The organism is Microbacterium sp. LjRoot205 (assembly GCF_056175745.1).
Genome location: NZ_JBGFFH010000008.1, coordinates 1 through 54,966, shown reverse-complemented (window position 1 = coordinate 54,966; position 54,966 = coordinate 1). Strand labels below are relative to the sequence as shown.

At 68.8% G+C, this 54,966-nt stretch carries 58 protein-coding genes; 23 read left to right on the top strand and 35 right to left on the bottom strand.

Going from position 1 to position 54,966, the window contains the following annotated elements; genetic code table 11:
• Positions 1 to 149: 149 nt before the first annotated feature.
• From AC04ME_RS14585 to AC04ME_RS14555, 7 genes are all read right to left on the bottom strand, one after another.
• Positions 150 to 707 carry a hypothetical protein gene (locus AC04ME_RS14585; protein ID WP_455905476.1) on the bottom strand — a complete coding sequence of 186 codons (558 nt, stop codon included), beginning with the start codon at positions 705 to 707 and terminating at the stop codon, positions 150 to 152.
• A complete protein-coding gene (locus tag AC04ME_RS14580) occupies positions 704 to 1,423 on the bottom strand; it encodes a hypothetical protein (protein WP_475435676.1) in 720 nt (239 codons plus the stop codon). The genes AC04ME_RS14585 and AC04ME_RS14580 overlap by 4 nt, the downstream gene beginning before the upstream one ends.
• Before the next feature lie 36 nt (positions 1,424 to 1,459).
• Positions 1,460 to 2,347 (bottom strand): endo alpha-1,4 polygalactosaminidase, encoded by an 888-nt coding sequence (locus AC04ME_RS14575; protein ID WP_475435675.1) that lies wholly within the window; start codon positions 2,345 to 2,347, stop codon positions 1,460 to 1,462.
• The gene (locus tag AC04ME_RS14570; RefSeq protein ID WP_475435674.1) at positions 2,272 to 2,967 is read right to left on the bottom strand and encodes a DUF899 family protein; all 696 of its coding nucleotides are present in this window, start codon (positions 2,965 to 2,967) and stop codon (positions 2,272 to 2,274) included. Before AC04ME_RS14570 ends, AC04ME_RS14575 begins: the two co-directional genes overlap by 76 nt.
• Positions 2,968 to 3,028: 61 nt before the next feature.
• On the bottom strand, positions 3,029 to 4,435 hold the full coding sequence (locus AC04ME_RS14565; RefSeq protein ID WP_042540042.1) for an MFS transporter: 1,407 nt from the start codon (positions 4,433 to 4,435) through the stop codon (positions 3,029 to 3,031).
• 37 nt (positions 4,436 to 4,472) lie between these two features.
• Positions 4,473 to 5,543 (bottom strand): carboxylate-amine ligase, encoded by a 1,071-nt coding sequence (locus tag AC04ME_RS14560; RefSeq protein WP_311878053.1) that lies wholly within the window; start codon positions 5,541 to 5,543, stop codon positions 4,473 to 4,475.
• Positions 5,544 to 5,554: 11 nt separating this feature from the next.
• Positions 5,555 to 5,821, bottom strand: coding sequence for a DUF7218 family protein (locus tag AC04ME_RS14555; protein ID WP_056374055.1), 267 nt, complete (start codon positions 5,819 to 5,821; stop codon positions 5,555 to 5,557).
• 123 nt (positions 5,822 to 5,944) lie between these two features.
• Between AC04ME_RS14555 and AC04ME_RS14550 the strand changes: the two genes are divergently transcribed.
• Complete coding sequence (locus tag AC04ME_RS14550) at positions 5,945 to 6,109, top strand: hypothetical protein (protein WP_164481676.1); 165 nt, start codon at positions 5,945 to 5,947, stop codon at positions 6,107 to 6,109.
• 45 nt (positions 6,110 to 6,154) lie between these two features.
• Here AC04ME_RS14550 and AC04ME_RS14545 read toward each other — a convergent pair whose 3' ends face one another.
• A complete protein-coding gene (locus tag AC04ME_RS14545) occupies positions 6,155 to 6,361 on the bottom strand; it encodes a CsbD family protein (RefSeq protein ID WP_079113471.1) in 207 nt (68 codons plus the stop codon).
• Between the two features lie 330 nt (positions 6,362 to 6,691).
• On the opposite strand from AC04ME_RS14545, the gene AC04ME_RS14540 reads away from it, so the two are divergent.
• Positions 6,692 to 6,967, top strand: a complete 276-nt coding sequence (locus AC04ME_RS14540) for a four-helix bundle copper-binding protein (RefSeq protein WP_475123665.1) — start codon at positions 6,692 to 6,694, stop codon at positions 6,965 to 6,967.
• 55 nt (positions 6,968 to 7,022) lie between these two features.
• Here the strand turns inward: AC04ME_RS14540 and AC04ME_RS14535 are convergent, their stop codons facing one another.
• Positions 7,023 to 7,370: a hypothetical protein gene (locus AC04ME_RS14535; protein WP_311878056.1), complete on the bottom strand. Its 348-nt coding sequence runs from the start codon at positions 7,368 to 7,370 to the stop codon at positions 7,023 to 7,025.
• Between the two features lie 313 nt (positions 7,371 to 7,683).
• Between AC04ME_RS14535 and AC04ME_RS14530 the strand changes: the two genes are divergently transcribed.
• Entirely contained in the window at positions 7,684 to 8,169 is a 486-nt protein-coding gene (locus tag AC04ME_RS14530) for an FBP domain-containing protein (RefSeq protein ID WP_475435671.1), read from the top strand.
• Positions 8,170 to 8,172: 3 nt separating this feature from the next.
• Here AC04ME_RS14530 and AC04ME_RS14525 read toward each other — a convergent pair whose 3' ends face one another.
• Genes AC04ME_RS14525 through AC04ME_RS14510 form a run of 4 tightly spaced genes read right to left on the bottom strand, consistent with a single transcriptional unit; the run spans position 8,173 to position 13,705 of the window.
• Positions 8,173 to 10,476 (bottom strand): beta-xylosidase/alpha-l-arabinosidase, encoded by a 2,304-nt coding sequence (locus AC04ME_RS14525; protein ID WP_475435669.1) that lies wholly within the window; start codon positions 10,474 to 10,476, stop codon positions 8,173 to 8,175.
• 49 nt (positions 10,477 to 10,525) lie between these two features.
• Positions 10,526 to 11,407: a carbohydrate ABC transporter permease gene (locus AC04ME_RS14520; protein WP_153302245.1), complete on the bottom strand. Its 882-nt coding sequence runs from the start codon at positions 11,405 to 11,407 to the stop codon at positions 10,526 to 10,528.
• A complete protein-coding gene (locus AC04ME_RS14515) occupies positions 11,404 to 12,429 on the bottom strand; it encodes a carbohydrate ABC transporter permease (RefSeq protein WP_309691163.1) in 1,026 nt (341 codons plus the stop codon). Before AC04ME_RS14515 ends, AC04ME_RS14520 begins: the two co-directional genes overlap by 4 nt.
• The gene (locus AC04ME_RS14510; RefSeq protein WP_079113466.1) at positions 12,410 to 13,705 is read right to left on the bottom strand and encodes an ABC transporter substrate-binding protein; all 1,296 of its coding nucleotides are present in this window, start codon (positions 13,703 to 13,705) and stop codon (positions 12,410 to 12,412) included. The genes AC04ME_RS14515 and AC04ME_RS14510 overlap by 20 nt, the downstream gene beginning before the upstream one ends.
• Positions 13,706 to 13,868: 163 nt before the next feature.
• Between AC04ME_RS14510 and AC04ME_RS14505 the strand changes: the two genes are divergently transcribed.
• Positions 13,869 to 14,867, top strand: coding sequence for a LacI family DNA-binding transcriptional regulator (locus AC04ME_RS14505; RefSeq protein ID WP_475435666.1), 999 nt, complete (start codon positions 13,869 to 13,871; stop codon positions 14,865 to 14,867).
• Here AC04ME_RS14505 and AC04ME_RS14500 read toward each other — a convergent pair.
• From AC04ME_RS14500 to AC04ME_RS14475, 6 genes are all read right to left on the bottom strand, one after another.
• Entirely contained in the window at positions 14,845 to 15,750 is a 906-nt protein-coding gene (locus AC04ME_RS14500; RefSeq protein WP_475435664.1) for a PaaX family transcriptional regulator, read from the bottom strand. The two genes, AC04ME_RS14505 and AC04ME_RS14500, sit on opposite strands and share 23 nt — an antisense overlap.
• Positions 15,740 to 16,993 (bottom strand): kynureninase, encoded by a 1,254-nt coding sequence (locus AC04ME_RS14495; protein WP_475435662.1) that lies wholly within the window; start codon positions 16,991 to 16,993, stop codon positions 15,740 to 15,742. Before AC04ME_RS14495 ends, AC04ME_RS14500 begins: the two co-directional genes overlap by 11 nt.
• 1 nt (position 16,994) lies before the next feature.
• A complete protein-coding gene (locus tag AC04ME_RS14490) occupies positions 16,995 to 17,963 on the bottom strand; it encodes an amidohydrolase family protein (protein WP_475435660.1) in 969 nt (322 codons plus the stop codon).
• Positions 17,963 to 18,817, bottom strand: a complete 855-nt coding sequence (locus AC04ME_RS14485; RefSeq protein WP_042540062.1) for a tryptophan 2,3-dioxygenase — start codon at positions 18,815 to 18,817, stop codon at positions 17,963 to 17,965. The genes AC04ME_RS14490 and AC04ME_RS14485 overlap by 1 nt, the downstream gene beginning before the upstream one ends.
• Positions 18,818 to 18,910: 93 nt before the next feature.
• A complete protein-coding gene (locus AC04ME_RS14480; protein WP_079113462.1) occupies positions 18,911 to 20,626 on the bottom strand; it encodes an amidase in 1,716 nt (571 codons plus the stop codon).
• Entirely contained in the window at positions 20,623 to 21,663 is a 1,041-nt protein-coding gene (locus tag AC04ME_RS14475; RefSeq protein WP_475435658.1) for an agmatine deiminase family protein, read from the bottom strand. The genes AC04ME_RS14480 and AC04ME_RS14475 overlap by 4 nt, the downstream gene beginning before the upstream one ends.
• Before the next feature lie 92 nt (positions 21,664 to 21,755).
• Here AC04ME_RS14475 and AC04ME_RS14470 point away from each other — a divergent pair, with 92 nt between their 5' ends.
• Both AC04ME_RS14470 and AC04ME_RS14465 read left to right on the top strand, forming a co-directional pair.
• Positions 21,756 to 22,412: a TetR/AcrR family transcriptional regulator gene (locus AC04ME_RS14470; protein ID WP_475435656.1), complete on the top strand. Its 657-nt coding sequence runs from the start codon at positions 21,756 to 21,758 to the stop codon at positions 22,410 to 22,412.
• A gap of 9 nt (positions 22,413 to 22,421) precedes the next feature.
• On the top strand, positions 22,422 to 23,795 hold the full coding sequence (locus AC04ME_RS14465; RefSeq protein ID WP_079113459.1) for a pyridoxal phosphate-dependent decarboxylase family protein: 1,374 nt from the start codon (positions 22,422 to 22,424) through the stop codon (positions 23,793 to 23,795).
• A 17-nt stretch (positions 23,796 to 23,812) separates the two neighbouring features.
• Here the strand turns inward: AC04ME_RS14465 and AC04ME_RS14460 are convergent, their stop codons facing one another.
• Positions 23,813 to 24,868 (bottom strand): alpha/beta hydrolase, encoded by a 1,056-nt coding sequence (locus tag AC04ME_RS14460; RefSeq protein ID WP_079113458.1) that lies wholly within the window; start codon positions 24,866 to 24,868, stop codon positions 23,813 to 23,815.
• Positions 24,869 to 24,938: 70 nt separating this feature from the next.
• Positions 24,939 to 25,466 carry a TetR/AcrR family transcriptional regulator gene (locus AC04ME_RS14455; RefSeq protein WP_042540074.1) on the bottom strand — a complete coding sequence of 176 codons (528 nt, stop codon included), beginning with the start codon at positions 25,464 to 25,466 and terminating at the stop codon, positions 24,939 to 24,941.
• Positions 25,467 to 25,547: 81 nt separating this feature from the next.
• Between AC04ME_RS14455 and AC04ME_RS14450 the strand changes: the two genes are divergently transcribed.
• The gene (locus AC04ME_RS14450; protein WP_079113457.1) at positions 25,548 to 26,258 is read left to right on the top strand and encodes an MBL fold metallo-hydrolase; all 711 of its coding nucleotides are present in this window, start codon (positions 25,548 to 25,550) and stop codon (positions 26,256 to 26,258) included.
• Here AC04ME_RS14450 and AC04ME_RS14445 read toward each other — a convergent pair.
• Genes AC04ME_RS14445 through AC04ME_RS14435 form a run of 3 tightly spaced genes read right to left on the bottom strand, consistent with a single transcriptional unit; the run spans position 26,255 to position 29,579 of the window.
• Positions 26,255 to 26,806, bottom strand: a complete 552-nt coding sequence (locus AC04ME_RS14445; protein ID WP_475435653.1) for a cysteine hydrolase family protein — start codon at positions 26,804 to 26,806, stop codon at positions 26,255 to 26,257. The two genes, AC04ME_RS14450 and AC04ME_RS14445, sit on opposite strands and share 4 nt — an antisense overlap.
• Positions 26,803 to 28,248, bottom strand: a complete 1,446-nt coding sequence (locus tag AC04ME_RS14440; protein ID WP_042540080.1) for a purine-cytosine permease family protein — start codon at positions 28,246 to 28,248, stop codon at positions 26,803 to 26,805. Before AC04ME_RS14440 ends, AC04ME_RS14445 begins: the two co-directional genes overlap by 4 nt.
• 47 nt (positions 28,249 to 28,295) lie before the next feature.
• Positions 28,296 to 29,579: a M18 family aminopeptidase gene (locus AC04ME_RS14435; RefSeq protein WP_475435651.1), complete on the bottom strand. Its 1,284-nt coding sequence runs from the start codon at positions 29,577 to 29,579 to the stop codon at positions 28,296 to 28,298.
• Between the two features lie 263 nt (positions 29,580 to 29,842).
• On the opposite strand from AC04ME_RS14435, the gene AC04ME_RS14430 reads away from it, so the two are divergent.
• From AC04ME_RS14430 to AC04ME_RS14420, 3 genes are all read left to right on the top strand, one after another.
• Positions 29,843 to 30,709 carry an EamA family transporter gene (locus tag AC04ME_RS14430; protein ID WP_455905454.1) on the top strand — a complete coding sequence of 289 codons (867 nt, stop codon included), beginning with the start codon at positions 29,843 to 29,845 and terminating at the stop codon, positions 30,707 to 30,709.
• Between the two features lie 169 nt (positions 30,710 to 30,878).
• Entirely contained in the window at positions 30,879 to 31,274 is a 396-nt protein-coding gene (locus AC04ME_RS14425) for a GNAT family N-acetyltransferase (RefSeq protein WP_367824203.1), read from the top strand.
• Between the two features lie 542 nt (positions 31,275 to 31,816).
• Positions 31,817 to 33,463, top strand: a complete 1,647-nt coding sequence (locus AC04ME_RS14420; protein ID WP_475435649.1) for an HNH endonuclease signature motif containing protein — start codon at positions 31,817 to 31,819, stop codon at positions 33,461 to 33,463.
• Positions 33,464 to 33,618: 155 nt separating this feature from the next.
• Here AC04ME_RS14420 and AC04ME_RS14415 read toward each other — a convergent pair whose 3' ends face one another.
• Complete coding sequence (locus AC04ME_RS14415) at positions 33,619 to 34,272, bottom strand: response regulator (RefSeq protein WP_228385565.1); 654 nt, start codon at positions 34,270 to 34,272, stop codon at positions 33,619 to 33,621.
• Between the two features lie 226 nt (positions 34,273 to 34,498).
• On the opposite strand from AC04ME_RS14415, the gene AC04ME_RS14410 reads away from it, so the two are divergent.
• Complete coding sequence (locus tag AC04ME_RS14410; RefSeq protein ID WP_475435647.1) at positions 34,499 to 35,641, top strand: sensor histidine kinase; 1,143 nt, start codon at positions 34,499 to 34,501, stop codon at positions 35,639 to 35,641.
• 302 nt (positions 35,642 to 35,943) lie between these two features.
• Here AC04ME_RS14410 and AC04ME_RS14405 read toward each other — a convergent pair whose 3' ends face one another.
• Positions 35,944 to 36,687: a GntR family transcriptional regulator gene (locus AC04ME_RS14405; RefSeq protein WP_475435645.1), complete on the bottom strand. Its 744-nt coding sequence runs from the start codon at positions 36,685 to 36,687 to the stop codon at positions 35,944 to 35,946.
• Positions 36,688 to 36,857: 170 nt separating this feature from the next.
• On the opposite strand from AC04ME_RS14405, the gene AC04ME_RS14400 reads away from it, so the two are divergent.
• The 6 genes from AC04ME_RS14400 to AC04ME_RS14375 all read left to right on the top strand — a co-directional run bounded on the left by AC04ME_RS14400 (position 36,858) and on the right by AC04ME_RS14375 (position 43,495).
• Positions 36,858 to 37,787, top strand: a complete 930-nt coding sequence (locus AC04ME_RS14400) for a phosphate/phosphite/phosphonate ABC transporter substrate-binding protein (RefSeq protein ID WP_475435643.1) — start codon at positions 36,858 to 36,860, stop codon at positions 37,785 to 37,787.
• A 137-nt stretch (positions 37,788 to 37,924) separates the two neighbouring features.
• A complete protein-coding gene (gene phnC, locus AC04ME_RS14395; RefSeq protein WP_079114046.1) occupies positions 37,925 to 38,770 on the top strand; it encodes a phosphonate ABC transporter ATP-binding protein in 846 nt (281 codons plus the stop codon).
• Entirely contained in the window at positions 38,767 to 40,509 is a 1,743-nt protein-coding gene (gene phnE / locus AC04ME_RS14390) for a phosphonate ABC transporter, permease protein PhnE (protein ID WP_475435641.1), read from the top strand. The genes phnC and phnE overlap by 4 nt, the downstream gene beginning before the upstream one ends.
• Entirely contained in the window at positions 40,506 to 41,675 is a 1,170-nt protein-coding gene (locus AC04ME_RS14385; protein ID WP_475435639.1) for a TIGR03364 family FAD-dependent oxidoreductase, read from the top strand. Before phnE ends, AC04ME_RS14385 begins: the two co-directional genes overlap by 4 nt.
• A complete protein-coding gene (locus tag AC04ME_RS14380; protein ID WP_475435637.1) occupies positions 41,672 to 42,397 on the top strand; it encodes an HAD family hydrolase in 726 nt (241 codons plus the stop codon). The genes AC04ME_RS14385 and AC04ME_RS14380 overlap by 4 nt, the downstream gene beginning before the upstream one ends.
• A gap of 9 nt (positions 42,398 to 42,406) precedes the next feature.
• A complete protein-coding gene (locus AC04ME_RS14375; protein WP_475435635.1) occupies positions 42,407 to 43,495 on the top strand; it encodes an alcohol dehydrogenase catalytic domain-containing protein in 1,089 nt (362 codons plus the stop codon).
• Between the two features lie 47 nt (positions 43,496 to 43,542).
• Here the strand turns inward: AC04ME_RS14375 and AC04ME_RS14370 are convergent, their stop codons facing one another.
• Both AC04ME_RS14370 and AC04ME_RS14365 read right to left on the bottom strand, forming a co-directional pair.
• Positions 43,543 to 44,073 carry a CinA family protein gene (locus tag AC04ME_RS14370; RefSeq protein WP_475435633.1) on the bottom strand — a complete coding sequence of 177 codons (531 nt, stop codon included), beginning with the start codon at positions 44,071 to 44,073 and terminating at the stop codon, positions 43,543 to 43,545.
• Positions 44,070 to 44,591, bottom strand: coding sequence for an FHA domain-containing protein (locus AC04ME_RS14365; RefSeq protein WP_455905444.1), 522 nt, complete (start codon positions 44,589 to 44,591; stop codon positions 44,070 to 44,072). The genes AC04ME_RS14370 and AC04ME_RS14365 overlap by 4 nt, the downstream gene beginning before the upstream one ends.
• Before the next feature lie 148 nt (positions 44,592 to 44,739).
• Between AC04ME_RS14365 and AC04ME_RS14360 the strand changes: the two genes are divergently transcribed.
• The 3 genes from AC04ME_RS14360 to AC04ME_RS14350 all read left to right on the top strand — a co-directional run bounded on the left by AC04ME_RS14360 (position 44,740) and on the right by AC04ME_RS14350 (position 47,136).
• Complete coding sequence (locus AC04ME_RS14360) at positions 44,740 to 45,084, top strand: DUF7882 family protein (RefSeq protein WP_042540111.1); 345 nt, start codon at positions 44,740 to 44,742, stop codon at positions 45,082 to 45,084.
• A 157-nt stretch (positions 45,085 to 45,241) separates the two neighbouring features.
• Positions 45,242 to 46,126 (top strand): SDR family oxidoreductase, encoded by an 885-nt coding sequence (locus AC04ME_RS14355; RefSeq protein ID WP_475435630.1) that lies wholly within the window; start codon positions 45,242 to 45,244, stop codon positions 46,124 to 46,126.
• A gap of 44 nt (positions 46,127 to 46,170) precedes the next feature.
• The gene (locus tag AC04ME_RS14350; protein WP_475435628.1) at positions 46,171 to 47,136 is read left to right on the top strand and encodes an EamA family transporter; all 966 of its coding nucleotides are present in this window, start codon (positions 46,171 to 46,173) and stop codon (positions 47,134 to 47,136) included.
• 10 nt (positions 47,137 to 47,146) lie between these two features.
• On the opposite strand, the gene AC04ME_RS14345 is transcribed toward AC04ME_RS14350, so the two are convergent.
• Both AC04ME_RS14345 and AC04ME_RS14340 read right to left on the bottom strand, forming a co-directional pair.
• Positions 47,147 to 47,908 (bottom strand): YidC/Oxa1 family membrane protein insertase, encoded by a 762-nt coding sequence (locus tag AC04ME_RS14345; RefSeq protein ID WP_475435626.1) that lies wholly within the window; start codon positions 47,906 to 47,908, stop codon positions 47,147 to 47,149.
• A 62-nt stretch (positions 47,909 to 47,970) separates the two neighbouring features.
• Complete coding sequence (locus AC04ME_RS14340) at positions 47,971 to 48,243, bottom strand: DUF6412 domain-containing protein (RefSeq protein WP_042540176.1); 273 nt, start codon at positions 48,241 to 48,243, stop codon at positions 47,971 to 47,973.
• A 105-nt stretch (positions 48,244 to 48,348) separates the two neighbouring features.
• Here AC04ME_RS14340 and AC04ME_RS14335 point away from each other — a divergent pair, with 105 nt between their 5' ends.
• A complete protein-coding gene (locus AC04ME_RS14335; protein ID WP_475435624.1) occupies positions 48,349 to 49,395 on the top strand; it encodes an NAD(P)H-dependent flavin oxidoreductase in 1,047 nt (348 codons plus the stop codon).
• Between the two features lies 1 nt (position 49,396).
• Here the strand turns inward: AC04ME_RS14335 and purU are convergent, their stop codons facing one another.
• On the bottom strand, positions 49,397 to 50,248 hold the full coding sequence (purU, locus tag AC04ME_RS14330; protein WP_042540119.1) for a formyltetrahydrofolate deformylase: 852 nt from the start codon (positions 50,246 to 50,248) through the stop codon (positions 49,397 to 49,399).
• An 84-nt stretch (positions 50,249 to 50,332) separates the two neighbouring features.
• Here purU and AC04ME_RS14325 point away from each other — a divergent pair, with 84 nt between their 5' ends.
• Positions 50,333 to 51,547, top strand: a complete 1,215-nt coding sequence (locus tag AC04ME_RS14325; RefSeq protein WP_153302243.1) for a cation:proton antiporter — start codon at positions 50,333 to 50,335, stop codon at positions 51,545 to 51,547.
• Positions 51,544 to 52,002 (top strand): glutaminase, encoded by a 459-nt coding sequence (locus tag AC04ME_RS14320; RefSeq protein ID WP_079113442.1) that lies wholly within the window; start codon positions 51,544 to 51,546, stop codon positions 52,000 to 52,002. The genes AC04ME_RS14325 and AC04ME_RS14320 overlap by 4 nt, the downstream gene beginning before the upstream one ends.
• A gap of 29 nt (positions 52,003 to 52,031) precedes the next feature.
• Here the strand turns inward: AC04ME_RS14320 and AC04ME_RS14315 are convergent, their stop codons facing one another.
• The 4 genes from AC04ME_RS14315 to AC04ME_RS14300 all read right to left on the bottom strand — a co-directional run bounded on the left by AC04ME_RS14315 (position 52,032) and on the right by AC04ME_RS14300 (position 54,879).
• A complete protein-coding gene (locus AC04ME_RS14315; RefSeq protein WP_475435621.1) occupies positions 52,032 to 52,754 on the bottom strand; it encodes a glutamine amidotransferase-related protein in 723 nt (240 codons plus the stop codon).
• Positions 52,755 to 52,820: 66 nt separating this feature from the next.
• Positions 52,821 to 53,561, bottom strand: coding sequence for a LysR family transcriptional regulator substrate-binding protein (locus AC04ME_RS14310; RefSeq protein ID WP_042540123.1), 741 nt, complete (start codon positions 53,559 to 53,561; stop codon positions 52,821 to 52,823).
• Between the two features lie 54 nt (positions 53,562 to 53,615).
• Entirely contained in the window at positions 53,616 to 54,023 is a 408-nt protein-coding gene (locus tag AC04ME_RS14305; protein WP_042540126.1) for a DapH/DapD/GlmU-related protein, read from the bottom strand.
• 82 nt (positions 54,024 to 54,105) lie between these two features.
• Positions 54,106 to 54,879, bottom strand: a complete 774-nt coding sequence (locus tag AC04ME_RS14300) for a DNA-formamidopyrimidine glycosylase family protein (RefSeq protein ID WP_367823836.1) — start codon at positions 54,877 to 54,879, stop codon at positions 54,106 to 54,108.
• Between the last annotated feature and the right edge of the window lie 87 nt (positions 54,880 to 54,966).

Below are 54,966 nucleotides of genomic sequence, written 5' to 3'. Positions count from 1 at the left end.
CCCCGCGATGTCGACCGTCGACTCGGCTTCGATCACGCGATCGGTCGGCCGGATGCTGGGCACGATGTCGAGCCACACGGTGGCACCGAGCATGGCCACGGCAGCGATCGCCAGCGCGATCAGTGACAGGCGCTGCCTCCTCCACCACGTCACGGCGCGCTCAACTCGGGGTCGTCGAGCTCGACGCTCGGGGTGCGAGGCAGATCATCGAGGTCGAGCGGGACCGTGATCAGGTCGTCGAGCTCGGCGGTGAGATACGACGAGGTGAGCCGCAGCTCGGCGCGTCCGGACGTGACATCGGGCGGCAGCTCGAAGGCCAGGGTGCCGACGGTGTCGATACCCAGCCGCAGCGGGGTCGACATCAACGACGCATCCGGTCGCTCGCTCGCCTGGAACACGCGGTCGCCGACGGCCAGCGTCGCCAGATTCATCGCAGCGTCGACTTCTGTGTGCGCGGCCGAGGCGATGACCGTCACGACGAGCCAGTTGCCCTCCGCGCTCCAGTCGGCACCCGGCACCGCGACCTCGTCGGTGAAGGTCGCATCGGTCGCCGCCGCGATCAGTGTGCGCGACTCGACGGGTTCGCCGAAAGATCCGCGCACCTCGGTGGGGCCGATGACGTCCTCGTCGGTGGGGGTCACGGCGGTCACGGCACCGGCGGCGATCACCAGGGCGGCACCGAGCAGCCAGGGCGTCGCGCGCCTCACGGTGCCTCCTGCGCGGTCATGGAGATGCGCGAGCTGAGTGCGGCGGGGCGCCAGCTGACGGCTCGCGACGAGAGGACGACCTGTCCGCGGCGCGTCTCCACCTCGTACACGTCGAGCGACACCGCACCGTCGGGGAACGCATCCTCGGGAATCGTCCAGGCGAAGGTCACCTGGCTGGGGACGCCCGGCTGCAGGATCACCTGCCCCGATGAGCCGTCGGCTCGCCATACGTCGACCGAGTCGGTCGCGGTGACGCCCTTCAGCGCGAGGAGCGGATTCTCGGTGTTGACGAACCCCGTGCTCACTCGGTCGGCGGTGGTGCCGACCCCGATCGGTGAATCCGAGAGGTTCTCCATGCGGGTGCTCATCACCAGGAACTTCTCGCCCGGCTCCGCCTCGAGGTACTCCGATTCGATCTCGGTGGCGAACTCGGCGTCGAGCACGGTGATCGCATACATCGAGGTGCGCGCCTCGTCATCGGGGCTGAGCATGGCCGGCGACGCCTCTGCCCGGGCGAGCCCGCCCATCGCCGCGACGACGATGGCCAGGGCGACCAGTGCGGCGGCCGCCACCCAGATCCAGCGGGGGAGCTCTGCGACGGCGTGCGCCCAGCGCGCGAGTGCCGCCCGAACGACGGTTCCGGCACGCGCGGCAGCAGGTGCGGCGAATGGCGCAGCTGATCGCGACGCGCCGTCGTGATCCCCCGTCTTGCTCACGAGGTCAGCCTACCCAGGGGGTTCGCCCGCCGGCGATCAGGAGCACGTCTCGAACACGTACTCCTCGTGCCCCGGCGTGACGAGGTCGCGATCCCGCAGCACCATCGACCCCGGCGCCTCGTCGTCGGCGCACATCTCGGTGAACGACCGCGGCAGCTCATCGGAGTACTCGATGTCGATCACGGCGTCGCCGTAGACATCCGTGAAGGCTCCGCACTCCTGATAGACGGAGCATTCCTCGACCACGGCGAAGTCGAACCCGGCGCGCTCGCGCAGCAGGGGCGCATCCTCGGCGGCGTTCTTCTGCCCGGCCGCGAGCCCGGAGTCATGTGCGACGTCGACGAGCAGCGCCGCGAGAGCGAGGTTGTCATCGAGGGTGAGCGCGCCGTCAGAGCGGGTGTACGAGTCGAGGTTGTCGAACTCCACCGCCTCGAATCCCGATTCGGCGCACCCCTCGATCCACGGACCGACGATCTCGGCGATGCGCTCGCGGCGGTCGTCGGTCGAGGTGTCGAGCAGAGCCTCATCGGGCCAGTCGGGGTCGAACAGGGGCTCGCCGCCGCTCTGCAGCACGAGGTCGTCGGGCCAGGTGTCGAGCTCGCCCGGCTGGGTCTGGAAACCGTTCACGTAGCAGATCGAGTACAGCCCCTCGGCGGGGTCATCCGAGCGGTCCCGACCCACGATGCCGACACCGTCGGCGGGTGCATAGGCGCCGCCGAGCTGGTAGTCCGGTGTTGCTCCCGCTGGTGGAGGCAGGAAAGGCGCAGGCGGGTCGGAGATGGTCGTGACGCAGCCCGAGAGGGCGAGGACCAGCGCGGCGACGGCGGTGACCGCGACCGTCGCGCGCCTCAGCTGCCGACCCCGTACAGAGCGGCGATCTCTTTCGAACCCATCCCTTGATCGTACGTGCCGTGCTGGGGCCATCCGGCCGGGGAGTCCTCCCACTCCTCCTGGCGGCCGTAGGGGAGCAGGTCCACGAGCCCCTGCAGCTGACTCATGCGCTCGGTGCCTCGTCCGTTCGTGTGCCAGGTGCGATACACGGTGTCGCCGTCGCGCAGGAAGACGTTCACGCCGAAGCCCTCGTTCGGACCGGCATCCATGTCGGCGCCGAACGTGCTGTCGGCGCTCGAGAACCACGTCATGCGATTGCCCACCCGGTCGCGGTAGGCCAGTGCCTCATCGATCGGCCCGTTCGTCACGATCACGAAGCGGGCGTCGTAGTACCGCTCGAGGAAGTCGARCCGCGTGAACTGCGAGGTGAAGCCGGTGCACCCTGGGCACTGCCACTCGTTGCCGTCGGTCCACATGTGGTTGTAGACGATGAGCTGTCGATGCTCGCCGAAGGTCTCCGACAGCGCGACCGGACCGTCGGCCCCGACGAGCGTGTAGTCGGGCAGCTCGACCATCGGCAGCCGCCGTCGCTGGGCCGCGATCGCATCGAGCTCTCGCGTCGCCGCCTTCTCCCGCACGCGCAGTGCGTCGAGCTCGCGTCGCCACGTGTCGGCGTCGACGACGGGCGGAAGGGGCGTCTGGGTCGTGCTCACGGTGGACCTCCGGATGCTCGGGAAGACGGTGCCCCCAGTGTGCGCTCGCCCACCGACATCGTCAACCGATCGGCGAAGGGGCGCCGTCGACCGCGGGTGCATCGACCTCTTCGGCCGGATTGCGTCGGATGCCGATCCATGACACGACGCCGCCGAGCACGAGCAGCGCGGCCGTGACCCAGGCCGCGTTGTGGAAGCCTGCGAGGTCGAGCGTGCCGCCGATGATGGTCGACAGCATGGCGACGACGAGCAGTCCGGCGACGCGCGAGACCGCGTTGTTCACCGCGGAGGCGATGCCCGAGCGCGATTCGTCGATCGCGCCGAGGATCGCCGAGGTGAGCGGAGCCACGGTGAGCGAGAGCCCGAGACCCAGCACGATCATGGCAGGCAGCACCTGCCACCAGTAGTCGAAGTCCTCGCTGACGACGAGCAGCATGAGGGCGCCGACGGCCATGACGAGCGGACCGACCGTCATGAAGATCCGTGGACCGAAGCGCCCGGCCCATGAGCCTGCGCGCGAGCTGATGAGGATCATCAGGATGGTCATCGGCAGGCTCGCGAGGCCGGCGGCGGTGGCGCTGAGACCGGCGCCCTGCTGCAGGTAGACGCCCACGACGAAGCCGTTCAGCGACAGAGCGGCGTAGACGAAGAGAGTGGCGAGGTTGCCCCAGGCGAAATCGCGCACCCGGAACAGCGAGAGCGGCATGAGGGGAGAGGCCGACCTCTGCTGCCGCACCAGGAACCAGGCGAAGAGCGCAGCTCCGATCAGGCCGGGCAGCCAGATGGCGGGGGACTGCCAGCCGAGGTTCGGCTGCTCGATCAGCGCGAACACGACCGCGCCGAGGCCGATCGCGCACAGGGCTCCGCTGAGCCAGTCGACGCTCACCCCGCTCGGGTGCTCCTTCAGCTTCAGCCGGGAGAGCAGCACGAGGGTGACGGCGATCGGCACGACGTTGATGAGGAACACGAATCGCCACGACAGGAAGTCGACGAAGAGTCCACCGAGCAACGGGCCGACGAGCTGCGCGGCGGTGGTGAATGCTGTCCACACGCCGATCGCCCGTGACTGCACGTCGGCGCGCATGGTCGCCGTGATCAGCGCGAGCGAGCTCGGCACGAGCAGAGCGCCGGCTGCTCCCTGCGCGGCTCGCGCGATGATCAGGATGAGGGGATCGGGGGCGGCGGCGACCGCGACGGATGCCACGCCGAAGGCGATGAGGCCGATGCGCATCACGAGCACCCGGCCATAGGCGTCCGACAGCGATCCCGCGAGCAGGATCAGCGCGCTGAGGGTGATGAGGTACGCGTCGACCACCCACTGCTGCGTGGTGATGCCGCCGCCGAGTTCATCGCTGATCGCAGGCAGCGCGACCGTCACGACAGTGCCGTCGAGGAAGGTCACGAAGGATGCGAGGACGGCGATGGAGATCACGAGCCGCTGCAGCGGCGCGAAGCGAGAGGATGCCACACGCTGACACTACTGCCGCCGAGGATATGAGGGGCGGTCAGATGGCAGTCGTGCTCGCGCGATACAGGTCGCGCAGACCCGCCGTGCCGTGCTCGGCATAGGCCCTGCGCTGTCGCTCGGCACCCGTGCCGTCGGTGCGGATGCGAGCGAAGCCCTCGGTGACGAAGTCCTCGTCGCCCAGTCGAGCGAGTGCGGGGCGCAGTCTGTCGAGCAGATCTCGCGCGACGTCCCAGAACGACGCGATCCCGCCGCTCGCCGGGTCGACGAGGCGCGCCTCGGTGCCGAATCTCGCTGCCGTCCACAGTGAGGCATCGATCGCGTCGACGCCGATCTCGGGTGCATCATCGATCGCGTCGCTCACCATCAGAGCGCGCGTGAGGGCCACGGCGAGCAGCGTGTCGTCGACCGTCAGTTGCGCGTCGAACACCCTCACCTCGACGGTGGGGAAGCGCTCGGACAGGCGGATGGCCCATGACAGCGAGCCGGCATCCGCGATCGCTGTCATCGCGACGAGTTGCTCGACGTGTGCACGGTAGTCGGCGAGATCGCGGAAGTGCGGCGGGCTCCACGACGACGGCAATCGTCGGATCAGGATGCTGCGCCAGCTGGCGAACCCCGAATCCCTGCCGTGTGCGAAGGGCGCGTTGCCGGTGAGAGCCAGCAGAACGGGAAGCCACGGTCGCACGCGATTGAGCACGCGGACGCGCTCTTCGTCGTCCACCACCTCGACATGCACGTGCAGCCCGTTGACCTCGTGCTCGCGGGTGATCTCGACGAGCTGCGCGTCCACCGCGTCGTAGTGGGGCGAAGAGACCACCGTCAGGCGCTTCGGTGAGATGAACGGGGTGCCGATGGAGGCGAAGACCGCACCCTGATCGGCGGCGTACGTGCCGATCAGGCTGCGCGTCCGTCGCAGCTGCGCCTCGGCATCCGCCCTGGTGGTCGCGGGCGATGTCGCCGACTCGAGCTGACAGGTGAGGTATTCGGGGGTGAGGCCCGCAGCAGCGTCCTCGGGGATGCGCTCGCGGGTGGCTGGGCTCATGGCCGCGGGTACGAGTGTCTGCTCATCGAGCAGGACGAACTCCTCCTCGACGCCGAACCGGGCCATATACGCGAGCCCTAGTGGTCGCGCAGCGCCGAGATGAGCTCGGCCTTGCGCTGACGGCTGTAACCGGTGAGGCCGATCTCCTTGGCGCGGGCGCGCAGTTCGTCGACGGTCCAGTCCTCGTAGTCGCCGTGTTCGCCGCCTCGGCGCCCGACAGCGCTTCGGCCGTCGCGGGCGGCGGCATTGGAGATGCGGGCGGCCTTCTCCTTCGAGGCGCCGTCGTCGCGGAGCTCTTCGTACAGCTCCGGATCCTTCAGCGAGTTGTTCCTGCGTCCTGGCATGTCGTGTGCTCCTCTCGCACGGCGGGAAGGCCCGAGTCAAGGCCCTCGGGGCATGGGATGAGGCGGTCTAGGTTGGGAGACCGTAGATGGGCGCCTCCCCCGCGCCCCGAGAAGGGAAGACCGATGAACATCCTGCTGATCATCATCATCGTCGTCGCCATCATCCTGGCGATCACCGGCGGGCTCGTGCAGTCCCTGCAGTTCCTCCTGTGGGTCGGCCTGGTGCTGCTGGCCATCGCGGTCATCGCCTGGTTGATCCGAGCGATCTCCGGCAACCGCACCCGCTGATCCGCGCAGTGAGGCCCGCTCCGGCGGGCCTCACTCCGTTCGGGATCAGTCCCGGGAGCTGTCGCGCAGGTTGTCGCCGACGTTCTTGGCGGCGTCCTTCACGTTCTCGCCGGCCTGCTTGGCGGAGGCCTTCGCCTGATCGCCGCGGCCCTCGGCTTCGAGCTTCTCGTTGTCGGTCGCCTTTCCGACGCCCTCCTTGATCTTTCCGCCGGCCTTCTCCGCTGCGTTCTTGATGTCGTCTGCTCCACTCATGGGGCTCTTCCTTTCATCAGTCGATCAATGTCCGTCCACCGTCCCACGGGACGAGAATCCTGCACACGGGATTGACAACGACGAGCACTCGTGACAGCGTCCGCCGGGCATCGACGTGGATGCCGCACACGACTAACCTGGCCCCAGGCGGGTGGTCCTGCCCGCTCTCACCTCGGCTGCGGCCGACGAAGGAAGCGGTAGAAAATGGACTCGATGATGATGGGCGCCATGCGCTCGAACATGATGTCGATGCCCGACATGGCGACGATGGACATGTCCGTCTTGCAGGCCTGCATGGACGCGTGTTCGGCGTGCGAGCAGGCGTGCACGGTGTGCTCGACGCAGATGATGGACTGCTCGCCCGCCTGCATGAACTGCGCCGACATGTGCAACACCATGATGCGGTCGATGATGCGGATGCAGGGCATGACCCCCGCGTCGATGATGTCCATGCTCGACGCCTGCATCGCGATGTGCCAGACGTGCATGGACGAGTGCATGCAGCACGCCGACCACAGCGAGGTCTGCAAGATGTGCGCTCAGGCCTGCAAGGACTGCATGGACGCATGCATGGCCGTCAAGGACATGATGATGGCGACCGCCTGAGCCGCATCCCCTGTCATCGAGCGAGGACGGCCAGGCCGCCCGAGACGACGCGCGCTCAGCCGAGCGCGACGTTGAACTGCGCGCGGCCGACGGCCAGCACGCCGTAGCGCACGTGCAGCGCGATCGGCGTGCCCGCGGGTGCCTCGAGCGCCGCACCCGACGCGTTCCACAGCGTGTGCGTGGCGTCGTCGAGCGTGCGCACGAGGAGCTCGCCCGTGGTCGCGTCGGCGTGCTCGACGATCGCGTCCGCCCACTCGCTCGGCGTCGCCGACGCGATGCGCGCCTGAATCAGGTGCAGCGCGTGGCCCGCCTCGAAGGATGAGCAGGCGAAGCCGTGACGGCACATGCACGCAGAACGCTCACGCACCGAGAGGGGCGAAAGGTGGTTCAGCGGCGTGGACACGGTGGTCTCCTTCGTGAGCGGACGTTCCGGCAAGAGTAGGTCGGTCGCGCGAGAGACGGAACCCGGGCCGACACGCTGTGAAACAAACGGGCGTAGACTCGCCGGGTGCTGTTGTCGAAGAGTGCTCTCCGGATCCCGGATCGAGCGCAGATGGGAGCCGTGGGCGCGTTCAGCGCCACGGACAGAGGCTGACGATCGGCCGGAGGCGGAACACCCCGTCTCCGGAGCCGCGTCGTACCCGGCATCCACTCGGATGCCCGCTCCTGTTCCTTCTTCCGCCGCTGTCTGCGGCCCACACGAAAGCACTCTCCTCATGCGTCCCATCGACGAGCGCACCCTGCGCGCCTCCTTCATCAACGCCTCCCGCAAAGAGGTCTCCGACCTCACGCTGCCCGCCGGCTTCGCCGACCTCGACTTCGACAGGCTCGACTACCTGGGATGGGTCGACCCCAAGCTGCCCCGCCGCTCGTACGTCGTCGCGTGGGTCGACGACGTCGCCACCGGGGTGATCCTCCAGCGAGCCGAGCAGCGCGTGATCGCGCGTGCGCAGTGCTCATGGTGCGAAGACGTGACCCTCCGCAACGACGTGCAGCTCTATGCAGCCCGCAAGGCCGGACCCGCGGGCCGCAAGGGAGACACCATCGGCACCCTCGTGTGCACCGAGTTCGGATGCTCGAAGAACGTGCGGGTGCTGCCGCCGCTGGCCTACGACGGCTATGACCGCGAGCTCGCGCGCGAGCTGCGCATCCTCAAGCTGCAGGAGCACGTGAGTGCTTTCATCGCGGCCGTGCGGAGCTGATCCTCACACGATCTCGAGTCGCGCCACCGTCTCCTCGTCATCGCAGGCGCTTCCGACCCACAGGCGGATCGCGCCCGGCTCGACGCGCTTCACGCCGTCGAGTCCCGTGAAGGCGAGTCGGTCGATCGGCACGTCGAACTCGACGAGCGCATCGGCGCCGGGCGCGAGCGTGACCCGCCGGAAGTCCAGCAGCTGGGCGACCGGGCGGGTCACGCTCCCGACCTCGTCGTGTGCATACAGCTGCACGACATCCGTCGCTGCGACCTCGCCGGTGTTGCGCACCCGCACCGTCGCCCGGAAGATCTCGCCCGCGGCGATCGACGCGGGAGCGGTGAGCTCGTCGTGTGCGAACGTCGTGTAGCTCAGACCGAAGCCGAAGGGTCGCACCGGGGTGGAGTCGGCGCTGGTGACATCCGTGCGTCCGCCGAGCACGGGGTGCAGGTACGAGTACGGCTGCGCCCCCGCCGATCGCGGCAGCGACACCGGCAGACGCCCCGACGGTGCGACGCGACCGCTCAGCAGCCGCGCGAGAGCGGGGCCGCCCTCCTCACCGGGGAAGAACGTCTGGAGCACCGCGGCGGGGATTCCCGCAGACGCCGTGCTCGTCGTCGCCGAGGCGTCGACCACTCCGAGACCGGTCATGGTCCCGGCGGCACCCGCCCGAGCAGGCAGAGCCCAGTCGAGCACGTACGGACGCCCGGTCATYGCGATCAGGATCACCGGAGTGCCGGTCGCGACCACGGCCTCGACCAGCTCGCGCTGGACGCCGGGGAGCTCGAGGTCGTCGACGTCGTTTCCCTCGCCGACGGTGCCTCGTCCGAAGAGGCCCGCGCGGTCGCCGACGACGACGATCGCGACGTCGGCGGCCGCGGCGGCCTCGACGGCGGCCGGGATGCCGGAGCGGTCGGAGCCCTCGACCCCGCATCCGATCGTCGAGGTGATGTCAGCTGCGGGGAACTCGGCGCGCAGCGATCCGGTGACCGTCGGCAGCTCGATTCCCGCGGGGGTGTCGGGGTGATGAGCGAGCACGTGGTTGACGAACGAGTAGCAGCCCATCAGCGCTTCGGTGCTGTCGGCATTGGGGCCTATCACCGCGATCCGCGAGGTCGTCTTCGGGGCGAGGGGGAGTGCGCCGTCGTTGCTCAGCAGCACGACCGACTCTTCGGCGAGGCGTCGCGCGAGCGCGCGGTGCTCGGCCGGATCGAGATCGATGGCGGTCGGAGGAGTGTCGAAGTCGGCATCCAGCAGCCCGAGCTCCTCCTTCTGCGCGAGCAACCGGCCCACCGCCCTGTCGAGGATCTCCGGTGAGAGCCGGCCGTCACGCACCTGCTCGGCGAGGGTGACGAAGGCGTCGGGCGAGGGCAGCTCGACGTCGATTCCCGCGGTGAGTGCGAGCCGGGCGGCATCAGCCGAGTCGGCGGCCGCGCGGTGCATGCTGTGCAGGAAATCGACGGCGAAATAGTCCGACACGACCACTCCGTCGAATCCCCAGCGGTCGCGCAGGATGCCGGTGAGATAGCGCGCGTCGGCCGTGACGGGCACCCCGTCGATGTCGACGTAGGAGTTCATGACGCTGCGGGCACCGCCCTCGTGGATCGCCATCTCGAACGGCGGGAGCAGCACGTCCTCGATCTCGCGCAGGCCTGCGCTGACGGGGGCATGGTTGCGTCCGGCCTTCGAGGCGGAGTATCCGATGAAGTGCTTGAGGGTCGCGTGCACGCCCTCGGACTGCAGGCCGCGGACATAGGCGGTGCCCACCCGGCCGACGACCAGGGGGTCTTCGGCGATGCACTCGTCGACCCGACCCCAGCGGGGGTCGCGGATCACATCGAGCACCGGAGCCAGACCCTGATGGATGCCGAGGGACCGCATCGACGAGCCGATGGCCCGACCGACCTCCTCGACCAGCTCGGGGTCGAACGCCGCGCCCCACGCCAGCGGCGTCGGGAAGGTCGCCGCCTTCCACGCGGCGAGGCCCGTCAGGCATTCCTCGTGCACGAGCGCCGGAATGCCCAGTCGCGTCTGCTGCTGCAGTCGCCGCTGCTCGGTCCACAGCCAGGCGGCCCGCTCGACGGGGTCGACGGGGCGGGTGCCGTACACGCGCGTGAGGTGTCCGATGCCGTGCGTGGAGGCATCCTCGTAGCGCGTCGAGCTCTTCTTCTCGCCCGACATCGGGGCGACCACCTCGACGCCCTGGTCGACCCAGAAGCCGACGAGCTGCGCCTGCTTCTCTTCCAGAGTCATGCGGGCGAGGAGCGCCTCGACGCGGGGGGAATGCGGCGCGGAGCCTGCGGGCTGCAACATCATGTTCTCTTTCTCGTTCTCGTCGACGTGGGGTGTCGCGACGGCGACCGCATCAGCCCTTGACTGCACCGGTCAGCCCTCCCACGATGCGCCGCTCGAACAGGCTGAAGAAGATCAGCGCCGGGATCATCGACAGCGATGTGAACGCGAGCACCTTCGCGGTGTCCACGGAGTATTGGGATGCGAAAGACTGCACGCCGAGGGGCAGCGTGAACGCCGCATCGTCGTTGAGGATGAACAGCGGCAGCAGGTAGCCGTTCCAGCTGCCGATGAACGCCAGGATGCCCGTGGTGATGACCCCGGGGAGCGAGAGCGGCAGCACCATCCGCCAGAAGAACCCGATGCGACTGCATCCGTCGATGAACGCGGCCTCCTGGATCTCGTCGGGGATGGCGCGCAGGAACGGCACGAGGATGATGATCGTCGTCGGCAGCGCGAACGCGATCTGGGGCAGGATCACTCCGCCGAGCGAGTTCATGAGCCCGAGACTGCGCACCACGATGTACAGCGGGGTGATCGCCACGGTCAGGGGGAACATCAGCCCGGCGGCGAAGAACGCGTAGAGCACCCCGCGGCCGGCGAACCGGTATCTCGCGAGGACGTAGGCCGCCATGAGTCCCAGGGCCACGGTGCCGACGGTGGTCGCGAGCGCGACGATGGTCGAGTTGCCCACGAGCCGCCAGAACACGCTGCCGGTGAGCACGTCGAGGTAGTTCGACACCACCCACGGCTGTGGGAACCCCGACGGATCGGTCGTGATCTGCGCGTTCGTGCGGAACCCGCCGGTGATGATGTAGGCGATGGGCGCCAGCATCAGACCGACCGCGATCAGCGCGACGAAATACACGGCGGGGTTGGCCCATGGCAGCCGCGGCTTCGCGACGCGACCCGTGCGGGCCTTGCGCTGGGTGACGAGCACCGAGGTGGCGGTCATCGGACGGACTCCTTCTGTGTGGTGGCGTCGGCAGCCGCGTGGGCGTCTGCGTCGGCCTCCTGCGGCGCGGCGTCCTGCCGCGCACGGGATCGGGTGCTCTTCTTCCGGCCGGAGGCACCGGTGAGGGCGCCGTCGGTGTCCTTGCGCAGCACGGCACGCTGATAGATGAGAGCGACCACGAGCGAGATGAGGAAGAGCACGACCGCGACCGCGTTGCCGTAGCCGTAATTGCCGGCGTTGCGTCCTTCGGAGACCATGTAGGTCGCCATCGTCGAGGTGCCGGCGGTGGAGGCGATGTACTGCCCCCAGATGATGTAGACGAGGTCGAACAGCTGCAGCGAGCCGATGATCGACAGGAACGCCCAGATGCGCAGAGTGGGTGCGAGCAGCGGCAGCGTGATCCGCCACTGGATCTGCCAGTAGGACGCGCCGTCGATGGCCGCGGCCTCGTTCAGCTCCTCGGGAATGCCCTGCAGTCCGGCGAGGAACAGAATGACCGCGAAGCCGACGTACTTCCAGGTGATGATCGCCATCAGCGTCCAGATCGCGATCCCGGGGTCCGACAGCCAGTCGGTCGCCAGGAAACCCAGACCCATGTTGGTCAGCATCGCGTTGAGCGCGCCGTTGGTCTGCAGCATCAGGCTCCACCCCGTGCCCACGACGACCTCGGAGATCACGTAGGGCACGAAGATCAGCACGCGGATCAGCGACTGGCCTCGCATCTTGCGGTTCAGCAGCAGCGCCAGCACGATGGCGACCGGACCCTGGAGCACGAGGGAGAACACCAGGATGAAGCCGTTGTGCGCGAGCGCGTCGTGGAAGAGGGGATCCTGCAGGATCGTGAGGTAGTTCTTCAGCCCGACGAAATCGGTGGGCGGGCCGTAGCCCTGCCAGCTGAAGAACCCGTAGTACGCCGCCATCAGCACCGGGAAGATGACGAAGGCGAGGAAGACGAGCAGGGCGGGCCCGGCCAGAAGCATCACTTCCAGCCGGGCACGCGTGTCACGCTTTCGCTGCGGCATCCTGCACAGCCTTGACCAGGTCCTCCGCGCTGCTGTTGCCCGCGAGCAGGTCGACCACCGCGACGTTCAGCGCATTGCCCACGTTCTGGCCGTAGACCGTGTCGAGCCACTGCGTCGCATACGGAGCCGCGTTGTAGGCCTCGAGGATCGTCTGCAGGTAGGGCTCGGTGACGGCCTCCTGAGCGACGGTGTTGACCGGCGGTGCGTTGAAGGCCTTGTAGTACGCCGTCTGCACGTCTGACGTGCCGATGTAGTTCAAGAAGTCCACGCAGGCGTCCGGCGCATCGACCGAGCACGAGTAGCCGTCGACGCCGCCCATCATCGAACCGGGCTCGCCGTCTCCGCCCTCGACCTCGGGGAACGGGAACCAGCTGAGGTCGGCCAGCGGCTTCTGGTCAGGGGTGAGCGAGCCGATGACTCCGGGGTTCCAGGCGCCCATGAGCTCCATGGCGGCCTGGTGGTTCGCGATGAGGCCGGCGGAGCTGCCGGCGCCCTGCTGTGCCGGAGTCGTCAGGAAGCCCGAGTTGAAGGGCTCGGTCTCGGCGAACGACTGCAGGTCCTCACCCGCACGCACCCAGCACTCGTCGCTGAAGTCCATCTCGTCTGCGGCCTTGGCGAGCGTGTCCGAGCTGCACTCGCGCAGTGCGAGCCAGTAGTACCAGTGCGCGGCGGGCCAGGCGTCCTTGGCGCCCAGCGCGATCGGGTCGATGCCGGCGCCCTTGAGCGCGACCGTGGCCTCTTCGAGCTCGTCGAGGGTGGTCGGGTTCTCGGTGATGCCGGCCTGATCGAAGAGGTCCTGGCTGTAGAACAGGCCGCCGGGCAGCACGGCGACGGGCATGGCGTAGATCTTGCCGTCGAGGCTGTTCGCCGAGTACGACGCGTCGGGGATCTCGTCGGCGGCAGGACCCGAGATGGCGTCGGTGAGGTCCTTCAGCTGGCCGGCCTTGACCATCGCGGCCATCTTGCCGCCGCCGCGCTGCAGGAAGATGTCGGGAGCGTCTCCCGAATTGAGGGCGGTCTGCAGCTTTCCGTCGAGATCCTCGTTCTGGATCGACTGGATGTCGATCGTGACGCCCGGGTTGTCCTTCTCGAAATCGGCGACCGTCTGCTCCCAGAACTCCACTCCGGGGCCTGTCGTGGAGTTGTGCCAGAGGGTCATGCTGGTGTCGCCGCCGTCGCCGGTGCCGGACGAGTCTGCGGTGCAGCCCGAGAGCGCGAGCGCTCCGACGGCCATTGCTGCGACCGCGGAGGCGAGGGGGAGCCTTCTGCTGTTCATGTGATCGTTCTCCTCATCGAGTTGCGCGCCGCTTCGCTGCGGGGCGCCTGCGGACGCTCAGTCGAGACCGCAGTGGCATGAGTCTCCAGTCGGAGCACTCGTCCGTCAAACGTTTTCGAAAACAGTTTCCATATACCGCTGTGCCGGACTACGCTGGCGTCTCATGGGGGGCCGAACGACGATCCACGATGTCGCGAAAGCGGCGGGGGTGTCGGTGTCGACCGTCTCGAAGGCGGTGAACGGTCGATACGGGATCGCGGATGCCACGGTGCAGCGCGTCCTCGACGCGGTGAAGCAGCTCGGGTACGAGTCGAGCCTCGTCGCGAGCAGCATGAGGGCACGGCGCACGGGGGTGATCGGCGTTCTCCTGGCGGACTTCGAGCCCTTCAGTGCCGAGATCCTCAAGGGCGTCGGCTCGGCGGTGCACGACACGGCGTTCGACCTCCTCGCCTACAGCGGGTCGCACCTCGGCGCAGGCGACGGGTGGGAGCGGCGATCGCTGAGCAGGCTCTCGGGCACGCTGATCGATGCGGCGATCATGGTCACCCCCACGGTCGTGAGCGCCGGCACCGAGATCCCGGTGGTCGCGATCGATCCCCACACGGGCCGGGCCGACCTGCCCACGGTCGAATCCGACAGCTTCGGCGGCGCTCTCACGGCGACCAGACACCTGATCGAGCTCGGCCATCGCCGGATCGGATTCGTCGCGGGCCGCCCGGATCTCCGATCCGCCGGGCTCCGTGACGCCGGCTACCGCAGGGCCCTCTCCGACGCGGGGATCCCGCTCGATCCGTCACTGGTGGGCATCGGCCGCTACGAGCTCGACGCGACCAGGGAGTCCGCCCGCRTCATGCTGAGCGGCGAATCCCGACCGACGGCGATCTTCGCGGCGAACGACCTGTCGGCGATCGCGGTCATCGATGTCGCTCACGAGCTGGGGCTGCGGGTGCCGGATGATCTGTCGGTGATCGGGTTCGACGACGTGCCTGAGGCGACCAGAAGGGCGCTGCCGCTCACGACGATCCAGCAGCCGATGCGCAGACTCGGGGCCGTCGCAGCCGACATGGTGTTCACGCTGCTCTCGGGGCAGGAGATCGACGAGATGCACGTGATCCTGCCGACGCGGCTGGTGGTGCGGGCTACGACCGCCCCGCCCCGGTGACCTGCGCTCTCGTGGCTTCCGCTCCGGTGGCTTCCGCTCCGGCGGCTTCCGCTCCCGTGACTTCGCGCACGCGCTGCCACGCGGCATCCGACAGCTCCGTCGACAGCCTCAGGAACTCGGCGATGCTGCGACGTCCCGGCCAGTCGGCAGGCAGCATCGAGGGCGGCAGGCCCGGATCGATGTAGGGCAGCACGCGCCAGCGGTCGATCAGCTGCACGTAGGCGGCGAACGGCGCCTCCGGAAGCGTCTCGAGCGACGACTGGAACTCGAGGTGCTCGGCGCGCAGGGCGTCGAGATCCCACCAGTCCGCGGCCGCCTCGGGCAGGGTGCGCGCGGTCGTCGGAGTGCCGGCCTGGAACAGCGTCACCCACTCACGGGCGTCGAGATCGTCGACGATCTCGAGAACCTCGCCCTGCAGATGCCCCGGGCAGATCCACAGGGCGGGAGACACGACACCCGCCCCGATCCACTGCAGGCGACGGCGCAGCTGGTGCCTCGTGGCGCGGGCGCTCTCGGGCATCGAGAAGGAGATGAGGCACCAACTGTCGGCATCCGTCATCTCGCGCATCTCGAAGATGCGTCGATCGCCCCGCTCGAGCATCGTGGCGGCATCAGGGTTGAGCCGATAGCCGACGGCGTGTCTGCGCTCGGCGAGCAGCAGTCCCTTCTGCTTGAGGCGGGTGACGCCGGTGCGTGCCTGCGCAGTGGGGATCCCGAGATCGCCGGCGAGCGCGACCAGATCGGCCGCCGAGATCCAGCCGCCGAGCGGTCGCAGATACAGTCCCACCAGGGTGCGCAGCAGCGATGCCGTGCTGCCTGGGCGTGCATCGATGTCGTCGAGCACGGGTCCCGCGGCGATCTGCTCTGTGGGCTCAGCGGTCATGCGACTCCAGGGCGTCGCGCACGGCGAGGACGCCGGTGAGCGTCTCGACGTATGAGGTGCTGAGCGGCGAGAGCCCCAGGCGGATGCCGTCGGGGAAGCGGAAGTCGGGGATGATGCCGTCGGCCCACAGGCGCTGCGTCACGGCGCGGAAATCAGGGTGGCCGATCGTCACGTGGCTTCCTCGGAGTGCGGCGTCGCGTGTGCTGAGCAGCCGCACGCCGAGCGGGGCGAGCGCTTCGTCATAGGCACGGACGGCGAAGTCGGTGAGGGAGAGGGACTTCTCGCGGATCGCCTCGATCGACGCCTGCTCGATGAGGTCGAGCATGCCCTGCATCGCGAGCATGGAGGTTATCGGGGGAGTGCCGCTGAGCAGCTGCCGGATGTCGCCGGCCGGGACGTACTCCGGCCCCATCGCGAAGATGTCGGCGGCGCTCCACCAGCCCTGGATCGGCTGGCGCAGGACGCCCTGGTGCTCGCGTCGCAGGTAGGCGAACGCGGGGGAGCCGGGGCCGCCGTTGAGGTACTTGTACGTGCATCCGACTGCCATGTCGACGCCCCAGGCGTCGAGCTGCATCGGGATCACGCCGGCCGAGTGGCAGAGGTCCCACATCATGAGGGCTCCGACCTCGTGCACCGCGGTCGTGATGCCTGGCATGTCGGCGAGGGCGCCGGAGCGGTAGTCGACGTGGCTGAGAGAGACGAGCGCCGTGCGCTCGGAGATGGCGGCGACGACATCGGCGATCTGCACGCCGAGCACCGGGTCGGGCTCGATCCAGCGCACCGTCATGCCGGTCTCAGCCGCGACGCCCTCTGCCATGAACCGGTCGGTGGGGAAGTTGCCCGCCTCGATCACGAGCTCGGTGCGCGACGGGTCGGCGGTCGCGCCGGCGCGCATCAGCTTGTAGATCAGCACGCTCGTGGAGTCGGCCACGACGGTCTGGCCCGCGGCGGCTCCGAGCGTGAGGCTGCCGATGCGATCGCCGAGCTCCATCGGCAGCGCCATCCACTGCTCGTCCCACGAGCGGATCAGCCGGGTGCCCCAGTCGTCGCGCACGAACGCCGAGAGCTTCTCGGGTGTGTCTTTCAGCGGCCGCCCGAGCGAGTTGCCGTCGAGGTAGGCGCCGACGCCCGGGGCCTCGGCGAACGCCTCGAGGTGGGCGTGCAGCGGGTCGGCGGCGTCGAGGGCGCCGGCGAGGTCGAGGAGCGAGCGTTCGATGGTCGCGGCGTCGCGGGTGTCGGTCATGTCAAGCCTTCAGATCGGCGCTGGTCAGCGGGCGGGCGAGTGTCGGGTCGGCGTCGGTGCCGGGGAGCCTCAGGAGGAGTGCAGCAGGGTCGAGAGGGTTCTGCGGTGCGAGGGCGCGCAACAGGTCGATGCCGTCGAGACCCGCGTCGCGGAGGGCAGTCAGTTCGCTCGGGTTCAGACCGACGGGCATCGGGCCGTTGCCCATGTCGGTGCCGTAGAGCACGGTGCCGCCGGCGGCATGGAAGCGGCGGACGTTGTCGACCGCTGTGGCGTGCGTGTCGCCCTCGTGGATGGCGAGCGTCGAGATCCACGAGACGGATGCTGCCTGGGCGGTGACCTCGGCATCGTCGAGTCGCTCGGTGAACGGGGCGTGTGCGAGGCGCGCGGCGCCGAGGCGGACTGCTCGCTGCGCTTCTCCCACGCCTTCGGCATGGGCGACGACGGGGAGGCCGCGTGCGGCGGCGGCCTCGACGATCGCGCGGAACAGGAGGTCGCTGAAGACGGGCCCGGCAGTGCTGTTGTTCGCGACCTTGATGCAGGATGCTCCGGCATCCGCCATCTCCGCGACGGCCGCGGTGGCTGCTGCGGTGTCTGCGATCTCGCGGAAGGACCCCGCTGGGGCCCAGTCGCGGTCGCTCGGGTAACCGCCGACGGGCGTGAGGAACGCACCCGCGAACTCGACGGCGACGAAACGCGCCGCGCCTTCGGACAGCGCGGCGACCGCCGCAGGGTTCCCCCCGAGGTCGATCACGCGTCCGAGAGTCGAGTCATGCAGCAGTGCGTGATCGACGAGCTGGAGGTGCACGTGGTGGTCGGTGAAGCCGCCGACGATCACGCCGTCGAGCCTCGGCAGGTCGGACAGACGCAGATCGGATGCCGGTGACCCGGGGCGCAGCARCATCCGTCCGTCGATCATCTCGATGGTGCCGTCGCGCCATTCCTCGCCATCGAAGAAGGTCGCAGCGTTCATCAGCCGCCGATCTCGGTGCGCACGGTGTAGAGCTCGGGGAAGAACGTCAGGTCGAGAGCGCGCTGCAGGAAGCCGACTCCGCTCGAGCCGCCGGTGCCGACCTTCATTCCGATCGTGCGGGCGACGGTCTTCAGGTGGCGGAAGCGCCAGAACTGGAAGTTGTCTTCGAGGTCTACGAGGTCTTCGCAGGCCTCGTAGAGGTCCCAGTGCTGTTGATGGTTCTGGTAGATCTCGCGGATCGCGGGCACCAGTTCGGGTGTCTCGCGGTAAGGCAGGCGCACGTCGCGCTCGAGGATCTCGGCCGGGATCGGCAGGCCGCGCCGCGAGGCGTAGCGCAGGAACTCGTCGTAGAGCGTGGGCTTGTGCCACTCGGCCGTGAGCAGCGCGAGGTTGGCGGGGTGGTCGGCGAAGACGCTGAGCATCTTCTCGTTCTTGTTGCCGAGGGCGAACTCGACCGCGCGGTACTGCACCGACTGGAAGCCCGAGGAGTTGCCGAGCGCTCCGCGGAACTGCGCGTACTCGGTGGGGGTGAGGGTCGCGAGGATCGCCCACTGCTGCGTCATCACGTCTTGGATGCGCTTGACCCGGGCCACCCGCTTCAGTGCCTCGCGCAGGTCATCGCTCGCGAGCAGTTCGCGGGCGGATGACAGCTCATGCAGCAGCTGCTTCAGCCAGAGCTCGGTGGTCTGGTGCTGGATGATGAACAGCAGCTCATCGTGGTGCTCGGGGACGCTGACCGGATTCTGCGCGGTGAGCAGCTGGTCGAGCGACAGGTACGACCCGTAGGTCATGCGGCCGGACAGATCGGTGACGATGCCGGCCTCGAGCTCGCGCTCGTTGTTCTCGGTGCTCATGGGTCGCTTCCTGTCGTGACGGACAGGCCAAACATATAACAATCGTGGCGAGCGTCACAATAGTGAAATGTCGCGCTGGTGCTGATCAGCGAGTCAGAGCGCGGGCGTCCTCGGCGGCGGGGTGCGGCGCTCGCCCGGTGCGCCGATCGCCTCGAACCCGGCGGCGAGACGCAGCAGCGTCGCGTCGTCGTAGGCGCGGCCTGCGAACGTCAGCCCGATCGGCATGCCGATGTCGGCCATGAGCCCCATCGGAACGGTCACGGTCGGGATGCCGAGGTGGCGCACGGTCAGGTTGCCGTTGGCGATCCAGGTGCCGTTGCGCCATCCGAGGTCGGCGGAGGCCTCATTCACGTCCATGTCGGCGGGGCCTACATCGGCGACGGCCGGGAACACGACCGCGTCGAGCTCGTGCTCGTCCATCCATTCCTCGAGGTCGAGGCGACGCGTCTCCTCCAGGCCGCGCAGGCCGTCGGCGAGCTCGGGCATGTCCTGGAATCCGACGCCCCGGTTGGCGCGCACCCACTCGGGATATTCGGCGATGTCGTCGTCGAAGCCCGTGTAGCGGTCGGGAAGTGCGCCCTCCGGATGCGGGAAGATCGTCGCTCCGTCGACGGCGGCGAGGGTGTGCAGTCGGGGGTCGCCGTTCGCCTGCAGGAAGTCCTCCCACCCCCACGCCGACAGGTCGACGATCTCCTGTCGCAGATACTCCGGCGACACGAGACCGCGCGTCGCGATGGTGGGTGCACCCGGTCGGTCGCCCTCGTAGTTCGACACCACGGGGAAGTCGACCTCGATCACGGTCGCGCCGGCGGACTCGAGGTCGCGTCGTGCGGACTCCCAGCGCTCGATCACCGAGGCGCGCGTCTCGATCCGCTGCCCTGTGGGGCCGCCGATGCCCGGTTCAGCGGCGGTGCCGGCATCCGGGTCCGCGTTGATGTACATGCGGGGGATGCCGATGCGGATGCCGCGCAGGGCTGTCGCCGCCTCGGCGGCCAGGGCGTCGTACGACTCCGGGCGCACCTCTGACGAGAGCGGCAGCGTCACCCACGGCTGCGCGCGCCAGAAGTCACCGCGCGTCTCGGCATCGTCGGCGACGATCACGTCGAGCACCTCGAGCAGGTCGGCCATGGTGCGCGCATGCGGCACGACGACGTCCATGGTCGGCACGAGCGGCCAGTTGCCGCGGGTCGAGATCACGCCGCGCGAGGGCGTGTAGGCGCACAGGGCGTTGTTGGTCGCGGGACCGCGGCCGCTCGACCAGGTCTCCTCGCCCAGGCCGAACGCGCCGAAGCTCGCGGCCGTCGCGGTGCCCGATCCGTTGGACGACCCCGAGGCGAAGGGCGCGGTGAGGAAATCGGCGTTGTACGGACTCTCGGCTCGGCCGTAGACCCCTCGCTGCATGCCGCCGTTCGCCATCGGGGGCATGTTCGTCAGCCCGAGGCAGACCGCACCGCCCGCCCGCAGGCGTTCGATCGTGAACGCATCGCGCTGCGCGACGAGCTCGGCGAAGGCGGGGCTGCCGGCGGCGGCGGTCAGCCCGCGCACCAGGTAGCTGTCCTTCGCGGTGTACGGGATGCCGTCGAGCGGCCCGAGCGTCTCGCCGTGTGCCCGTCGTGCATCCGATGCCGCCGCCTCTGAGCGGGCGTCGGGGTTGCGGACGACGACGGCGTTCAGAGCCGTCTCGGTCTCGGGGCCGTCGTAGGCGTCGATGCGCGCGAGATACGCGTCGACGAGCTCGACGGCGGTGACCGCGCCGGTCTCGAGCGCTCGCCGCAGCTCTGCGATGGAGGCCTCGACCACGTCGATCATGCCGGAACCCCCACGCTCGGCTGCTGCTGGGTGATGCAGTGGATGCCGCCGCCGCGGTCGAACAGCGGGCGCGCATCGACCGTGACGACCCGGCGCCCGGGATAGACGTCGGCGAGGATCGCCCGTGCCGCGGCATCGGCCTGCTCGTCGCCGAACCCGCAGGCGACCACGCCATCGTTCGTGACCAGGTGATTGACGTAGCTCCAGTCGACGAAGCCCTCGTCGTCGCGCAGGGTCGCCGGCGCTGGCAGGTCGACGATCTCGAAACGGCGACCCGCGGCATCGGTCTGTTGCTCGAGATGCGCGCGCAGCCGGCGCGTCACCGCGTGGTCCGGGTGCTCGGGGTTCTGCTGCTCGTGCAGCAGCAGTCGGCCGGGGGAGACGATCGTCGCGACGATGTCGACGTGCCCGTTCGTGCCGAAGTCGTCGTAGTCGCGGGTGAGGCCCCGAGGCAGCCACACGGCCTTCGTCGCCCCGAGCGTGCGCGCCATCTCGGCCTCGACGCGCGCCTTGTCGGCGTAGGGGTTGCGGCGCGGGTCGAGCTGCACGGTGTCGGTGAGCAGCACCGTGCCCTCGCCGTCGACGTGGATTCCGCCGCCTTCGTTCACTAGCGTCGAGCTCACGAGCTCGGCGCCGACGGCTCCGGCGATGATGCGGGCGTGCTGCGCCGCCTTCTGCCACTGCGCCCACGCGGGGGCGCCCCAGCCGTTGAAGATCCAGTCGACCGCGCCGAGCACTCCGGGACGCTCGTCATCGATCACGAAGGTGGGGCCRGAGTCGCGCATCCAGAACTCGTCGACCGGCGCCTCGACGATGTCGATGCTGCTGCTGAGCATCCGCCGAGCGCGGGCGACCTCGGCGGGGTCGACGATCATCGCGACCGGCTCGAACTCGGCGACCGCGTGGGCGACGGCCGTCCAGGTGTCATAGCCCTCGTCGCGCTCGGACGCCGTCTCGCCCAGCGTCGGCCCCTCGGCGGGGAACGCCATCCAGGTGCGCTCGTGCGGTGCGGTCTCGGCGGGCATGTGCCAGGCCATGATTGTCTCCCTCGCTGCTGATCGCGACCTCGGGAATGAGGGGCCGTGATCCCTATTGAACACGTGATCAACGAGTGATACGGTAGCCCGTGATGAAGACCACGTCAAGAGCCGCCGCGCCCCGTCGGCTGCCGCCGGAAGAGCGCGAACGCTCCATCGTCGACGCCGCCGTCTCGCTGGCAGGGGAGAGCGGGCTCGAGGCGCTCACCGTGCGTGCGGTCGCGGCCAGGGTCGGCGTCACGCCGGCTCTCGTCGCGCACTACCGGCCCGTGATGGAGTCGTTCGTCGCCGAGGTCTTCACCACGATCGTCGCGGCCGAGCGAGACGAGGTCATAGCCTCGTACGACCCGAGCGTCGACCTGCGCACGAACCTGCTGCGGCTCATCGAGACGCTGCTCGACGACTCGCGAGACGACGTCGCGATGGTGTGGGTGCAGTCATGGGCGCTCGGCGCCCGCAACGAGGCGCTCGGCGCCAGGGTGCGCACCGAGATGGACCTCTGGCACAGCGCCCTCGAAGACCTCATCGCCCGCGCGATCGCCGAAGACCCGGCGCTGAGAGAGAACCCGCTGCAGGTCGACCCGGACTCGTCGGCATGGATGCTGCTCGCCATGGTCGACGGCATGAGCGCCCACTCGCTCGTGCACTGGGCGCCCCGCGATCGAGCCGATCTCGCTCGCCGCACTCTCTCCGCGGTGCTCGACGTTCCGGTGGTCGAGCCCGTACAGCCCGCAGAAACCCTCAGGTAAGGACAGCTCATGGGAGCAGAACGCATGCACGCGGCCTCGGCCGAATCGACGGCGATCGTCGACGCGGTGCTCGACTACTCGAGACGGCGGATGCTCGCGGCCGACGTGCCGCTCGACAAGCCCCAGTCGCCGGCCGAGCTCGATCGTCTGGTCGGGACGACGATCACCGACGCCGGTCTCGGTTCGCAGCGCGCGCTCAGCGTGTTCGAGCACATCCTCGCCCCGGCCTGCCTGACGACGAGCCACCCGTCGTATCTCTCGTTCATCCCGACCGCCCCGACGATCGCCTCGATCGCCTTCGACCTCGTGGTCTCGGCATCCGGCCTCTACGGAGGCAGCTGGCTCGAGGGCGCCGGAGCCGTGCACGCCGAGAACGAGGTCCTCTCGTTCCTGGCGGCCGAGTTCGGCCTCCCCGACACCGCCGGCGGGGTGTTCGTGCAGGGTGGCACGATCGGAAACCTGTCGGCGCTCGTCGCCGCACGCGAGGCGGCGAAGGCGAAGCTGCTCGAGGCGGGCAAGGAGCTTCCTCGCCGCTGGAAGATCGTGTGCAGCGTCGAGGCGCACTCCTCGAACAAGTCGGCGGCGAAGGTCATGGATGCCGACGTGCTGCTCGTGCCCGCGGGCGACGACGGCATGCTGAGGGCGAATGCCGTGCGTGAGGCGCTCGCCGAGCACGGCGATGAGATCTGCGCGGTGGTCGCCACCGCCGGCTCGACCAACTTCGGCATCGTCGACGACATCGCCGGCATCGCCGCGCTGAAAGACGAGTTCGACTTCTGGCTGCACATCGACGGCGCCTACGGGCTCACCGCGATGCTGGCGCCCGAGGCCCGTGGCATCTTCGCGGGAGTGGAGCGCGCCGACTCGGTGATCGTCGATCCGCACAAGTGGCTGTTCGCCCCGTTCGACTGCTGCGCGCTGCTCTACCGCGACCCCGACACAGGGCGCCGAGCGCACACGCAGCACGCCGAGTACCTCGACACCCTCACGGACGCCGGTGACTTCAGCCCGTCGGACTACTCGATCCAGCTGACTCGGCGCCCTCGGGGGCTGCCGCTGTGGTTCTCGCTCGCGACCTACGGCGTGGCCGCCTATCGCGAGGCGGTGAGCGCGACACTCGCCCTGACCCAGCGCATCGCCGCAGAGATCGCTGCCCGCCCCGAGCTGAGGCTCGTGCGCGACCCGCAGCTCTCTGTCGTCGTGTTCGAACGCGAGGGCTGGGATCGCGCCGACTACGACCGCTGGTCGGACGAGCTGCTCGACACGCAGCGAGCGTTCGTGGTGCCGAGCTCGCACGGCGGGCGACCGAACACCCGCTTCGCGATCCTCAACCCGCTCACGACGTTCGACGACCTCGTGGGCATCCTCGACACGATGAAGTAGACCGCCCGCAGACCCCCTCAGCGACTGGTGTGGGCGTCGAGGAAGTCGATCGTCTGCTGCAGCGCCGTCTGCGCGTCTGGCATGTCGAGGTGGAACTGGTACTCGTGCGGCAGGGCCGGCTCGTGCGCCGCCGGCCAGAACAGGGTCGTGACGTCGACCCCCAGCTCGTCGAGACGCTTGGCCATCGGGATCGACTGCAGCCAGGTGAGCCCGTCGCCGTTCCCGCCCGAGATGTATGTCGTCGGGAAGTCCTCGGTGACCCAGTCGATCGTCGACATCGTCGAGCCCGTCGAGCTCTCCGCCCATGTCTTGGTTCCCGCATACGCCCACATCGACGTCTTGAGGCCCCAGCCGACGACGCCGTCGAGCGATGCGAGTGCCGCGAGGTCGTACACCCCGCAGTTGAGCACGGTCGCCACGACCTGCTCGGCCTTCAGCGCCGGCGTGATGCCCATGATCTCGGCATAGTCGGGGCTCGTCATGAGCGTCGCCATCTGACTGGCCAGTTGGCCGCCGGCGGAGTCGCCGGCGAGCACGATCTGGTTCGGATCGACATTCAGCTCATCGGCGTGCGCGTCGATGTAGGCGAGCGCGTCGTTGAGCTGGTGCACCGCGAGCGGATACTCGCCTTCGGGCCCGATCGTGTAGTTCACCGCGATGGTGGTGTAGCCCTCGGCCGCGAGGATGCGCATGTAGGGGTCGACGTTCTCCTTCGACCCCGAGATCCAGGCGCCGCCGTGGATCCAGACGACCGTCGGCAGCGGCCCGGTGGCGGATGCCGGTGTGAAGACGTCCATCGTGGTGTCGGCGCCGCCGTCGGCATAGGCGACGTCGAGCTGCTCGGTGAGCGCCGTGTCGGGGACGTGCTTCTCCATCTCGGCGGCGGTCTCGTCACCGCCCTTCGTGAACACCGAGCGGATGAGCATGGCCGAAGGCCAGGGGGTGAGCGCGCCGATGATCGCCACCACCGCGGTGACGAGGAGGACCAGCCCCACCGCCACCTTCGTGCGGTGCCACGGGCGTCGAGCCCTCTGCGGGCGGTCGGACTCGTCTTCGTGCGCGGTCGTGGTCATGGAAACCCCTCTCCGCGCATCATCTTGGCAGTATTCCGGTAGTCAGGCATCCGCTCGGGCGCGCGTGCGGTCAGGCGGCCGTGAGCCCGGCGATGATGCGATCCATCGCATAGTCGAAGGCCTCGTCGACGTCGCCGCCGAGACGGAACATGCCGGCGAGCTCCATCTGCAGGAACCCTGTCGCCCAGGCGGTGAACAGGCGGGCGGCGTCGAGAGCATGCTCCGGTCCGACGAGGTCGGCGCAGGAGCGCAGCACCGGAGCGGAGGTCCGGTGGAGGGCGTCTTCGGGGGCGGACGCCGTGAACAGCAGACGGAACGCCTCGGGGTGCTCGTGCGCGAAGGAGCGGTAGGCGGCGGCGAGGAGGGGGAGCTCGTCGCCCGCGGTCTCGAGTCGGCTCGTCAGCGCATCGGCGGAGGCCTCGGCGACCGCCGTCAGGAGGGCGTCGCGATCTCTGATCCGTTTGTAGAGAGAAGGTGCCCGCACTCCGACGCGCTCGGCGACGGCCTGCATGGTGAGTCCGGCGGGGCCGGCGGTCTCGAGGATGTCGCGGCCGGCGTCGACGATCGCCGCCAGCGAGGTTCGTTCGGGGGTCGGCATCGGGGCTCCTCCATGGCTATTTACAATAGCTATGATAGCTACGTAATGTAGCCATCATAGACCACCTCGAAAGGGACGACCATGAAGCTCGCACCGCACCTGCATCGACTCGGAAACGACGTCGTCGCCTCCTATCTGGTCGACCTGCCCGAGGGGATCACTCTCGTCGACGCGGGGCTGCCCGGTCACTGGAACGACCTGCAGCGAAAGCTGGCCGAGCTCGGTCGCCCGCTCTCCGACATCCGCGGTCTGGTGCTCACCCACGGCGACGGAGACCACATCGGCTTCGCCGAGCGATTGCGCAGTGAGGCGGGCGTGCCCGTCTTCATCCACAGCGCCGATGCGCATCGGGTGCGCACGGGTGAGAAGCCGAAGACCCCGATGGGGCCCGCGCGCATCGGTCCGACGCTCGGGTTCTTCGCCTACGGCGTGCGCAAGAACGCGCTTCGCACACGGCACGTGTCCGAGGTCGTGACCGTCGCCGACGGCCAGGTGCTCGACCTCCCCGGATCCCCGGTCGTCATCGGCATGCCTGGTCACTCGCCCGGCAGCATCGCGGTGCACATCCCCGGGGCGGACGCGGTCTTCGTCGGCGACGCGCTGACCACGCGCCACGTTCTGACGGGGCGCGTGGGTCCGCAGCCCGCGCCGTTCACGGACGAGCCGGATGAGGCCGATGCATCTCTCGACCGGCTGGCCGCCGTATCGGCATCCTGGGTGCTTCCCGGACACGGAGCACCGTGGCGGGGGTCACCCGCCGACATCGCGGCGGCCGTGCGCGCTGCAGGCTAGCGCTCCGTCAGCACCCTCGCCGTGTCGCTGACCGTGATCTGCGGCGGATACAGCCCCATGATCCGGATCGCAGCGGCGTGGTTCTCGGCCGTCGAGCCGGCACAGGCGTCTGCGGCGATCGTGACGTGCGCCCCGGCATCCGCTGCGGCGAGGGCGGTCGAGATCACGCAGCAGTCTGTCGAGACTCCCGCCAGCACGACGTGCGCGCCACGGCCGACGATCTCTTCGATCGCGGAGCCCCACTTGCCGAACGTCGGCAGATCGAGGGTCGGGTGCGGCGACAGGCCGATCGCGTCGGGAACCAGGTCGAACATCGGATCGTCGGAGGGCTGGTCTGCGAACGGCCAGGCGGCGAAGTACGCGCCCCACGAGGTCGAGCGGTCGGCGGTCGGCATCCAGCGCGTCACGATCACGCGGTCGCCGAAGGCTTCGGCGAGCTCGCGGACGCGGGGCATCACGTCACCGAAGAACGGTGACCCCCAGGCCGAGTCGGGTGAGGCGAAGATCACCTGCGGATCGATCACGACGAGCCAGGACTCCCTGCTCACGCAGCTGCCTCCTGCGCGCGGATCCGTCCGGCGCGGGCGAACCAGGTGAAGACGAACGACAGCACCAGTGCGAAGAACACCCCGAGGTTCGCGTAGGCCCAGTCGCCGTCGACTCCGCCGACCAGCCCGAGCAGATAGCCCTGCCAGTTGTTCCATGGGGCCGCATCCGCGAAGCCGTTGAGCACGAAGCCCCAGCCGATGACGCTGGCGACGACCATGGTGCCGATCGAGATCCAGTCCCAGGCGCCGTAGCGTCCGCGGCTGTCGAACAGGGCCTCGTCGTCGTAGTCCTTCTTGCGTCGGAGGATGTCGGCGATCAGGATGCCTGCCCAGGATGCCAGCGGCACGCCGAGCGTGATGAGGAAGCTCTGGAACGGGCCGAGGAAGTCGGTGGCGAAGAACACCACGTAGATCGTGCCGAGGGTGAGGATCACGCCGTCGATCGCCGCGGCGGACGGGCGCGGGATGCGGATGCCGAGGCTCAGCAGCGTGAGGCCCGAGGAGTAGATGCCCAGCACGGCGCCCGAGACGAGTGCGAGCACGGCGGTGAGCAGGAACGGCACGAGCACCCAGAGGGGCAGAAGCGTGGCGAGAGCGCCGATCGGGTCGGAGGCGATCGCGGCGCTGAGGTCGTCGTCGGATCCCGCCAGCAGCAGACCGAAGACGACGAGGATCACGGGCGCGACCGAGCCGCCGATCGTGTTCCAGACGACGATCGCCCCATCGGACGCCGTGCGCTTCTGATAGCGCGACCAGTCGGCGGCGATGTTGATCCAGCCGAGCCCGAAGCCCGTCATCACCATCACGAGTGCGCCGATGACCTGGCCGAGGCCACCATCAGGGCGGGCCATGACGGCGGCGAGATCGATGCTGGGCGCGGCGAGGACGATGTAGAGGATCGTCACCGCGCCGGTGACCCAGGTGAGCACCGACTGCAGCTTCATGATCGTGTGATAGCCGAGCACGGAGGCCACGACGATCAGGGCGGCGACGATCACGGTGGCGATGATCTTCAGCGCGATGCTGTCGCCGTCGCCGCCGAGCTGCGTGATGACGGTGGCAGTGGCGAGCACGGCCATGATCGCGAGGAACGTCTCCCAGCCGATCGAGGTCAGCCACGAGACGATGCCGGGCACCTTCTGGCCCTGCACGCCGAACGCCGCCCGCGAGAGCACCATGGTCGGCGCCGATCCGCGTTTGCCCGCGATGGCGATCAGCCCGCACAGCAGGAACGACACCACGATGCCGATGACCGACACGATCGTCGCCTGCCAGAAAGAGATTCCGAAGCCCAGCACGAACGATCCGTACGACATGCCGAACACCGACACGTTGGCCGCGAACCACGGCCAGAACAGGTCGCGAGGCTTCGCCGTGCGCTCGGATTCGGGGATGATCTCGATGCCCGCGCGCTCGATGAGAGCAGGCTTGATGTCCGTCATGCCATCATCCTGGCACTGTGCAGGGCCCGCGGGGGCGCCGGCGGCGATCAGCTGGCGAAGAAAGCCCCCGCGACGCGGGTGAGGTCGTGCAGGTCCGAGACGCCGGCGAGCTCACGGGCCGAGTGCATCGACAGGATCGGGATGCCGACGTCGACGGTCCGGATGCCGAGACGCGTCGCGGTGATCGGGCCGATGGTCGATCCGCAGCGCACGTTGTTGTTGGACACGAACTCCTGCGTGACCACGTCGGCGCTGTCGCACCAGTCGCGCCAGGCGGCCGAGCCGATGGCATCCGTCGCGTACCGCTGGTTCGCGTTGATCTTGAGGATCGGACCGGAGCCGAGCACCGGCTGCACCACGGGGTCGTGCTTGTGCACATAGTTGGGGTGCACCGAGTGGCCCACGTCGCTCGACAGGCACCACGACGCCGAGAGGGCGCGGCGGCGCTCGGAGGCGTCGGCACCGAGGGCGTCGTACACGCGTCCGAGGATGTCTTCGAGGAACGGGCCGGCCGCGCCGGAGCGGGAGTTGGAGCCGAGCTCCTCGTGGTCGAAGGCTGCCAGGATCGCGATCGGTCCGGATGCCGCAGTGTCGATCGTCTCGAGGGCGACCACGCCGGCGTGCACCGAGGCGAGGTCGTCGAGACGACCTGAGGCGAAGAACGCGCGGTCCTTGCCGAACACCGCTCCGCGTGCCGTGTCGGCGATCACGACGTCATAGCCGCGGATGTCGGATGCCGAGACTCCGGCCGTCTCGGCCAGCTCGGCGAGGATGTCCTCCTGCGTCGGGTCTCCGAGGCCCCACACGGGCTGCGTCTGGAACTGCTTGTCGAGTGCGAGGCTCGTGTTCGCGTCGCGGTCGAGGTGGATCGCGAGCTGGGGGAGGCGCAGCAGCGCTCCCGTGTCGGCGAGCACCACACGTCCGTCGGCGAGTGCGAGTCGGCCGGCGAGGCTCAGCTCGCGGTCGAGCCAGGAGGTCAGCAGCGGGCCGCCGTAGACCTCCACGGCTGCCTGCAGCCACCCCTTCGATCCGGTGGTCGGCTGCGGCTTGAGCTTGAAGCCGGGTGAGTCGGTGTGAGCGCCGAGGATGTGTGCGGGCGTGGTGGCGGTGGCATCCGTCGGCACCGTCCACGCGATCGCCGCGCCGTCCCTGACGACGACGTAGCGCCCGCCGGGGGTCACCTCCCACGCCTGTTCCTCGTCGAGGCGCACGTACCCGGCATGCTCGAGTCGCCTGGCCACCTCGGCGGCGGCGTKATAGCTCGAGGGCGAGGCGGCGACGAAGTCGGCGAGATCCTCGGCGTGGGAAAGAGCGTCCGGGGTTACGGGCATGGGAGACCTTCCTGCAGGGGCGGTTCTTCGATCGTAATCGCCGTATCGACGACGGCGATCCGGTCGGGTGGAAGGGCGCGCCGTTCACCTCCCGGTCACCCGCGGCGGTTACTGTCGCTCTCGATAGCGCCTAGGGTTCCGGGGTTCGTCCCGTCTGGTCCGAGCGGCGCCACGGTGCTCCTCCGCAGGGGCGCCGTCATCTGACAGGACAAAAGCCCGGAGGACCCTGTTCGTCGCGCCCGCGGTGAACGGAAGGGTCTCTCGTGTCCGCACTCGCTTTCGCTCTCGTCATCGCCGCAGCGATCACCCACGCCGCGTGGAACATCGTCGCCCATGGTGTGAGCCGGGCAGGGATGCCGTTCCTGTGGTGGGGAGCCGTCGGCGGAACGGCCGTGTGGATCGGTGTCATCCCGTTCACCGGCGGGCTCGGTACCGATGACCTGCTGGCCTTTCTGCTGGGTGTCGGCGTGTCCGGTGTGCTCCACGTCGCCTATATGGCGGTGCTGCAGCGCGGATACCGCGAGGGCAATCTCTCCACCGTCTACGCGACGGCACGGGGCACCGGGCCGTTCCTCTCGGTGATCGTCGCCATTCTGCTGTTCGGTGAGCGGCCGTCCGTCCTCGCTCTCGTCGGCGTCGCGGCGATCATCGTCGGAGTCGTCGCGATCGGTCTCGTCGACCGAGGGCGCGCCGAGCGTCAGGGTCGCTCGCTCGATCTCGGGCTCGTGTTCGGGCTCCTCACCGGCGTCGCGATCGCGATCTACACGATCTGGGACGCGCATGCCGTGCGCACCTGGAACCTGTCGCCCGTCGCGTTCATGGTCGGGACGATGCTGCTCGAGATCCCGTTCTACTCCTTCGGCGTTCGCGGCCGATGGGCGGCCGTCCGCACCCTCGGACGCACGCAGTGGCGACGCATCGTGGCATTCAGCATCCTGTCGCCACTGTCGTACATCCTGGTGCTCATCGCCATCCAGATCGCTCCGGTCGCCCTCGTCGCTCCGCTGCGCGAGGTCAGTGTCGTGCTCGTCAGCCTCTTCGGGGTGTTCGCGCTCAAGGAGAGCAGGCCGGGGTGGCGTCTGGCTGCGTCCGCGGTCGTCGCCGGCGGGATCGTGCTGCTCGCCCTGTAGCCGTGGCTGTGGTTGTGGTTGTGGTTGTGGTTGTGGCTGTGGCTGTGGTTGTGGCTGTAGCTGTGGCTGTGGCTCCTGCGCGGCTGGGCGTGCTGCTGCTGATGGTTGTATGGATGCTGTGTCAGTGGGATGGAGTCTTCGAGCGAGCGGCCTTTCGGATGCCTCCTGGATGGCCGAGCTCAGGGCCGTCGTGATGAGACCTGACCTCGAGCGTCTCGGCCGATATGACCCCGTGCGCGTGCGGCAGCGCTTCCTCGATGCGTTCGTTCCCGAGAACACCCGCGTGATCGTCGTCGACGGCGATGACGTCGGTCTGGTCGCGGTCAGGCACGAACCGGACGCGCTCTGGATCGAGCACTTCTATCTCGCGCCGGAATCGCAGGGCCGCGGGATCGGGGCAGCCGTGCTCGCCCACCTGCTCGCGGACACCGACGGCACTCTGCCTTTCCGGCTCAACGTGCTGCAGGCCAGCGCAGCACGTCGGCTGTACGAGCGCCACGGCTTCGTTCTGGAGAGCGAGGACGCCGTCGACGTCTTCATGAAAGCGGATGCCTCCCGCGCGTGACGGCGTCTGAGCCACTTCTTTCGTCTCGTCTCTTCTCTGTTCTCCTCTCTCTTCCCTCGGCTCGTTGGTGTGACTTGCTTCTCTTCTTTTGGCTCGTTGGTGTGACTCGCTTCTCTTCTTTCGGCTCGTTGGTGTGACTCGCTTCTCTTCTTTCGCCTCGTTGGTCTCGCTCGCTTCCTTCTCTTCTTTCGCCTCGTTGGTCTCGCTCGCTTCCTTCTTTTCTCGCGCCTCGTTGGTCTCGCTCGCTTCTCCCTCCTCGCGTTGGCCGCTCTCTTCTCTTCTCTCGCCTCGTCGGTCTCCCGCTCTTCTCCCTCCTCTCGTTGGCCTCTCTCTTCTTCTCTCTCGCCTCGTTGGTCTCGCTCGCTTTCTTCTCCTTCCCCTCGTCGGTCTCCCTCTCCGTCCTTCCCATCTCCTGAACTTCCGGCGCCCGGGGGTGCGAATCTCGCGTGTTGTACTGAGAGATTGGAATATGGCGTTGAACTGGGGTAAATCCAGACGATTCGGGGTGCTGAATGTCGGTGGTCGCGGGTTGACTGGGGAGTATGAACAGCACCGCGGAGCTTCTGAATCGGGTCATCACCGACCTCGATGCGGTGCTGTCCGATGACGCGTTGGCGGGGTTGTCCGATGCGGAGCGGATCGGCGTTCTGGTGGCGGCGGGGGCGGCGTTTCGTCGGGTGGAGGCGGTGGTCGTCGAGACCGTCGCGACGGGCGAGATGGGTGACTTCCCGCACTCCGCAGGCTGCCGGGGCGAGAACGAGCTGCTGCAGCGGACGGTGCTCGTCGATGCGCGGGGTGCGACCCGGGTGGGGAAGGTCATCGACCGGGTGCGGCGGGATGTGAGCCTGGTGTCGGGGGAGCGGCTCCCTGCCCGGTGGCCGGAGTTGCGGACGGCGCTGTTGGACGGGGTGATCGGGATCGACGGGTTCCTCGCCGCGACGGGCCCGATCGAGAAGGTCTGGGACAGGCTCAGCGTCGACCAGCGGTTGGCGGCGGATGTGGCGTTGGCGGGGTGCGCGCGCGGGCACGGCCTGAAGGCCGACCCGGATATGGACCCAGATGCGCCTGGTCCGTCGCCGACGACGGAGGATCTGAAAGCTCTCGCCGAGGATCTCGCATCGATGTTCGACCCCGACGGGGAAGAACCCAAAGACGAGGACGCGAGGCGTCGGCGGGGCGTCACGATCGGGCGATTCAAGGATGGTGTGCACGCGATCCGCGGGTATCTGACCCCGGATGTCGCGGCCCAGTTCCAACTCATCATGGACGCGATCCTCAACCCCAAAGGCGACGGCCCGCCCCGGCCAGGGGTGTTCTTCGCCCCCGGCGGCGGCGCGGGCTCAGATGCGGATGCGGATTCAGGTGCTGGTGCTGGTGCTGGTGCTGGTGCTGGTGCTGGTGCGGATGCTGGTGCGGGTGCGGATGCGGATGCGGATGCGGATGCGGACCCGAACTCTGACACGGATGCGGGGGAGGATCCGTTCAACTCGGATGAGCGGAGCGTGCTCGATGACCGCACCGCGGCGCAGAAACGTCACGACGCTCTCGCCGCAGCGCTGGCGATCGCGGCGCGGCACAAGGACATGCCCACCCTCGGCGGTGCATCACCGGTCGTCGTCGTGACGGTCGACGCGACAGACCTCGCCCACCACGCCAGTCAGGCCACCGGCGCTGCCTTCGGAGGCGCTGCCTTCGGAGGTGCCGGTGCTGCGTCTGGAGCGAGCGGCAATGGTGGGTGGGCGGCGATCCCCGGTTCCGGTGCTCATGTTCCCGTCTCCGTCGCCGCGCAGGTCGCGTGCTCGGGAGCGATTCAGCGCGTGCTCATGGACGAGGGGCGGATCATCGGGATCACGACCACGGATCGGATCTTCACCGTGCACCAGCGTCGGGCGATCATCGCCCGCGACAAGGAGTGCCTGATCCCTGGATGCCACGTTCCCGCGTCGTGGTGTGAGATCCACCATGTCACCGAGCACGCCCGGGGCGGCCCGACGCATACGGATAATGGTGTGCCGTTGTGTTGGTGGCATCACCGGTCCCTCGGCACCTCGGGGTGGGAGATCCGGATGAACGACGGCCTTCCGCAGGTGCGCGGCCCGGCATGGTGGGATCTCGCCCAGCACTGGCGCACCCCGAAACTCAGCCTCCCCGCCGACCTGCCCCGGAAGCACCTCGCCCGAACGGGGTGACCTGCGACTCGGTCGCGGTCGCCTTGCGTGCTTTCGGATCTGGTTCGACTTCGGTGGGATCCAGCCGTCGTGATCCGGCTTCAGCGGGCCCCGTGAGCAGACGCCAACGTGGGCAGCCCCCGCGTGAGCAGACGCCAGCCTCGACAGTCTCCCCGTCAGCGGAAGTCGACCAGGCCGGCGTGCGCTGCCGTGACCAGGATCTGCACGCGGTCGCGCACGTGCCACTTCGACATGATGCGGCCGAGGTGCGCTTTCACCGTTCCCTCCGACACGATCAGCGTGCGCGCGATCTCAGCGTTCGACATCCCCTGGGCGAGACGCTGCAGCACCTCTTGCTCGCGGTCGGTGAGCGCCTCGAGCGAGTCGTCGCCGCCTACCGGCTCCGTATCGCGCACGTGCTTGATCAGCAACGAGGCGATGCGAGGTGACAGAGAGCTCGCTCCGCTGTACACCTCACGCACGCCCTCGAGAATGCTCGCCGCGCTGGAGTCCTTGAGCAGATAGCCCGATGCACCGGCACTGAGCATCGGAAGCACGGTGTCGCTGCCATCGAGCGTCGTCACCGCCAGGATCTTGACCTCGGGCCACCGCTCACTGATGACCGCAGTCGCCTCGATGCCGTTCATCTCCGGCATCTGCACGTCCATCATCACGACATCAGGATGCTCGCGCTCCACGACTTCAATGCCCTCGAGGCCGGACTCCGCCTCCGCGACCACCGTGATCTCCGGGTCTCGTGAGACGAAGTGAGAGAGCGCTGAGCGCACCAGGGGATCATCATCGACGATCACGACTCGGATTTGGGACATGGAGGAAGCCTAACCGGGGTGTACCTGCGGCGCGATGTCTTAGACCTTTGGCTATCGAGGTCTAGACGTGCGACAGATGTGGTGCGAGAAGATCACCGAGAAGATGAGTACATCGCTAGTCAAAAGTGCAATAAAGGAGGTGAATCTCTATGTCTTTCTGGAACCAGGTTGGACTCTTTTTCGGCTTCTACCGTTAATCTATATGGCGGAAAGGAGATACTGAAGTATGGCTTCAAGTCTTCCGGCGGGTGAACGCGCAGACGTCACTCGACTCGGAAAGGGCGAGAAGCTCAGCACGATCGAACGGATCGCCGTATTGGCGGTCGTCGGAACGATCGTCACCTTCGACATCGTCGGACTGTTCCTTCCTCCGGGATTGGATCCTCTGACGGCGGCACTCGGGATCGCATCCACCGCGGTCTTGGCCCTGTATCTCTGGTCGCCACTGATCGCGACATACGCCCTCGGCGTGGTGTTCGCACTCTCCTTCATCCCCGGCATCGAAGCCCAGGTGCTCACGACCGCCGCTTTCGCGGCAGGCCTGATCGTGCGTCTGGGATGGACCTCCTTGGTCCTGTCCTATGCCGGAGTTTTCCTCCTCGCATCCGCACTGGTCGTCACTGGCGACTCGAGGGATGCCTTCAATATCGCGATCTTCCTGGTCGGCGCCGCAGTATCCGGAGCCGTCGGCTTCGCACTTCGCATCGCGTTCGCCCGAGGGCGGACGCTCGAGGTGCAGCTGGCTGAGAAGGCCGAGCAGGAACGGCAGGCAGTACTCGCTGAGCGACGTTGGATCGCCGGCGAGTTGCACGACAGCATCGCGCACCACCTCACGGTGGTGGCGCTGCACGTGCAGATGCTCGACGACGATCGCACCAGCAGCGAATCGCAGGAGGCGATCCGCATCGCCGCACGCAAGGCGATGACCGATCTCCGCTTCGTGATCGACCTCGCCGACGACGGGCCCAGATCCGAGGGCATGCCCTCGGGTGATCTGGCGGCCTCCGTCGACGAAGCCCAGCAGGAATTCGAATCCGCGGGCCACTCTGTGATCGTCGACGGTGACCCCTCGGACGAGCGCATCCCCCGCGCGGCCGAGATCATCCTCGCGCGCATCTTGCGCGAGTCGGCCACCAACGTCCTCAAGTACGCAGGCGAGGGCGAAGTCCTGATCCGATTCGACATCGATGACGACTCCGCAAAGCTGACGGTGAGTAGCCCTCTCTCTGTCACGCCGCGTCGCGAGCTCTCGTCGAGCCGCACCGGTATCGGGCGAATGGCCGAACGTGTTCTCGGTGCCAGTGGTGAGTTCAGCGCCGGAGAAGCGGACGGACGCTGGGTCGTGTCAGCTCTCCTGCCGATCGTCTGACCGAACCAGTATTCCGGCATCTCGGAGGCGGAACGCGGTCAGAATCCTCGTCCAGCATTCCGATACTCTTGGGGAAAACCCGCGGAATTCCGCGGATGCACGCTCAAGGACTAGACGAAAGTCCAGGGTAGGTCTCGACTATAGACCGTGTTCCATGGTGTAGCCGGGAGCTTACATTGGGTATACCCCAGAAATAGCGCATCCCCAGCGCTGTGATCGCGAGCGCGATCTCTGGAATCTGATCCCCAGCGCGCTCGCGATCGGCTTCTTCCCTCGAGGAATCGAAACCGACCTGCTGGCTCCTAGCCGCCGACTGCACGCATGTAGTGCCCGTCTGTCGATATTCCCGACGCTGCGACGGTGAACCGCACCACCTCGCTGAGATAGCGGTCCTCCGATGCTTCGAAGATGCGTCCGCTCGCATCGCGGGAGATGCGGCTGAGCCGGAGGATCGGCGTTCCCTGCGGCACCCGCAGGAGCGCGGCATCCTGGTCATCGGCCGCCACCGCGTCGATCTGGTGCTCGAGGCCGACGATCGGGTGTCCGACTGACCCCAGGTATTCGGTGATCGAGATCTCGTCGGTGTCGACGTCGAACAGCCGGCGCCCGACGGCCTCGGTGTAGAAGAGGCGCTCGAGCATCGTCGGCCGCGCGTCGAGCAGTCGGAGTCGCACGACGCCGACGATCGTGTCATCGGGGGAGACCCCGAGAAGCTCGGCGCGGTCGCCTGCCCGGCGAAGACTCAGCTCCTGCGTCTGGGCACCGGGGGTCACGCCGAGATCTCGAGCCCAGCGGGTGAACGGCACCGACACGTCGACGGCCTGGCTCGCCTTGCGGGAGACGACCCGAGCGGGGCGGCCTCTTCCGGTCTCGATCAGGCCCTCGCTGCGCAGCGCAGCCAGGGCGTTCCGGATGGGACCACGAGACGTGCGCCAGCGTTCGGCGAGTTCCGACTCGGTGGGCACGTCATCCCCGGGGCGCAGAGAGCCGGCCGCGATCTGGGCGCGCAGGTCGTCTGCGATCTGGGTGTATACAGCTTCGGCCACATAGGCATACTACTTGGTGACATCACAGGGAGGTCGAGCGTTCTGTCTGTGTTCATCCCAGGAAAGCCCGGGTGAACGAACCTTGAACTCTTGCAAGTTAGGTATATATCTCGGCCCGCGCCCTGTCAGAGTTGCTCGTGGATCACCCCCTCCCACTCTGAAAGGTCCTCATGAAGCTCCGCGCTCTCCCCGTACTCGCCGGCGCCGCGATCCTCGCGCTCGGCCTCGCCGCCTGTTCCGGCACCGCCGAGGCCACCGGCGCGTCCGATGTCGAGGCATCGTCGACCGCGAGCGGCTTCGCAGTCGACGAGAACACGCTCGTCTTCGGCGTCGTGCCCGACTCGGTCGACACCGAGACGAACTACCAGCCGCTGATGGACTACATCGCCGAGATCACCGGCAAGTCGGTCGAGTACCACGAGTCGACCGACTACGCCGCGCTCATCGAGGCCGCTGTCGCCGGCAAGGTCGACGTCGCCTCCTTCTCGGGATTCACCTACGTCACCGCCACCAACAACGGTGCGAAGCTCACCCCGATCTCGTCGATCGTCACGGAGGAGGGCCAGGAGCCCGGCTACTTCTCACAGGCGATCGTCCCCGCTGACAGCGACATCTCGAGCATCGACGACTTCGCGGGCAAGAAGGTCTGCTTCGTCGACCCGTCGTCCACGTCCGGATACCTCTTCCCCTCGTACAACCTCATCGAGGCGGGCATCGACCCGAAGACCGACATCACTCCGGTCTTCGCGGGCAAGCACGACGTGAGCGTGCAGAAGGTCGGCGAGGGGGTCGAGTGCGAGGTCGGCTTCGCCGAGGACTCCGAGGTCGAGAAGTCGGATGCCGTCAAGGTCATCGACGAGACCATGGTGCCCGGTGCCCCGCTCGTCTACTCGTCGACGCTTCCCGACGACGTCGCCCAGAAGCTCATCGACGGCCTCTCGGAGATCACGATCGACGACATCATCGCCGCCGGCATCGACAGCGCCGACACCGACTCGTTCCGCAGCGTCTTCTTCGCCACGAAGCCGGTCGACGACGCGTACTACGACCTCATCCGCGACATCTGCAAGGAGACCGAAGCGGAGCAGTGCCAGGGCTGACACCCTGACATCCGCTTCGCTCCCGCTCGTCGAGCGGGAGGTCACGGCGAGCGAGACGAGACGCGCTGAGGTCGATGCGCTTCGTCTCGCTCGCCACCTCTGCCGACGAGCTTCAGAGATTCACGAGGAGAACTGACATGAACACGGCATCCGATGCCCTCATCCGCCTGAACGGCGTGACGAAGACCTTCGGCACGACGACGGCGCTCAAGAACGCGTCTCTGCAGGTGTCTCGCGGCGAGATCGTCGTGCTGCTGGGCCTCTCGGGCTCGGGCAAGTCCACGCTCCTGCGACACGTCGACGGGCTCGAGGTCCCGACCTCGGGCGACATCGAGGTGCTCGGTTCCCCGGTGCCGACTCTGAAGGGCAAGGCGCTCCGCCGCCTGCGCAGTCGGGTGGGATTTATCTTCCAGCAGTTCGAGCTCGTGCCATCGCTCACCGTGCTCGAGAACGTGCTCACCGGATCGCTGTCGGAGGTCCGCGGGCCGCGCCTCGGGCTCTGGGGCTATTCGAAGGCGGCGAAGCTGCGCGCCCTCGAACACCTCGACCGCGTCGGACTCCTCGATCGCGCCTATCAGCGCAGCGACACCCTCTCGGGCGGCCAGCAGCAGCGCGTCGCCATCGCCCGCGCCCTGATGCAGAAGCCCGACATCCTTCTCGCCGACGAGCCCGTCGCCTCGCTCGACCCCGAGTCGAGCGATCAGGTGATGGCGCTCATCCGCGAGATCGCCGCCGACGAGGGCCTCACCGTCGTCTGCAGCCTGCATCAGGTCGACCTCGCGATCTCGTGGGCCGACCGCATCGTCGGCCTGCGCCACGGTGAGATCGTGCTCGACACACCGACCGGCGACCTCACCAAGGCCGAGGTCATGGAGATCTACGGCCGCGTCGCCACGACCACGGCTGAGATCCGCGCCGTCCAGAACGAGCTCACCGAGATCGCGGTCGACATCGCCGACATCGACACGGCCCGGGTCTCATGACCGTGCTCTCGGACGCACCCTCGTCGTCCGCGGCCCCAGGGCATGCCACCGTCTCCGACCGCGCACCCCGACGCCCGCTCTCGGCCGAGCGCATCGCCGCCGGGCTCACCCTGGTGGCTCTCCTGGTGCTCGGCATCCTCGCGGTCGAAGAGGTCGGCATCTCGATCCCGGCGATGGTGCAGAGCTGGGGCAATGCCGAGAACTTCGTGGCCCGCGTCGGCGGACTCTCGTTCCCCGAGCCGGCCGACCTCGCATGGCTGATCGCCCTCACCGTGGGGCTCGTGCTCGTCGGCACGCTGCTCGCCGCCGTGCTCTCGGTGCCGATCGCCTACCTCGCAGCCTCGAACACGACCCCGGGCAACGGATGGCGGGCCGCGGCCCGATTCGTGGGAGTGCTCACCCGCGCGCTGCCGGACGTCGTGCTCGCCATGGCGTTCGTGCTCATGTTCTCGCTCGGCACCCTCCCCGGCATCCTCGCCATCGGCATCCACTCGATCGGCATGATCTCGAAGATGTTCGCCGATGCGATCGAGCAGATCGACGAGGGTCCCCGGCTTGCGATCCGCGCCGCCGGCGGATCGAAGATGCAGGAGTTCGCCTCGGGGATCCTTCCCCAGGTATTGCCGAGTTGGGTCGCGACGGTGCTGCATCGCAACGACATCAACCTGCGCGGCAGCGTCGTGCTCGGCTACGTGGGTGTGGCGGGCCTCGGGCTCGAGATGTCGTACGCGTTCAAGTCGCTGAACTACGGCAAAGGCCTGGGCATCGCGCTGGTCATCTTCATCCTGTGCATCGCGATGGAGATCGTCTCGAGCCTGGTGCGCGGGGCGATGCTCGGACAGCAGAGGCAGACCCGGTCGTGGATCGACCGCATCATCCACCCTCGACTGCGCGGCTCGTCGAGCGCGAGTTCCACGGGGACCGCACGACCTGCATGGGCGGCAAGCCCTCAGACCGCGGTGCGGCGACCGTGGACGGCAGAGCGCGTGCGCAACACGAGCGGCATCATCGTCGCCGTGCTCGTCGTGATCGGCAGCGTCGTCGTCAGCCAGATCAACTGGCTCGACTTCTTCACCTTCTGGGCCAAGCTCCCCGAGGTCGCCGCGAAGTTCTGGCCGCCGTCCTTCGGCAGCTACGAGGCGTCGGCGATGATCGCCGCCATGCGCGACACGATCGCGATCGCACTCGCAGCGACCGTGCTCACCCTGCTGCCTTCTCTGATCCTCGGCTCGCTCGCGGCCAGCAACGTCGCACCCGGCCCTGGCGCGCGCGGCGTCGCACGATTCCTGCTCGTCGGCATCCGCGGCATCCCCGAGCTGATCCTCGCGATCGTGCTCGTCGTGATCACCGGACTCGGTGCGCAGGCGGGAGTCATCGCGCTCGCCATCGGCGGCATCGGACTGCTCGGCAAACTGATCGCCGACTCCCTCGAGGAGGTCGACCGAGGCCCCGAGCGGGCGCTTCGCGCGGTCGGCGCCACTCGTCTGCAGACCTACACCTCGGCGACAGTGCCGCAGGGGATGCAGGCGCTCATCGGACACAGCTTCTACATGCTCGACACGAACATCCGTGCGGCGACGATCCTCGGCATCGTCGGCGGCGGCGGAGTCGGCTACTACCTGCTCAACGCCAGCCAGGGCTCGCGCTACGAGACGGTCACCGCGATCGTGCTGATGATCCTCGTCACGGTGCTCGTCGTCGAAGGACTCGCGATGTGGATGCGGAAGGTGTTCCGATGAACGGCACTCAGCACAGCGCGACTCAGCGCAAAGGCACTCAGCACAGCGCGGATCTCGTGGTCGTGGGTTCGGGGATCATCGGCCTCGGCGCGGCCTACGCCGCTGTTCGGCGGGGCCTCACGGTGATCGTCGTCGACAGGGCGGATGCCCCTGTCGGGGCGACGATCCGCAACTTCGGCCATCTCTGCATCGGCGCGCAGACCGGCGAGGCTCGCCGCTATGCCGACCTGTCTCGCGACCTGTGGCTGCGACTCGCTCATGACGCGGACTTCTGGCTGCGCGAATCCGGCACGCTGGTCGCCGCTCGTCACCCAGACGAGATCGCGGTGCTCGAGCAGGCGGCGGCCGACGGCGGCATCCGGATGCTGGAGACGGACGAGCTGCTGCGTCTCGCCCCGCTCCGTGCCGAGGGGCTCGTCGGCGGGGCGCACATCGAGACCGACCTGCAGACCGATCCGCGCACCGCCGCGGCCGCGATCGTGCGACACCTCGCCGCGCAGGGAGTCGACTTCCGCTTCCGCACAGCGGTGACCTCGGTCGCCGGGCGACGCGTCGAGACGACGAGAGGCGCCATCACGGCCGGCGCGGTGGTCGTCGCGGTCAATCACGACGTCGACCAGCTGCTGCCCGAGGTGGCCGCACGCGCCGGTGTCGAGCGGTGCGCGCTCGACATGATGCGAGCGGCGGTGACGCTGCCGCATCCGCTCGCTGCCCCGCTGCTGACCGGATGGTCGCTCGTGCGGTACGGACGCTTCGCCGACGGTGCGGCGGCCGGTGCCCTCCGTGAGCGACTGCACTCCGAGCGCCCCGACCTCGCGGCACTCGACCTCAATCAGATGTACACCCAGTTGCCGGACGGCACGCTCATCATCGGCGACTCGCACACCACGTCGAGTGCGCCCGAGCCGTTCCAGCCGGAGGCGGCGTTCGCCGCGTTCCTCGCCGAGGCGGAGGCGCTGTTCGACATGCCCGCACCGCGGGTGCTCGAGCGCTGGCAGGGCGTCTACGCCAAGGCGCAGCACGAATTCCTCATCGACAGGGTCGAGGAGGGGGTGCTGGTGCTCGCCGCGACCACCGGCATCGGAATGACCACGGGTCTGGGGCTCGCCGAAGAGAATCTCACCGCCGCCTTCGGGTGGGCACCCTCAGTGGAAGGAACCTCATGACCACGCACCTCTCCGCACCTCCGGCACTCGAACTCGTCGTGCTCGACATGGCAGGCACGACCGTGCTCGACGACGGCGTCGTCGAGACCGCGTTCCAGCGCGCCGCCGAGCGCACCGGAGTCGCAGATCGGATGCCGTGGGACGACGCGCTGGCCCATGTGCGCGCGACCATGGGCCAGTCCAAGATCGACGTCTTCACGCATCTCGCGGGCGGCGACAGGGCCGCAGCCGAACGGGCGACGGCGGAGTTCGAGGGTGCCTATGCCGAGATCGTGGCGGAACAGGGGGTCGCCGAGATCCCCGGGGCGGCGGATGCGATCCGGAGTCTGAAGGATGCGGGTCTGACCGTCGTGCTCACGACCGGGTTCGCTCCGGTCACCCGCGACGCGCTGATCGACGGTCTCGGATGGAACGGCCTCGTCGACCTGGCGCTCTCGCCCGTCGATGCCGGACGAGGGCGCCCTGCGCCCGACCTCGTGCTCACCGCGCTGATCCGCACGGAGACCTCGTCGGTCGCGTCGGTCGCCGTCGCGGGAGACACCGTCAGCGATGTCGAATCAGGGCGCCGCGCCGGTGCCGGCTTCGTCGGCGGCGTGCTCACGGGCGCCCACGACTCGAGTGCCCTCGAACTCGCCGGTGCCGACGCCGTGCTCGCAGACGTCACGCATCTCCACAGCGCGCTGGCCGAGCGCGGGCTGCTTCCGCTCGTGCCCACCGTCTGAGTGGCCCTCATGGGAACTCTGCTTGTCCGACCTCCCGGCCATCGCCGCGACGTCGCTCTGCGCCCCGCAGCCACAGCGATGGTGTGGATCGGCGAAGGCCACCCGCACGAGACCATCGCGGTGCCCGGTGTCGCTCTCGGCGAGAACGACGTGCTGGTCGCGGTCGAGATGTCGACCATCTGCGGGTCCGACGTGCACACCGTGCAGGGGCGGCGATCGGCTCCGGTGCCCCTGGTGCTCGGCCATGAGAGCGTCGGACGCGTGATCGCCATGGGCGATGCCGGGGCTGTCGCGGTCGACGGCACCCCGGTGCGCATCGGCGATCGGGTGGTCTGGTCGGTCACGATCTCGTGCGGCACCTGCGACCGGTGCACGCGGGGCCTGCCGCAGAAGTGCCGCACGCTGGGCAAATACGGCCATGATCGCATCGGCGTGCACGGCGATCTCAGCGGAGCCTTCGGCACGCACGTCCAGGTGCGAGCGGGCACCGCGATCGTGCGGGTGCCCGAGTCGCTGCCGGCCTCGGTGCTCGCACCGGCATCGTGCGCGACCGCGACCGCCTGGGCCGCCGTGGCCAGGGCGGCGCGCGACCATGGCCTCGAGGGTGCGGCCGTGCGCATCCACGGAGCCGGACTCGTCGGACTCTCGGCTGCCGCGATCGCCGTGGAGCACGGCGCGACGGTCGAGGTGCTCGACCCCGCACCCGCACGGCTCGCGCTCGCCGCACGGTTCGGTGCCGGCCGGATCGATCGTGACCCGGACATCGTGATCGAGGCCTCGGGGCATGCCGTGTCAGACGCGGTCGCCGGCGTGGGCACCGGGGGCACGGTCGTGCTCGTCGGAAGCGTCTTCCCCGCCGAGCCCGTGCCGCTCGACGCCGAGAGCATCGTGCGTCGACTGGTGACCGTCACCGGGGTGCACAACTACACCGGAGCCGAGCTGGCCGAGGCCGTCGGATTCCTCGCCGGACGAGGACGCGCCTACCCTTTCGCGGATGCGGTCGGCGAGGTGCGGCAGCTCGCAGCCATCGACGAGGCGATAGCCGCGGCATCCGCTCCCGGTGCGCCGCTGCGCATCGGACTCGTGCCTGGGCGGTGACCCTCGGCGGATCCGGCGGAGAGTGCACGGTGGAGAGCGCAGGGCTCTCAGTCGGCTGGCCCGCTCAGCTCAGTCGACGCCGCGCCTGATCGCCGAGGACCGGCAGGCCTGATGCCCTCGGCATGGAAGGCGAGCAGTCGGATCGCGGTGTCGACCGTCTCGTCGAGCACCTCGTGCGGATCGCCGGTGAGCGCCAGCATCCGATGGCCGACTCCGTCGTCGGTCGCCCACCCGATGAAGACGGTTCCGGGGTCGTGCCCACCCTCGGGCTCCGGGCCCCCGACGCCCGTGGTGGAGATGCAGACGTCGGCGTCGAAGAGCCGTCGCGCGCTCTCGGCGAGTTGCTCGGCGCACTCGGCCGAGCACGGGTCGGTTCCCGGCGTGAGGCCGAGCAGGCTCTCTTTGACATCGGTGAGGTAGGCGACGATGCCGCCGGCGAACCAGTCGCCCGCGTCGTCGCCCGCGCCGATCGTGCTCGCCAGCCGCCCCGAGGTCAGAGACTCGACGACGCAGATGCGCAGCCCGCGCTCAGCGGCGACCTCGCTCAGGCGATCCAGCGACGGCTGCTCCGCTGTCACTTCTCCTCAGCGGAGTCGGCGTGCGTCGGCGCGTCCGACTCGATGTTCGCGTCGTCGGAGTAGTCGGGCCGCGGGGGCTGCAGCGGCTGGTCGGAGTACTCGCCGCCGAGGCGTCCGCCGAAGGGGCGACCGTGATCGGCGAACTCGTCGCGTGCGTAGACGAGCTCCCACTCTCCGACAGTGAAGCGCGCGCCCGTGCGCAGTGTCTGCGACCGGTCGCCCGGGTGCGTGGCGGTGGCGTCCGGGTTGCTGTTCATCTCGCCCTCGCCGTGCAGTTCGAGCACGTACTCGTCGCGGTCGTCGTGCGTGATCGTCGCGTGCACGGGGTCGGCGCCCTCGAGCCGCAGCTCGTTGTCGACGGCCGAGCCGATGCGCACCAGGTCGGCCTCGAGGGCGAACTCCGTGCGCTCGCCGTCGCGGGTCACCCGCAGGCGGGGGTTGCCTTCGCCGAACTCGGCGTGAGTGGTCGTGGGGGTGTAGCCCTCGTCGGAACGGTCGTCGATGTGTCGTGCGTTCATGGTGGGTCTCCTCGCGGTCCCTCACAGGATATGCGGGGGAGGAAGCCGAGCGCAGGGGGTTGACTTCGGCGGGGTTTCATCGATGCAGCCGGGCGGGGGATTCCCATAAACTGCATGGCGAAGACCCTGACACCTGAGGAGGAGCGGAATGGGCAAATTCATCTACGAGGGCAGCGTGAAGACCGAGATCGAGGATCGTGCCCTCACTCATCTGCAGCTCGTGATGACCGCCAAGCTGCGCCGCGCGGAGCCCTTCCCCTTCAGCTGGCGTGAAGACGCCAGCGTCGGAGGCGGCCGCACGACCGTGTGGGTTCAGCCGGGCAGCTCGCTCGTCTTCAAGTACTTCGGCAGCCGGCAGCCGTCGGTCAACCGGGCCTGGATCGAGGCGCTCGCCTTCACGGCCAACGCTCCGAGCGGTCTGTACCTGGTTCCCGAGCCGCAGGAGGCCTCCGTCGCCACGGGCGACGACGAGCCGTCCGCTCCAGCGGCCTGAGCGCGTCGAGGAACCCGCTCCGCCTCCGCGCCCCGGCCCTGGATCGTGGTGCCGATTGTCAACCCCCTGCCGAGGGCGTCGAGAGGCCACGAGGCTCGGTTGACGCCCGACTCGCGCCACGAACGGCGGTCGCGAGTCGCGAGGAAGAGGAGACACCATGGCCGACAGCACGCCAGACCCCCGCAGCCAGCATCGCCAGGAGGAGTTCCCGGGGCAGCAGCAGGACCAGCCGGGGCTGACCGATCAGATGCGGCCGGTTCCCGACCACGGTGAGCAGACATACGTCGGTCACGCGCGGCTCGAGGGCCGTCGAGCCCTGATCACGGGTGGCGACTCTGGAATCGGTCGGGCCGTCGCCATCGCCTTCGCCCGGGAGGGCGCGGACGTGGCGATCGTGCACATGCCGGAGGAGCAGTCGGATGCCGACGACACGATAGAGCTCATCCGCGCCGAAGGCAGGCAGGGGCTCAGCCTCGCCGGAGATCTGCGGGACGAGGCCTTCGCGACGGAAGTGGTCTCCGAGACGAGGAACGGCCTCGGCGGGCTGGATATCCTGGTGCTCAACGCCGCCTACCAGCACGACATCGACGGCTTCGAGAATCTCGAGACCGACAAGCTGCGCCGCGTGTTCGAGACGAACCTGTTCGGACTGCTGTACTCGGCCAGGGCCGCGTATCCGCATCTGGAGCCGGGGTCGAGCATCATCGTGACGGCGTCCGTGCAGGCGTTCGAGCCCTCGCCCAACCTCATCGACTACGCGATGACGAAGGCGGCACAGGTCGCATTCGTCAAGGCGCTCGCCGAAGAGGCGGGAGAACGAGGCATCCGCGTGAACGCGGTCGCCCCCGGACCCATCTGGACGCCGCTCATCCCGGCCACCGGATGGAGCGATGAGCGGGTGAAGACCTTCGGCTCCGACACGCCTCTCGGCCGGGCGGGACAGCCGGCCGAACTCGCCGGCGCATACGTCTACCTCGCCTCGGCGGAGTCGTCGTACACGTCCGGCGCGGTGCTCGCCGTCACCGGCGGCAAGCACCTCTGATCGCCCGCGTTCGCCGCAGCCTCCCTGCGCCGTAGGCTGGCGGGGTGAAGCAGTCCGCGTCGTCCCGCCCGCTCGTGGGCGTCGCACTGGTCGTCTGCTCCTGCCTGTCGTTGCCGTTCGGGGCCGCTGTCGCGGCACAGCTGTTCCCGGTGCTCGGCCCGTGGGGCGTGACCTCTCTGCGCGTCGCGATCGCGGCGCTGCTGCTGGTGGTCATCGTGCGCCCGCGGCCGGTGCGCTGGACGAGAGTGCAGTGGCTGGCCGCCGTGCTGTTCGGAGTCTCGCTGGCGGCGATGAACGGCTTCTTCTACGCGGCCATCGACCGGATCCCGCTCGGCCCCGCCGTCGCGATCGAGTTCCTCGGGCCACTGGTGCTGGCGGCTGCGCTGACCCGACGCCTCGCCGACGCCGCCTGGGTGGGCGTCGCGCTGCTCGGCATGGTACTGCTCGGCGTCGACGGACTGATCGGCGCAGACCCGCTCGACCCTCTCGGTGTCGTCTTCATCCTGATCGCCGCGGCCTTCTGGGCCATGTACATCCGCATGAGCGCCCGAGTCGGCGCCGTCATCCCCGGCACGAGCGGGCTCGCGGTCGGGCTCGTCGTGGCGGCGGTGCTGCTGATCCCGGTCGGAGTGCCGGCGGCCGTCACCGTCTCGGGCGACACGCAGCTGCTGCTGCTCGCCGCGGTCACGGCCGTGCTGTCGTCGGTGATCCCCTATAGCTTCGAGCTCGCGGCGCTCCGTCGCCTGCCGCAGCGCGTGTTCGGAGTGCTGCTGAGCCTCGAACCCGCGTTCGCGACACTCGCCGGGTGGCTGATCCTCGGCCAGTCCGCCACCCCGCTGAGGATGCTCGCGATCGCCCTCGTCGTCGCAGCGAGCGTCGGCACGACGCTCGGCGTGCGGCGACAGCGCCGCCGCGCCGATGCCGCCGCACGAGACGACACCGGCGCGGACGATGAGGGCCGCGGCGACGAGACCGGGCCGTTCACGGCGCCGATCCCGCTGCCGGAGTGAGTGCCGAACGTCAGACGCTGACCCCGGCCGGCACGGGCAGGGGATAGCGACGCCGCAGCAGCATGCGCTGCACCAGAGTCCAGACGACGGTGACCGTGAGGTAGAGCGCGGCCGCCAACGGCACGAACACGGCGAACACTGCTGTCAGGTAGTGCAGAGCACTCGTCACTCTCTGCATCGTCGGCGAGTTCAGCGGCGAATCATCGTCGACCGGCGCCGGCCGGAAGACCCGCCGCGTGATCTCGGCCACCGCGATCATCACGGCGATCAGGGCGCCGAACACCAGCAGCGTCTCGGGTGTCGCCGTGCCGCCGAAGACGGCCGAGACGAGGCTCGCTCCCAGCGGCGCACCGAACAGGTCGTGCGTGAGCAGGTCGTTGGCGTGCCCCGCGATGTCGGGGCGGATGAACAGCGTGTACAGGATGCCGACGACCGGTGCCTGCGCGAGAACAGGCAGCATGCCGGCGAACGGAGACGTGTTCTCGGAGCGATAGAGCTCGAGCATCTCCTTCTGCAGGCGTTCGGGGTTCTTCTTGTGCCGGCGCTGCAGCTCGCGCAGCCGGGGCGCGAGGCGCGCCCTGGTCTGCTCGGCCTTGGCCTGCGAGACACCCACGGGAATCAGCAGGGCGCGGACGAGAAGCGTCACGAGCACCACGGCGAGGGCTGCGGCGGATGCTCCGGCGAGTGGTTCGAGCAGTGAGGAGAGCCCGGCGAGGGCGCCGTACGCCGCATCGAGCAGAAAGGTCAGGGGTGGGAAGGCGAAGATGTCCATGGAAGTCCGTTCGTAGGTCGGGAAGGGTCGGCGAAAGCCGCGCAGTCCCGTACGAGGACGGACTACGCGGGAACGGCGACTCCCGGCGCACGAGGGCGCGGGTGACCGGCGGCATCAGGATCGCTCTGCGCGAGCAGCGTCGAGACGTCGATCGCCCGCAGCGGATGCGGAGCGGTGCTCGGCGAGGGCGGTGCCAGGCTCAGAGCGACGGCGATCGTGAGCGTCGTCAGGGCGATCAGTGCGATCGCGACACCGAGGGCTGCGGCATCGGGCACCGCGACGATCCCGAGCGCAGCCGCGACGAAGCCGAGCATCTGCCCGAACCACTCGCTCATGTGTGCCTCTCTGATCCCTCCCGCCGAGATTATCACCGGCATCCGAGCAGGGGATCGGTGATCCGCGCTCACCTCCGGGCAGGAGAGCGGAGATAGCCTCGATGTATGACTGATCTGCGTGCGCTGCTCGGCATCGAACACCCCGTCCTGCTCGGTCCGTTCGGCGGGCTCTCGTCCGTCGCGCTCGCTGCGGCCGTCAGCGAGGCGGGCGGACTCGGCGGCTACGGGCTGTACGGCTACGACGGCGACCGCATCCGCTCGACCGTCGCGTCGCTGCGGGAGGCGACCTCGCGCCCGTTCGCCGTGAACATCTGGCTGCCGACGGGCGACGAGGTCGAGCCGAATCCGCAGCACACCGTGTTCGCGCAGGCGCTGCAGCCGTTCTACGACGCGGTCGGCCTCGAAGTGCCGGCACGACCCGAGCGGTACGTGCCCCCGCTCGACGAGCAGCTCGACGCGATCTGGGAGTCGGCGCCGCCCGTGCTCAGCACGGTGTTCGGCATCCCCTCCGGCGACCTCATCGAACAGGCGCATCGCCGAGGCATCCGCGTGGTGGCGACAGCGACGACGGTCGGCGAAGCCGCAGCCCTCGCCGACGCCGGGGTCGACGCCGTCATCGCGACCGGCTTCGAGGCCGGAGGCCATCGCGTGTCGTTCCTGCGACCGCCCGAGGAGTCGCTCGTCGGCACCTTCTCGCTCGTGCCGCAGGTCGTGGATGCCGTCGATGTGCCGGTGATCGCGGCCGGCGGCATCGCCGATCGGCGCGGTGTCGCGGCCGCTTTCGCGCTCGGTGCATCGGCCGTGCAGGTCGGCACGGCGTTCCTCGCGACAGTCGAGTCTGCCGCGAACCAGGCGCATCGTGACGCCATCCGCGCGACACCCGCCGACGGCACCGTTCTCACTCGGGCGATGAGCGRACGCCTCGCCCGCGGTGCTCGCAACCGCGCGGTGCGGGCGATCGAAGCGAGCGGCACCATCGCCCCGTTCCCGATGCAGAACTGGCTCACAGGGCGATTCCGGGCTGCGGCAGGCGAGCAGAACCTCGGCGAGCTGCAGTCCCTCTGGATGGGGCAGGGCGCGCCGCTCGCCCGCTGTTCCACTGCGGCGGAGGCCTTCGCCGAGCTGGCCGCCGGGGTGCCGCAGAAGCCCTGACTCAGAGGATGACGGTCGAGCGGCCGTGCACGATCACACGGTCCTCGGCATGCCACTGCACGGCGCGCGCGAGCACGAGGCGCTCGACATCGGCGCCGCGGCGCTGCAGCTCGGCCGCGGACTCCGAGTGCGTGACCCGCGTGACGTCCTGCTCGATGATCGGCCCCTCGTCGAGGTCGGCCGTCGCGTAGTGCGCTGTGGCCCCGATCAGCTTGACGCCGCGATCCTTCGCCCTGGCATACGGGTTGGCCCCGATGAAGGCGGGCAGGAACGAGTGGTGGATGTTGATGACGGGGGCACCGAGACCCGTGATGAAGTCATCGCTCAGGATCTGCATGTAGCGGGCGAGGACGACGAGATCGACGTTGCCTCGGAGCATCTCGAGCTGGCGCTGCTCCATCGCCTGCTTGTCGCCCGAGGGGATGTGCACGAACGGCACTCCGAACGAGCGCACCGACTCGGCGAGGTCGGGGTGGTTCGAGACGACCATCGTCACGTCGATGTCGAGCTGTCCGCGTTGCGTGCGCCACAGCAGCTCCATCAGGCAGTGATCGTACTTCGACACGAAGATCGCGACGCGCTTGCGGCGGGCGGTGTCGTGCAGTGACCACTCCATGCCGAAGCGCTCGGCGATCGGGGCGAGGTCGGCCTCGAGCGCGGTGCGCGCGGCCGAGAGACCGGGGAGGTGGATCACGGTGCGCTGGAAGAACCGACCACCCTCGGAGTCGGTGGAATGCTGATCGAGGGAGATGATGTTCGCTCCGTGGGCGGAGAGCACTCCGGCGACGGCGGCGACGATGCCGGGCTGATCGTCGCAGGCGATCAGCAGGCGGGCGGTGTCGGGCTGAGACATGGGGGCTCCTCGGGGGTGTGCATCGATTCTGCCGTGGATGCGACCACCGGGCGAATCGTCGCTCCGGGTCGCTACTCTGGGAGCGTGGACGCGGGCGATCTCGGACTGGTGCTGATCCCGCTGCTCGCGGTGGCAGCGCCGCTGCTCGCGCGCGGCATCCGACCCGTCATCCGAGTGCCGATCATCGTGTTCGAGCTCGTGCTCGGGATTCTCGCGGGGCCCGCCGTGCTCGGCTGGGTCGAGCCGACGCCCATCCTCGAGAAGCTCAGCGATTTCGGGCTCGCGATGCTCTTCTTCATGGCCGGATCCGAGATCGATTTCCGCGCCGTCTCCGGGCGCCCGCTCGTGCGGGCCTCGATCGGCTGGAGCATCAGCGTCGTGCTCGGGATCGCGATCGGCTTCTTCCTCGCACCCGGCGAGGGGATGGTCGTGATCGCCATCGCGCTCAGCTCCACCGCACTCGGCACCCTGATGCCGATCCTGCGGGATGCAGGGGAGACGGACACTCCGTTCGGTCGTGCGGTCACCGTGATCGGCGCCGTGGGAGAGTTCCTGCCGTTGATCGCGATCTCGCTCTTCCTCAGCACCCGCACCACGCCGCTCGCCACCGCCGTGCTGCTCGCCTTCGTGGCGCTGGCGGGGCTCGCCGTGTGGATGGCCCAGCGGATGCAGCATGGGCGCCTGCATGCCTTCGTGCGCGCCACGCTGCACACCTCCGATCAGTTCGGCGTGCGCTTCGTGCTGCTGCTCATCGCGGCGCTGGTTGGCCTCAGCGTCATGCTCGACCTCGACATGCTGCTCGGCGCCTTCGTCGCGGGAGCCGTGTGGCGCATCATCATGGCGCGCGCGCCCGAGAAGGACGCAGCGGCGATGGAGACGAAACTCGAGGCCATCGCGTTCGGGCTCTTCGTGCCGATCTTCTTCCTCTACACCGGCGTGAACTTCGACCTCCAGGCGCTCACCGGCTCGTCCTCGGCGATGCTGATGCTGCCCCTCTTCCTCGTGGCGCTGCTCGTGCTCCGGGGCATCACTGCACAGCTCTCCGCCCCACTCGGCGCGAGCGTCAGAGACCGCACGGCGCTCGGGCTGCTGGCCGCCACAGGGCTGCCCATCATCGTCGCCGTGACGGCCATCGGGGTGGACCACAAGATGATCGACACCGGCACAGCCGCAGCACTCGTCGGCGCGGGGATGCTGTCGGTGCTGCTCTTCCCGCTGTTCGGCATGCTGATCCGCGGCGACGCGGCGCGACTGGTCGACCCCGAGCTGGTTCGCGCGCGACCCCAGGGGGAGCTGTGACCACGGCATCCGCGCTGATAGCCGACGCCGTGCGTGCGCTCTCGGGCCTGCCGCAGGAGGGACTCGGCGAGGAGCGGGAATCCCGGTGGCGCGGACGCCGCATCGTTCGCGTGGGCGCGGCCTGGCACATCGGAGTGCTGCTGTTGACCGAGACGCAGGCCCTGGCGACCGCAGAGGTGCTGCGCGCTGCCGACCCCGGCCGCCGCGGCTATACGGCCGAGTCCGCGCGAGAGCGCGCCGAGCGTCGCGCGCTGGCTCTGCGGGGCGGATTCGACGAGGGTGATGTCGTGCACGTCGGGTGGTCGGTGATCGACCTCGACGCCGTGGATGCGGGTGGGGCATCGGGGCCGCTCGCGATGATCGACGCCGCGCCCTCGGTGCGGTGGAGCACTGCCGGCGGGTGGATGCCGCTCGAGGCATACCTCCGCGAACGGGTGGAGCTGCTGCGCGGCTGAGCCCTGCTCGCCTGCTCGCCTGCTCGGAGTCAGGCTGCGGCGAACGTCTGCGCGAAACGGCGCAGCAGAGCGGCGCCCTCGGTGACCGACGCTGCGAGCACCTGCCCCTGCACCTCGTCGAACTCGTCGGGGTCGAAGTACCCGGTGGTGCGGTAGAACGTCATCCGGTCGGCGAAGTCCCTCGGGGTCGGCTCAGGGTGGAACTGCGCCGTGTAGAGGTGAGTCCCGACGCGATACGCCTGCACCGGGCAGGTGTCGTTCGTGGCGAGAAGGACCGCACCGTGCGGCAGAGCCGCGGCGCTCTCCTTATGGGCGGTGAAGACGGTGAGGGCGGGAGAGCTCGGGCCGAACACCGGATCCGCTGCGCCGGCCTCGGTCGTCTCGATCACGGTGGCGCTGGCCGATTCGGGAGTGTCCACCGTGATCTCGCCGCCGAGCATCCGCGTCACCACACCGATGCTGAAGCAGGTGAAGAACGCCGCGATCCGGCCGTCGATGGCTCGCCGGGCGATGCGCTCGAGATCTGCTTCGACACGCAGCTGCACTGCAGACTTCTCGGCGTCGCTCACGTTGAAGGGAGAGCCGCCCACCACGACGCCGTCGTATCGCGCGAGGCGCGCAGGGTCGAGGGGCTCGGCGAGCAGGTCGAGGCGGTCGACGACGTCGACGCCGAGCGCCCGTCGGAACGAGGCGTGCTCGGCATCCGCCGCCCCGAGCTCGGGGCGCACACAGACGTAGAGAAGCGAGACCACCACGAGAGTCTAACGACGACCGGAGGGGGTCGCCGTCATCGCTGTCATCGGGACGTCACGCTCGCATCACCGTGACGAGTTGGAGGTGCGACCCCGCACGATCCCGATGAACGTCTCGACGTCAGGGGTGGTGTGGTCGCGGCGCCAGACCAGGGCGACCGTCGACGTCGGGCCGTCGACGAGGAGTCGATGGCGGACATCCTTGCGGTGGTGCACGCGTGCGAGAGACATGGGCAGGATCACGATCCCGGTTCCGGCGGCAGCGGTCGGGATGGCTTCTGCGACGGTCAGCGGCGCGAACGTCGGGGCGAGGGCACCCGGGATGTCGATCGGACCCAGTGGATCGTCAGTGGGGACCATCACGATCTCACCTGCGAGGTCGGCGATGGTCAGTTCGTCGGCCGCGAGCAGGTGCGAATCGATCGAGGCGACCACGACCGGCACCTCGTCGTACAGCGTGATGACATGCAGGGTCTCGTCGGTCAGCGGCAGACGCACCAGCGCGGCGTCGAGGTCGTCGAGCGCCGCGCGCTGATCGGCGACCTCCACCGGCACGAGTTCAAGTGGCACGTGCGGCATCCGCTGCTTCCAGGCGTCGATCCACTTGCCTGGTGTGGCGCCTGGCACGACTCCGAGTCGGAACGTGCGCGGCTCCTCGGACTCGCGTTCCGGCGCATCGAACACCACCTTGGCGGTCTTCTTCGGCGGCTTGGGCGGCGGGAACCGCTGCGCCGGTGCCGCCCTGTTGCGTCGCACGGGCGAGCCTTTGCCGGCACGTCCTGCCGGTCGTCGTCCCTGAGTCGCCATGTGCTCCAGGGTACCCGGCGCACGCGGCGAGACGGTCTGGGATCGCGGCTGTGATCAGGCCGCGAGCCACAGCCCCTTCGGGTCGGTGGCGACCGTCAGGCCGGCGGCGACCGTCTCGTCGTCGCCGATGCGCGCGCCGCGGACGATGCGAGCACCTGCTCCGACTTCGGTGCGGACCCCGATGTGCGCGCCGTCTCCGACGGCAGCGCCCTGGCCGATGTGTGCGTGAGCGTCGACGTGCGCACCCTCGCCGATCACGGCATCCGGTTCGATCCACGCGCCGCGGGCGATGGTCGCCCCCGCGCCGATACGCGCGCCGGGTTCGATGTAGGCGCCCGCTTCAACATGCGCCTTCGGATGGACCTTCGCGCCATGCGCGACGAGACCGCGACCGTTGGCGTGCTTGCGATACCGCAGCGTCGCGCCCTGGTCGTTCTCGATGTCGACGTAGTTCTTGCCCACGATTCCTCCCCGTGTTCCGGAGTGCTCCGGATATATCAATAACCACGGGTGTGCCGGATTCATTCCCGAGCATGGATGCGGGTCATCGCTGACACACGGGACACCAGAAGGTGATGCGTTCACGGGTCGGATCCGCGCCCAGTTCGCCGCGCTTGATGAGCGTTCCGCAGCGACGGCATGGCTTGCCGGCACGCCCGTAGACCCACGTTCCCTGACCCGGCCGATCGACTCCGGTGAAGGTCCGGTGACGACGATCGCGGTTCACTCGGATCGTGCGCACACCGAGGTCGAGCAGCGCGGGCACGTCGACCTCCGGGGCGGGCGTGGTCGGCAGGATCCCGCGCAGGAACAGGAGTTCGGCGGCGTACTCGTTGCCGAACCCCGCGACGTTGCGCTGGTCGAGAAGGGCGACGTGGATGCTGCGGGAGTCGGCGCTCACGCGTCTGGCGGCCTCGACGGCGTCCCAGTCGGGGCCGAGGGGATCGGGCCCGAGGTATCCCACGAGCTCGTCCTCTTCGCGCGTCGGCACCACCTCGATCTCGGCCAGGTCGATGCCCACCGCCTCGCGCTGCGCAGTGCCGACGATCGCGCGCACCTTGAACGCCGGATGCCGCCACTTCTCGCCTGCGCGATAGACCAGCCAGGCCCCGTCCATGCGCAGATGGGAATGCAGTGTGCTGTCGCCGATGCGCAGCAGCAGGTGCTTGCCGCGAGCGATCGAGGAGAGGATCGGCTGACCCGTCAGATCGAGAGTCGCGAAGCGCGGGACGCGCAGGTCGAAGCGCGCCACCTCGGCGCCGACCAGGGCCTCGTCGAGACGTTTCGCCGTGCGGAAGACGGTATCGCCCTCGGGCATCAGACGCGCCCTGAACCGGCGGGCGGCGGAAGCGGCGCGGAGACGCTGCCCGGCGCGGGCGGTGCGGGCGGCGCGGGCGGCGCGGGC

Bases quoted from the DNA above. Each gene is read 5' to 3' on its own strand.
- AC04ME_RS14575 (WP_475435675.1), bottom strand. From the start codon at position 2,347: ATGGCCCCAGCACGGCACGTACGATCAAGGGATGGGTTCGAAAGAGAT.
- AC04ME_RS14560 (WP_311878053.1), bottom strand. From the start codon at position 5,543: ATGGCCCGGTTCGGCGTCGAGGAGGAGTTCGTCCTGCTCGATGAGCAG.
- AC04ME_RS14555 (WP_056374055.1), bottom strand. From the start codon at position 5,821: ATGCCAGGACGCAGGAACAACTCGCTGAAGGATCCGGAGCTGTACGAA.
- AC04ME_RS14550 (WP_164481676.1), top strand. From the start codon at position 5,945: ATGAACATCCTGCTGATCATCATCATCGTCGTCGCCATCATCCTGGCG.
- AC04ME_RS14545 (WP_079113471.1), bottom strand. From the start codon at position 6,361: ATGAGTGGAGCAGACGACATCAAGAACGCAGCGGAGAAGGCCGGCGGA.
- AC04ME_RS14530 (WP_475435671.1), top strand. From the start codon at position 7,684: ATGCGTCCCATCGACGAGCGCACCCTGCGCGCCTCCTTCATCAACGCC.
- AC04ME_RS14520 (WP_153302245.1), bottom strand. From the start codon at position 11,407: ATGACCGCCACCTCGGTGCTCGTCACCCAGCGCAAGGCCCGCACGGGT.
- AC04ME_RS14515 (WP_309691163.1), bottom strand. From the start codon at position 12,429: ATGCCGCAGCGAAAGCGTGACACGCGTGCCCGGCTGGAAGTGATGCTT.
- AC04ME_RS14510 (WP_079113466.1), bottom strand. From the start codon at position 13,705: ATGAACAGCAGAAGGCTCCCCCTCGCCTCCGCGGTCGCAGCAATGGCC.
- AC04ME_RS14500 (WP_475435664.1), bottom strand. From the start codon at position 15,750: ATGACCGCTGAGCCCACAGAGCAGATCGCCGCGGGACCCGTGCTCGAC.
- AC04ME_RS14495 (WP_475435662.1), bottom strand. From the start codon at position 16,993: ATGACCGACACCCGCGACGCCGCGACCATCGAACGCTCGCTCCTCGAC.
- AC04ME_RS14485 (WP_042540062.1), bottom strand. From the start codon at position 18,817: ATGAGCACCGAGAACAACGAGCGCGAGCTCGAGGCCGGCATCGTCACC.
- AC04ME_RS14480 (WP_079113462.1), bottom strand. From the start codon at position 20,626: ATGATCGACGTGGTCGAGGCCTCCATCGCAGAGCTGCGGCGAGCGCTC.
- AC04ME_RS14470 (WP_475435656.1), top strand. From the start codon at position 21,756: ATGAAGACCACGTCAAGAGCCGCCGCGCCCCGTCGGCTGCCGCCGGAA.
- AC04ME_RS14465 (WP_079113459.1), top strand. From the start codon at position 22,422: ATGGGAGCAGAACGCATGCACGCGGCCTCGGCCGAATCGACGGCGATC.
- AC04ME_RS14460 (WP_079113458.1), bottom strand. From the start codon at position 24,868: ATGACCACGACCGCGCACGAAGACGAGTCCGACCGCCCGCAGAGGGCT.
- AC04ME_RS14455 (WP_042540074.1), bottom strand. From the start codon at position 25,466: ATGCCGACCCCCGAACGAACCTCGCTGGCGGCGATCGTCGACGCCGGC.
- AC04ME_RS14450 (WP_079113457.1), top strand. From the start codon at position 25,548: ATGAAGCTCGCACCGCACCTGCATCGACTCGGAAACGACGTCGTCGCC.
- AC04ME_RS14440 (WP_042540080.1), bottom strand. From the start codon at position 28,248: ATGACGGACATCAAGCCTGCTCTCATCGAGCGCGCGGGCATCGAGATC.
- AC04ME_RS14425 (WP_367824203.1), top strand. From the start codon at position 30,879: ATGGCCGAGCTCAGGGCCGTCGTGATGAGACCTGACCTCGAGCGTCTC.
- AC04ME_RS14420 (WP_475435649.1), top strand. From the start codon at position 31,817: ATGAACAGCACCGCGGAGCTTCTGAATCGGGTCATCACCGACCTCGAT.
- AC04ME_RS14415 (WP_228385565.1), bottom strand. From the start codon at position 34,272: ATGTCCCAAATCCGAGTCGTGATCGTCGATGATGATCCCCTGGTGCGC.
- AC04ME_RS14410 (WP_475435647.1), top strand. From the start codon at position 34,499: ATGGCTTCAAGTCTTCCGGCGGGTGAACGCGCAGACGTCACTCGACTC.
- AC04ME_RS14400 (WP_475435643.1), top strand. From the start codon at position 36,858: ATGAAGCTCCGCGCTCTCCCCGTACTCGCCGGCGCCGCGATCCTCGCG.
- phnC (WP_079114046.1), top strand. From the start codon at position 37,925: ATGAACACGGCATCCGATGCCCTCATCCGCCTGAACGGCGTGACGAAG.
- phnE (WP_475435641.1), top strand. From the start codon at position 38,767: ATGACCGTGCTCTCGGACGCACCCTCGTCGTCCGCGGCCCCAGGGCAT.
- AC04ME_RS14385 (WP_475435639.1), top strand. From the start codon at position 40,506: ATGAACGGCACTCAGCACAGCGCGACTCAGCGCAAAGGCACTCAGCAC.
- AC04ME_RS14380 (WP_475435637.1), top strand. From the start codon at position 41,672: ATGACCACGCACCTCTCCGCACCTCCGGCACTCGAACTCGTCGTGCTC.
- AC04ME_RS14375 (WP_475435635.1), top strand. From the start codon at position 42,407: ATGGGAACTCTGCTTGTCCGACCTCCCGGCCATCGCCGCGACGTCGCT.
- AC04ME_RS14365 (WP_455905444.1), bottom strand. From the start codon at position 44,591: ATGAACGCACGACACATCGACGACCGTTCCGACGAGGGCTACACCCCC.
- AC04ME_RS14360 (WP_042540111.1), top strand. From the start codon at position 44,740: ATGGGCAAATTCATCTACGAGGGCAGCGTGAAGACCGAGATCGAGGAT.
- AC04ME_RS14355 (WP_475435630.1), top strand. From the start codon at position 45,242: ATGGCCGACAGCACGCCAGACCCCCGCAGCCAGCATCGCCAGGAGGAG.
- AC04ME_RS14345 (WP_475435626.1), bottom strand. From the start codon at position 47,908: ATGGACATCTTCGCCTTCCCACCCCTGACCTTTCTGCTCGATGCGGCG.
- AC04ME_RS14340 (WP_042540176.1), bottom strand. From the start codon at position 48,243: ATGAGCGAGTGGTTCGGGCAGATGCTCGGCTTCGTCGCGGCTGCGCTC.
- purU (WP_042540119.1), bottom strand. From the start codon at position 50,248: ATGTCTCAGCCCGACACCGCCCGCCTGCTGATCGCCTGCGACGATCAG.
- AC04ME_RS14310 (WP_042540123.1), bottom strand. From the start codon at position 53,561: ATGGCGACTCAGGGACGACGACCGGCAGGACGTGCCGGCAAAGGCTCG.
- AC04ME_RS14300 (WP_367823836.1), bottom strand. From the start codon at position 54,879: ATGCCCGAGGGCGATACCGTCTTCCGCACGGCGAAACGTCTCGACGAG.